Source organism: Candidatus Accumulibacter sp. ACC007 (assembly GCF_907163205.1).
Classification (GTDB): Bacteria; Pseudomonadota; Gammaproteobacteria; order Burkholderiales; family Rhodocyclaceae; genus Accumulibacter; species Accumulibacter regalis.
Window position 1 is genome coordinate 1 of the sequence record NZ_CAJQUD010000012.1, and the last position, 57671, is coordinate 57671.

Below are 57671 nucleotides of genomic sequence, written 5' to 3' on the forward strand. Positions count from 1 at the left end.
ATCACGGCGTCGCCGTAAAAAAGCGCGGCGCCGAAAATGCCCAGCGCCGACAAGGCCCACAATATGCGTGGCGAGGCATTGGCGGTACGCAGGGCCAGGGCGGTCAGGGCCATGATGCCGCCCTCGCCCTTGTTGTCGGCGCGCATGATGAACAGCACGTATTTGAGGGAGACGGTGATCGTCAGCGCCCAGAAAACCAGCGACAGAATTCCCAGGACGGGTGTCGGTGTCGATCGGCAGCGGATGGTGACCGCCGAAGACCTCCTTCATGGTGTACAGCGGGCTGGTGCCGATGTCGCCAAAGACGACGCCCATCGCCGCCAAAGCGGTCGCTGCCAAACGCGGACTCTCGCCCTGTTCTGCGTTCTCGGTGCTCATTGCCCCTCCGTGAATTCTGCTCGCGATGCGATTGCCCGGTTCTTCCTCGCCCTGGCGGCGGGTCGGGCAGGCAGATGCAGCCTGTCACGGCTCAGCGTTGGGAAGTCACCCCCAGAAGTTCTCTTCGCCCCCTTCAGGGAGGCGACGAAGGCGCGATTCTAGGGCGAATTCAAGGCGACAACAGGAGCAAGAAATGGCCCTTTGTCAGAAGCGACGGAAGCGCTGCGCAGGCGTCGCGCAGGCGCGATTTCATCCTGTTTCGATTGAGGAAAAAAGCTTCGCAAGGGTGCATCCTGTCCGCCCCGGCAGTGCTAAACTCGCGCGCTTTGCAGCACGGCATTCACATCGGCGAGGTAAGACTTTGAGCGACGAAAACAAGCGGCTGGCGCCCGATGCGCTGGAAAGAGGCCTCGCCGACGTACATCTCAGCGAGGTGCGCTCGCTCCTCTCGCTGCAAAAACGCGTCGAGGAACTCGTCGAACCCTTGTTGCGCGAGCAGGATACGCCAGCGCTCGACGACGCCAGCGCCGAGATCCAGCAACAGTATCGCCGCGAATTGCGCCAGAAGCTCAAGCTGATGCCGGCCAAGGAAGTCGCCTACATTCTTGAGTCGCTGGAAGCGAATGAGCGCCTGATCGTCTGGGAAGAAGTCAAGGAAGGCGCCGATCCGATCCTGGCCATACTTTCCGACGACGTCCTCGAAGAGCTGATCGACGACAGCCACTACCGCAACGAGAAGACGGCAGTCACCGCTTTCGAACTGGTCGACGGCCACCTGCGCCAGATCACCATCACCCGCCCCGAGGAACTGCAGGACCTGAACCCGATCTGGGTAGACCTGATCGCGCCGACGAAGAAGATCCGCGGCTGGATTGGCCGCCGCTTCGACGTCGACCTGCCCGATCCCGGCAGCCTGACCGACCTCGAAGCCAGCGCCCGCTTCTACGTCGACGAAGAAGGGCATACGCACCTGCATTCGGACTTCCTGCTCGACACCAAGGAAGAATCGCGCAACGTCCCGGTGGCCCTGATCCTCCAGAACGACATCCTGTTCACGATCCGCACCGAGGAACTGCCGGTTTTCCGCCTGCAGCGCGCGCGTGCGCGCACACGGCCCGGCTACGTGACCGACGGCAAGGACGTCCTGCTCGACCTCTACGCGGCCGACGTGGAGTACTCGGCGAACGCGCTGGAGGATGTATACGCCGAGCTGGAGCGGGTCGGCAGGCAGGTCCTGCGCTCGCATATCACTCGACCAGGAAGCGACCCAGATCCTGGCCGGCCGTTTCCGAAGCCGAGGACCTCAACGGCGCACGCGACGGAACGTGCTGGATACGCGGCGTGCGCTGTCGTTCCTGCTGCGTGGCCGCTTCCTGTCCGAGGAGCAACTCGGCCGATGACGCGAAATCCTGCGCGACATCGAATCACTCGACGGCCATACCGCATTTCCCTGTTCAACAAGATCAACTTTCTGATGGACGCCACGGACAGCGCGATCAACATCAACCAGAACAAGGACATCAAGCGACTGACGGTTCTCAGTGTCATCTTCATGTCCGATCAACGTCCTCGCCGGCATGGGTGGAATGTCCGAGTTCTCGATGATGACCGAGGGCATTCCCTGGCCGTCCGCCTACGCGGCCTTTCTGGTCGCCATGATCGCCGTCGGCAGCAGCAATGTATGTCGGCGTGAAGTATTTCGAGAAGCGCCGAATCAGGAGTAATCGCGCTGCCAACCGCAGGAGACCGCCTGACCACGGCCGTCCTGCGCCAGCGGGCGCTTCTCCCCGTGCGCGCGCCCTGCCCTCCTCTCCCCGCCAGCTACCAGGCCTTGAAAACCGCTTCGCAGCATGCGACCGTCGCCGCAATGTCGGCCTCTGCGTGCGCTGCCGAAACGAAGCCCGCTTCGAAGGCAGCCGGAGCGAATAGTGGCCGGCGTCGAGCATGCCGTGAAAGAAGCGGTTGAAGGCCTGCTGATCGCAGCTCATCACCTCGGCGTAGGTTTGCGGACACTCGTGACGAAAGTAGAGGCCGAACATGCCGCCGACGGCCTGCGCCGAAAACGGCACGCCGTTCCTTGCCGCCGCCGCGCGCAAAGCCGTCGGTCAGCTGTCGGTACGCTGCCGTGAGGCTGCTCGTAGAAACCGCCGCACGCACGGACCACACTTCAGTCGTCCGCCAGACCAGCGGCCACGGCGACCGGAATTACCGGACAGCGTGCCCGCCTGGTAGACCGGCCCGAGCGGCGCACCTGGGCCATGGATTCTCCCGGCGGACCTGCCGAAAGCGGCCCCCGGCAAAGCCGCCGCCGATTCACCTTGCCGAGCGTGGTCAGGTCCGGCGTGATCCGTACAGGCCCGGCGGCGCACCCGGCGATCCGACCCGGAAACCTGTCATCACCTCGTCGAAATCAGCAACCGCGCCGTGCCTCGCTGCACAACCGCGCATCGTCCTGCAGGAATTCGGGCCTGCGGCATGACCAGGTTCCATAATTGGCCGGCGACCGGGTTCGACGATCAGCGCGGCAATCTGCGCGCCGTGCTCGGTTAAAGGCGGCCTTCCATTCCGGCCGTGTCGTTGTAGTCGAGAACCAGGGTGTGCCGGGCAAGATCAGCGGGTACGCCGGCGGAACTGGGGTTGCCGAGCGTCAGCATCCCCGAACCGGCCTTGACCAGCAGACTGTCCGGAATGGCCGTGGTAACAACCTTCGAACTTGATCAGCAGGTCCCGCCCGTATGGCCGCGTGCCAGGCGGATGGCACTCATCGTCGCCTCGGTGCCGGAACTGACCAGGCGAACCATTTCCAGAGACGGCAGCGACTCGCACAGCAGCTCGGCCATGTCGACCTCGCTTTCGGTCGGCGCGCCAAAGGACAGCCCCTTGCGCGTCGCTTCCTGACCGCTGCCAGCACTCCGGTATGCGCGTGGCCGAGAATCAAGGGCCCCCACGAGCCCACATAATCGACGTAGCTCGTGCCGTCCGCGTCGGTGACATGGGCGCCGGAACCGGCGACGAAGAAGCGCGGCGTACCGCCGACCGATTTGAAAGCGCGCACCGGCGAGTTGACGCCACCCGGTATGTGCTTCTGGGCACGCTCAAAAAGTTGTTGATTGTGGGAGATCAAGAGCATTTTCCTCGAATAGTTGGTGATAGGCGGCGGCGCGCGACGCCACGTCAGGCGCCTCGAAGAGATCGCTGATCACGGCCAGCAAGTCGGCGCCGGCGGCGAGCAGCGGCGCGGCGTTCTCGACCGTGATCCCACCGATGGCGCAGGCCGGCACCTGCAGTTCGGCGCGACAGCGGGTAATCAGCGACGGCGAGGCACGCACCGCCAGCGGCTTGGTCGACGACGGGTGCATGGCGCCAAAGGCAAGGTAGTCCGCGCCGAACGCAGCGGCAGCCCGGGCGCGCTCGAAATCGTCGTAGCAGGAAGCGCCGAGCAGGCGAGCGCCGCCCAGCGCCTCGCGCGCCGTCGCCAGCTTGCCGTCGGCGGCGCCCAGGTGCACACCGTCGGCGCCCACCGCCAGCGCCAGTGCCAGATCGTCGTTGATCAGCAAGCGGGCGCCGAACTGCCGGCAAAGGGCGAGCAAGGCGCGCGCCGTCTCTGCCTGGCGGGTCGCGTTGCCACCCTTGTCTGCGATACTGGACAAACGCCGCCCCACCCTGCAGGGCGGCCCGAACGCGGTCAAGAAGGACGTTGGCGGCCAGGCAATCCGGGGTGATCGCGTAGAGGCCACGCAGCGACTGGCGCAGGGCGTCAGGCAAGGAGACCACCGCCACCGGCGCGCAGCCGGAAGAAGCGATCCGGCAGGTACTGGCCCATGCCGACCCGGAAACCGGCAGCCAGCGCTTGCCAGGTATAGTCCTGCGCGGCCTGCGTCGCCTCGCTGACCGGCAGGCCGCGGGCGAGATGGGCGGCTATCGCCGAGGCCAGCGTACAGCCCGACCCGTGGTAGCTGCCGGGCAGGCGATCCCAGCTGTCGCTGCGCAACAGACCCGCCTCGCGTCCGTAAAGCCGATTGACGACGCGCGGCGTGTTGTCATGCGTTCCGGTCAACAGCACGTACTCGCAACCAAGGGAGAGCAAGCGCTGCGCGCAGACGTCGACATCGACATCGACATCGACATCGACAGCCTGATCGTCGTGCGCCGCTTGCGCCTGGTCGGAGAGTCGGCGCGCTTCGAGCGTATTCGGCGTCAGGATCGTGGTCAGGGGGAGCAGGAGCTCGCGCAAGGCGGCGATCATTTCGTCATCCGCCAGTTCATCGCCGCGCCCGGAGGCCAGGACCGGGTCGAGGACTACGGGCAGCAGCGGGTAGTCGGCGAGGATATCGGCGATGATCAGGATGTTATCGGCGCTCCCCAGCAGGCCAATCTTGAACGCCGCTACCGGCATGTCCTGGAGCAGGGTACGCGCCTGATCTTCAACCCAGTCGGCATCGACGGCGAGAACGCCGGCGACGCCGACAGAATCCTGAACAGTCAGCGCCGTGGTCACCGACAGGGCGTGGCAGCCGAGCGCCGAGACAGTCATCAGGTCGGCCTGCAGGCCCGCTCCGCCGGAGGGGTCGCTGGCCGCGAAGCTCAACACGATCGGTGGCGGCATTCGGGCAGAAAAGGAGTTCATCAGTGCAGGGCCGCGGTCAGCAAAGATTTTCTGTCAAAAAGAAAGTCTTGGCAGCAAGAGAGGGGTTTGGCTAGAATCTATCGGATTTTCGCCGATTCTAACCGAAAACCGACGGTAGCCATGAACACAGCAAACGACCCACAGTACCTGACCTGGATGTGCCTCACCTGCGGCTTCATTTATGACGAGGCGGCGGGCCTGCCAGACGAAGGCATCGCGCCCGGGACCCACTGGCAGGACGTGCCGATCAACTGGACCTGTCCGGAATGCGGTGCGCGCAAGGAAGACTTCGAAATGGTCGAGATTTGAAGACAATGCGTTATAGTAATGTCAGCAGGAGATGACGTCGGAAAAGTGACGCCCTCAAGATAAAAACCTGACGCACTCGGGAGGAGACAATTGGCTGAAGCGGCAAGTCTGCGCGGCGTCAAGGTCATGGTCATTGACGACAGTAATACCATACGCCGGAGCGCGGAAATATTCCTTGTCCAGGCCGGCTGCCAGGTATTGGTGGCGGAGGACGGTTTCGATGCCTTGGCAAAAATCGCCGATCATCAGCCAGCAGTCATTTTCTGTGACATCGTAATGCCGCGACTCGACGGCTATCAGACCTGTGCGCTGATCAAGAAGAACCAGCGTTTCCGCGCCACGCCGGTGATCATGCTGTCGTCCAAGGACGGCCTGTTCGACCGCGCGCGCGGTCGCATGGTCGGCTCGGACCAGTATCTGACCAAGCCATTCACCAAAGACAGCCTCCTGCAAACGGTGGCGACTTTTGCACCGCGGTCAGCCTGAGAGAGCCAGACACCATGACCATCAAGAAAATCCTCGTCGTTGACGATTCGCCCACCGAGCGCCATGTCATGAAAGCCTTATTGACCAGCAGTGGTTATGAGGTCATTACGGCGGAGAGCGGCGAAGAGGGAATCGCCAAGGCGAAGAGCGAACTGCCGGATCTGATCCTGATGGACGTGGTCATGCCGGGCCTCAATGGCTATCAGGCGACCCGCACCCTGACCCGTGACGAGGCGACGCGCAACATTCCGGTCATCGTATGCACGACCAAGGGGCAGGAAACCGACAAGATCTGGGGCCTGCGCCAGGGCGCGCAGGATTACCTGGTCAAACCCGTCAACGGCCCTGAGCTGCTGGCCAAGATTGCGGCACTCTGACTGCCAGCAAGCGCATGACCAAAAAGATCAGCCTGCACGATTTCCAGTCCTACCTGGCGGCACGGCTCGCCGGCACGGGCAATCAGAGTTCGGCAGGCTTGCTCGGCATCCAGGCGGGCCCCGACTACTGGCTCCTGGACCTGGCCGACTCAGGCGAAATCGTTCCGCTGACCCCGCTGACCAGCGTGCCGTTGACGCTGCCGTGGTTCGCCGGCGTCGCCAATATTCGCGGCAACCTGTACTCGGTGGTCGACCTGGCGGCCTTTCTCGGCAAGGAGGCAACGCCGCAGAATGCCAGCTCTCGGCTGCTGTTGATCGGTACCCGCCACGGCAGCAACGCCGCCTTGCTGGTCACGCGCATGATTGGTTTGCGCAATGTTGAAGCCTTGCATCCGGAAGCAGCCGATGCGACAGCGCCAATCTGGGCACAGGAGTCCTACAGCGACAACGAAGGGCGGCGCTGGAAGAAGCTCAAGGTGCGGGAGCTTCTGGCTGACGAGGCGTTCATGGACATTGGCGTATGAGCCGCTTGGTCGAGCCAGCGCCTCGACGACCATCAGTCACCCCGTAGCGACCGTGTAACCGGAGAGAAATATGACGTTGAAGTCCAAACTGCCGAGTTTTTTGTCCGGTACGACAGACCCGGCAGGCGAGACCCTGGGGGATCGCACGGTGATGGATTCCGATGCCGAGATGGGCGACGAGGAGCCCCCGTTTGCGCTGCCTCTGCTCGGCCGCTACCCGGTGTCCAAACAGCTGCAGATTCTGGGTGGCGCACTGCTGCTGGTCATGCTGATCATCGCCGTCGTGGTTTATCGTGACGACCGGCAGTCGACCTACGGCACCGCCTACATCGCCGCCGCCGGCGACATGGGAATGCTCTCGCAGCGACTGGCCAAGGCATCCAGCCTGGCTTTGCTGGGCGATCCGGCAGCATTCAAGCAGCTCAGGGATTCGCGTGACAGTTTCGTGACCAGCCTCGACCGACTGATCAACGGTGGCGAACTGGGCGCCACGCTGGTGCCCGCTTCGCCGGCAAGCGTGCACCCGCAGCTGCTCTTCCTGAGCGAGGCCTGGGCGAAGACCGACAAGAATGCCGGGCGGCTCCTGGAGATGGAGAAAAACCTGATCTCGCTGGGCAAGGACGTCGCCTCGATCAACGACAAGAACCCGCAGCTACTCGAGCGCTCGGAGCAGATCGCCGCACTCAAGCTGCAGAGCAGCGCCGGCATCCGCGATATAGCAGCCGCCAACCAGCTGGTGATGCTCACCCAGCGAATCGCCAAGAACGCCAATGCGCTGCTCGTCGGCGACGCCATCGACGCGGAAATCGCCTTCCTCCTGGGCAAGGACACGAACACTTTTCGCGATCTCATCAGCGCCTTGAGCAAAGGCAGCGAGACGCTACGCATCACCGCCACCACGGACACGGAGACGAAACAGAAGTTAGGCGAACTGGATACCAGTTTCAGCGAGTATCGAACCGCTGTTGGCGGCATCCTCGGCAATCTGCAGCGGCTGGTCATTGCCAAGCAGGCGGGTTCGCAGATCTTTCGTGACAGCGAAGAGCTGCTTGGTGCCACCGACCAGCTGGCCAGGGCTTACCAAGCCAACGTCATGGAACGTAGCGGCTACGGTTTCGCTCTTGCGGGCCTGATCGTGCTCGCCATCAGCCTGCTGTTCCTGCTCGCCAGGACCTACCTGACGGAGAGCAAACGACAGGCCGAGACTGCCGAGCGCGGCCGCCGGGAAACCGAGTTGGTCAACCGCCAGAATCAGGGTGCCATCCTGCGCCTGATGAACGAGCTTGGCGACCTCGCCGACGGTGACCTGACGGTAACCGCGACGGTCTCCGAGGACATCACCGGGGCCATCGCCGACTCGATCAACTACACCATTGAAGAACTGCGCGTACTCGTCGGTCGTATCAACGATGCTGCCAGCCGGGTTACCGTGGCGACGGGAATGGCGCAGCAAATCTCCGTCGAACTGCTCGCCGCGGCCGAGCAACAGACCGCCGAAATAAAATCGGCCGGTCAGTCGGTACTGAACATGTCAACGTCAATGACCAACGTTTCCGGCGACGCCAAGCAGTCGGCCACCGTCGCCCGGCAGTCGCTGGCGGCCGCCGCCAAGGGAACACAGGCCGTCGAAGACTCGATCAAGGGCATGAACAAGATCCGCGACCAGATTCAGGAAACCTCGAAGCGTATCAAGCGCCTCGGGGAGTCGTCGCAGGAAATCGGCGAAATCGTCGAGCTCATCTCGGACATCACCGAACAGACCAATGTCCTGGCGCTCAACGCAGCCATCCAGGCTGCCTCGGCCGGCGAGGCGGGGCGCGGCTTCACCGTCGTTGCCGAAGAGGTGCAGCGCCTCGCCGAACGTTCGGGCGAAGCGACCAAACAGATCGGGGCGATCGTCAGGACCATTCAGACCGACACCCAGGACACCGTCTCGGCGATGGAGGAGTCCACCCGCGGCGTCGTCGAAGGGGCTCGACTATCCGACGCTGCAGGCCAGGCTCTGGCCGAAATCAGCGAGGTTTCGCGGGAGCTCACGGCCTTGATCGAAACCATCGCCGGCGCCACGCGGCAGCAATCGGAACTGGCGACCAAAGTGACCCGCAAGATGCAGGACATCCTGCTGGTCACCGGACAAACGACGGCCGGTACGGAAAAAACGGCGACGGCCATTGGCGAGCTGGCCGGTCTGGCTACGGAGCTGAAAGGCTCGGTCGCCGGTTTCAAAGTCAAGTGAGCGCCCGCGCCTATAGACTGGAGTGGAGACCCCTTCCCGGATGAATGCCCAGACGGACTTCGATATCGGCCCGCTGACCTGGGTCAAGAACGAGATCGACCTCGCCCTGGAGCGTGCCGACCAGGCGCTGCAGGAAGTTGCGGCGAGCCTAGCCCTCGACAGCGCCGATCTCGGCCAGGTCAGATTCTGTCGCACCCACCTGCACCAGGTGCAGGGCGCTCTGACCATCGTCGGTCTCGACGGAGTCACCCAGTTTACCGAAGCGCTGGAATCCTTGCTCGAGGCGATCGAGCGGCAGGAGCAAGCGTGCAGCTCGGAGCACGTCGAGCTGGCACAACGCGCCATGGCCAGCCTTCGTCATTACCTCGATGACCTGATCGGCGGCCAGCCGAACCAGCCACTGCGCCTCCTGCCCCTCTATCGAGAGCTGCAGGCGGCACTTGGCCTGCAACGCGTCCTGGCCACCGATCTCTTCTTCCCCGACCTGCGCGTACGCCCTCCACGGCGCGCAGGCGGCACGGCGAAAACCGGTGCTGGCGAGATCCAGGGCCGCCTGCGGCAGCAACGCGCTCACTTCCAGCGCGGCCTGCTGTCATGGTTGCGGGCACCGCAGAGCGGTACGGGCGTGCCGGAAATGCTCGACGCCGTCAAACGCATCGAGGCCATCCAGGAATTGCCTTCGGCACGCTCTTTCTGGTGGGTGGCCACCGCCTTCCTGACCGCGCTGGGTGAACGAGCGCTGCCGCCGGATGCCGATGCCAGGCAACTGTGCACGCGCATCGACCTGCAGATTCGGCGACTCCTCGAAGGCTCGAACAATGTCGCCGAGCGCCTGATGCGTGACGCGCTTTACCTCGTCGGCAACGCCAACAGCAAGCATCGCGCCGTCCAGCGCGTCCAGAAAGCCTACCAATTGGCCGCGCTGCTGCCCGGTACAGCACCGGAAGCCGCGGTCGCCGAGGAGTCTGTCCGCCGTCGCCTGCGTGAGGCGATCGCCAGCACCGAGGAATCCTGGAACAAGTTCTGCGCGGGAACGACGCAGGCGCTGCCGACCTTCGCGACCAGCAGCATGGCGCTGGCGGCAGTGGTCGAGGAGCTTGGCCAGGACGACTTTCGCCGCCTCGCTCAGGCCATCGGGGAGGTCGCCGAGTTCCTCCGCAAAGCGCCGACGATGCACAACGAAGTGCTGGCCATGGAAACTGCCACGGCCATCCTGCTGGCGCTGAATGCGCAGGGAAACATCCAGTACCTGGACAGCAGCTTCACGCACCAGGTCGATGTAATGGTCGATCGAATTCATGCCTGCCTGGCCGGGAAGTCGCTGGCCGCCGGGTCCGAACTGCCTTCGCTCGACGCGATGTCCCGGCAGGCACAGGAAAAATTGCTGGTCAGCCAGGTTGCCAGGGAGATCCAGAGCAACCTGACGCAGGTCGAACAGGTGCTTGACGGCTTCTTCCGGGACGTCGACAAGGGGTCCGATCTGGAAGGTCTGGAAACACCGATGCGCCAGGTCATCGGCGCGCTGACCATGATGCGCCACGAAGGGGCGGTTGCCGTTCTGAAGAAGTGCGCCGCCGAGATACAAACCTTCTCCGCCCCGGACTATGTCCCGCTGGAGAGCGACTTCGAGCAACTGGCCGAGAAGCTGTCGCTGGTCGGTTTCTTTGTCGACGCACTGCAACACGGCGCGACTGATTTCGATGCCTTCGTCCGCAAGATGGAGTCCAGTGTTGGCCGCGAAGCGCTCGTCGAGGCGCCCGCGGGGACCGTGGAGAAGGAAGTCGAGGAGCAGAAACTCGAAGCGCACGCCTTGTTGCAAGCGCTCAAGGATCGGCCGGACGAGGTGCAGTTGCGCGAGCAGGTCGCCAGACATCTCGCCGCGCTGCAAAAAGACGGCGATCTGGTTGGCGACAGGCAAGTCGAGCCACAGATCAAGGATCTCCTGTCGGTGCTCGCCGCTGGCGGCGACGCCAGCGCACAACTCGACGCAATGATGGCTGCGCTCAAGCCGCAAACCGCCGAGACCCCACAGCCCTCCGCAGAAACGATCCAGCTCGCGCAGGCCAGCAGCGAGGAAGTCGACGCCGAAATCCTGGAGATCTTTCTTGACGAGGCGCAAGAGGTGCTGGCGAGCATCGACAGAAATTTCCAGTCACTGAAAACGCAGCCGCAAGCAGCAGAATTGCTGACCGCCATCCGCCGTTCGGTACATACCCTCAAGGGCAGTGGCCGCATGGTCGGGCTGAGGGATTTCGGTGAAGCGGCGTGGTCGGTGGAACAGGTTCTCAACCTGTGGCTGCGCCAGGAACACGAGGTCACGCCAGCGATCGTCGACCTCATCGGCCAGGCCTACGCGATCTTTGTCGCCTGGGTCGAGCATCTGAAAACCGGCCAGGCGCAGGCACCCGATGCCGCGCCAATGATGGCGCTTGCGGCGTCGCTTCTGCGCGGCAGTGAGGAGGGAGGCGGCGAAACGCCTCAGCCGGAAGTGGCAGCCGCAGCGGATGACAGCGCTGCAGGGACGCCTGACGGAGGCGGCGCAGGAAGCGCCGTGGTGCCCGGCGAAGACGCGGGCAACGAGCCCGGCCCACGCCTGCGGCTGACCATCACCTCGGCGCTGGCCGAGATCTTCAACGAAGAGGCGGGAGCTCACCTGGCAACCCTGCGCCATGAGTTCTCGGTGCTCGAAAGCGACCCCGCGGCGCCAACCACGCACGAGATGTATCGCGCAGCGCATACGCTGGCCGGCATCGCTGGAACGGTCGGCATCGAGCCGGTGAATCGCCTGAGCATGGCTCTCGAACACGCCGTCTCACGGCGCAATCACGCAGCGCATCCGGACAGCGCCGAAGCGCTGGAAGCCATCCGCCAGGCGATTGCCGGACTGGCCCTGATGCTGACCGACATCGTCGGCCAGCACGAACCCGACGCGGCTCCCGTGCTGATCGACACGCTCGACGCACTGTATCTGGAGCAGTCTGCCGAGAAAGAGGCCGAACTGGCTGCAGAGCAGGCGCGCAGCGACGGCGATACCGGCGACCAAGCGAGCAAGGAAGCGCTCGCTGCGGAAACGCCGGACCTCGACACGCTGGCATCGCCGGCGACTGCCGGGCCGCCGACCCCTGCGGCAGCGCCGAGCGGCAGCGCGCTGGCCATCCCGGAGATGCAGGATGAGCTCGACGAGCAGCTGCTGCCTCTGTTCCTGGAAGAGGCGCTCGATCTCACCCAGAGCATTGCCGCGCAACTGCGCGCCTGGCGCAGCAAGCCTTCCGACAGCGACGTCCTGCGCCGCCTGGCGCGCCTGTTCCATACCCTCAAGGGTAGCGCACGCATGGCCGGAGCGATGAACCTTGGCGAGCTGACGCACGCCATCGAAACGCGCATGGCGGAAGCGCAGCAGACGGAGAATTCGCCGCTCGAACTGATCGACGACATCGATAATGCTTTCGACGTCATCGTCCAGATTGTCGAACGACTGCAGCGTGGCGAGCTGGCCGACGCGCCGGTCGACGTTCCCGATGAAGCCGCCGAGGAAATCGCCTCAGACGCTGTCGCCAGTGCCGAAGTCGCGCTTCCCTCTGCCGACCAGAATGCGCCTGCGGGACAGCCCGAAGCGCAGGAAGGCGAAAGCGAGAGCGGCGGGCAGCGCGCCGTGCTGCGCGTGCGTGCCGACCTCATCGACCGCCTGGTCAACGAAGCTGGCGAGCTGTCCATTGCGCGTTCGCGGATTGAGGGCGAAATGCGGGCCATCAAGGGATCGCTGCTCGACCTCACCGAGAACGTGATCCGTCTGCGCCGCCAACTGCGCGATATCGAACTGCAGGCCGAATTGCAGATGCAGTCACGCACGGCGCACAGCGATGAACGCCGCCCGATCGATTTCGACCCCCTCGAATTCGACCGCTTCACGCGTTTTCAGGAACTGACACGGATGATGGCCGAATCGGTAAACGATGTCGCCACCGTGCAGCAGAACCTGCTGAAGAACCTTGACGACGCCAACGCCGCGATTCTCGCGCAGTCACGTCTGAACCGCGAAGTTCAGCAGGAGCTGATGTCGGTGCGCATGGTGCCGTTCAGCAGCATTGCCGACCGCCTCTACCGAATTGTTCGCCAGGCAGGCAAGGAGCTGGGCAAGCGAGCCAACCTGGAAATCAGCGGTGGTCAGCTGCAGCTCGACCGCATGGTCCTCGACAAGATGCTGGCGCCGCTCGAACACATGCTGCGCAACGCCGTCGCCCACGGCCTTGAAAACACCCAGCAGCGCCGGGCCAAGGGCAAACCGGAAATCGGCGAACTGTCTCTGAAACTGACCCAGGAAGGCAACGAGGTCATTGTCGCCTTTGCCGATGACGGCGCCGGACTCAACCGGCAGCGCTTGCGCGAGCGCGGTCTGGCCGCTGGCCTGCTGACCGAGGAGCAGGCCGCGGACGACGCGCAGGTCGTCGAGATGATCTTTGCGCCGGGAATCTCGACCGCCAGCGGCGTCACGCGCCTGGCTGGGCGCGGCATCGGCATGGACGTCCTGAAGAGCGCCGTGGTCAGCCTTGGCGGGCGTATCGAGGTGCTGTCAACGCCCGACCAGGGAACCACCTTCCGCCTCTATCTGCCGCTGACGCTGGCGGTGACCAAGGCCTTGCTGGTACGCTCCGGCCAACGCGAGTACGCGATTCCGGCGGCAATGATCGAGCAGGTTCTCGACCTCAAGGAAAAGGGGCTGACGCGCATTCGCGAAGCCAATGCTGCGCTGTGGAGCGGCAACCCGTATCCCTTCCACTATCTGCCGCACCTCCTCGGCGCACCGCAAGCCCTTCCGGAGAAGCACCCCCAGTACTGGGTCCTGCTCCTGCGCAGTGGTGCGCGCAGGGTGGGGCTGCAGGTCGATGAGGTGCTGGGCAGTCAGGAAGTCGTGGTCAAGAACATCGGCCCGCAGCTGGCGCGGGTCAGCGGCGTCGCTGGCGCGACGGTGCTCGGCAATGGCCAGGTGCTGCTGATCCTGAACCCGATTGCGCTGGTCAGTCGTCCGCGCACGGCGACGCCGGTCTCGCCGGTCCCGACGCTACGCCAGGCAGTGAGCGCCGGCGGCGTCGCCGCCACGCTGCCGACGGTGATGATCGTCGACGACTCGCTGACCGTGCGCAAGATCACCAGCCGGCTGCTGGCCCGTGAAGGCTACCAGGTGATGACCGCCAAGGATGGCATGGATGCTCTCGAACAATTGGTGGCGATCATCCCCGATGTGTTGCTGGTGGACATCGAAATGCCGCGTATGGACGGCTTCGAGTTCACCCGCAACGTGCGCGCCGACGAGCGCTTGCGCGGCGTCCCGATTGTCATGATCACCTCGCGTACGGCAGACAAGCACCGGCAGTACGCCTTCGAGCTGGGCGTCAATCACTATCTCGGCAAGCCCTATCAGGAAGAGGAACTGCTACGCCTGGTGGCCGCGCACGTCAGGGAACAGCGGGGCTCTTGACGACCGCGTAACGTTCCAGGGTCAGCTGCCTGGCCTGCTGATGGTCGACCAGCGGTGCCGGCGTCTCGCGCCCGATACGCACTCCGCAGGCTTCCTGCTCGGCCGGACTCATCCGCCACGGCGCGTGGATGAAGCGGTCAGGAACGGCGGACAGTTCCGGCAGGTAGCGACGGATGAACTTGCCGGCAGGGTCGAAGCGCTCCGACTGCAGGACGGGATTGAAGATCCGGAAATAGGGTTGGGCATCGCAACCACTTGACGCGGCCCATTGCCAGCCACCGTTGTTGGCAGCGAGATCGAAGTCGTTCAACCGGGCGGCAAAATAAGCCTCGCCGCGCCGCCAATCGATACCCAGATCCTTGCTCAGAAACGAAGCGTTGAGCATGCGCAGACGATTGTGCATATAGCCCGTGCCGTTGAGCTGGCGCATCGCGGCGTCGACCAGCGGATAGCCGGTGCGTCCTTCGCACCAGGCCGCGAAGGCCTCCTCCGCAGGCGCCCCCTGCTCCCAGGCGACGGCGTCGTAAGCCGGCTTGAAAGCACGCTCGGCGACGTAGGGAAAGCGATCGAGGATCATGAAGTAGAAGTCACGCCAGATGAGTTCCGAAAGCCAGGTCGCAGCGCCCTCGTTACCCGTCCGCAGGGCCCCCGCGGCAATCGCCCTGGCCACCAGTTCGCGAATCGAGACGGTCCCGAAACGCAGGTGGATCGACAGATAGGACACCCCTTTCAGCGCCGGAAAGTCGCGCTGCTGCCGATAGCGGGAGATGCGCCCGAGAAAATCGTCGAGCAATTGCCGTGCCCCGGACATCCCGGGGACGAAACCCAGCGCGCGCAGGTCGGTCGCGGCAAAGCCGAGTTCCGCCAGCGAGGGCACGCGCTGCGCGCCCGGCGGCGTGGCCAGCGTCCCGATTTCTTGTTCACCGGGCTGCCAGTCGTCCTCGGTCAGGCGCTTGAGCCAGGCTCTCTTGTACGGGGAAAACACCGTAAACGGTCGCCCGGCCTGGGTCAGCACTTCGTCGCCGTCAAGAATTGCCTGATCCTTGAAAGACTCGAAGGCGATTCCGCCGGTGTGCAAGGCAGCGCTCACCGCGGCATCGCGACGCTTGGCTTGCGGCTCGTAATCGCGATTGGCGAAAACCGCCGCGACGCCAAGCTCGCCGGCCAGTCTCGGTATCTCCTCGGCGGCCCAGCCATGGCGGACCAGCAAACCGCCGCCACGCCGATGCAGGGCGGTGTCCAGTTCGAGCAGCGATTGGCGAATGAAGTCGACGCGCCGATCGTCACGCCTGGGCAGCGGATCGAGAATTTCGCGGTCGAAGAGAAACGCGCAATGGACGCGCCTTCCCCTGCGCAGCGCTTCGCCCAGCGCCACGTGATCGCTGTCACGCAGATCGCGCCTGAACCAGACCAGAATTGAATCGAGCATGGATTACCTTTGTGTCCCCAGCCGCCGCCGATTAGAATGAGGCCATGAAAAGCATCAACCTGACTGACCATTTTCTCATTGCCATGCCGGCAATGGCAGATCCGTATTTTTCCAGGACGCTGGTCTATATTGCCGAGCACAACGAGCGTGGCGCGTTGGGGGTGATCGTCAATCGCCCGATCGACATGAGTCTGGGAACGCTGCTCGGCAAGATCGACGTCGTGCTCGAGGCCGATGGCTTCGCCAACCTGCCGGTCCTTTTCGGCGGACCGGTGCAGACCGATCGCGGCTTCGTCCTGCACCGACCGGTCGGCCAATGGCAATCGACACTGGTGGTCAACGATCACGTCGGACTCACCAGTTCGCGCGATATTCTGCAGTCGGTTGCCGAAAAAGGTCAACCGCAGGACCTGATGGTCACACTCGGCTATTCGGGCTGGTCTGCCGGCCAACTCGAACACGAACTGGCCCAGAACGCCTGGTTGACCGTCGCTGCCAGACTGCCGATTCTCTTCGAGTTGCCCTACGAGGAACGACTGGCCTCGGCACTTGACCTCCTCGGCGTCAGCCTCACCAACCTAGCCGACCAAGTCGGTCATGCCTGAGGCGACCGGCGGACCGACTGGCGCCGTGCTCGCTTTCGACTTCGGTGAAAAACGCATCGGCGTCGCGACCGGCGAATGGCAGCTGCGACAAGCGCATGCGCTGACCACCGTCCATGGCGAAGGCAACGCCGCGCGCTTCGCCGCCATCGCCGCTCTGATCGAAGAATGGCAGCCGCGCACTCTGGTCGTCGGACGGCCCTTGTCGCTCGATGGCAATGTACATGCCATGACCGCCCGCTGCGAACGCTTCGCCAATCAACTGCGCGGCCGCTTCAGGCTGAGCGTCGACTATGCCGACGAACGGCTTTCCTCGCACGAAGCACAGGCGCGGCTGCGCGCAGCCGGTCACGACTCGCGCAAGGCCGGCAGGCATCTTGACGCCGTCGCCGCGCAGCTCATCCTGCAGGACTATTTCGATAGCACCCGCGGCGACTCATCCACGCTTTCACCCACCCCCGACGAGCCCACAGATGCCAGCCATTGAACTTCCCGACGCCAACGTGCAATGCAGCGAACTCGCTGAACTCATCCGACCCCGGCTGCTCCCGAAGACGGTCCTGGTCGGCATTCACAGCGGCGGCGTCTGGGTCGCCCGACGACTGCACGATCTGCTGGCACTGGACAACGAGATTGGCCTGATCGATGTCTCTTTCTACCGCGATGACTACGGCGAAAAGGGTCTGCATCCGCGCGTCCGGCCAACGTCGATTCCCTTCGATGTGGAAGGCCGACCGCTGATCCTGGTCGACGACGTGCTGTACACGGGTCGCACGACGCGTGCGGCGATCAACGAGCTGTTCGACTACGGTCGACCGGCGAGCATCCAGCTTGCCGTTCTCGCCGACCGCGGCCAGCGGCAACTGCCCATCTGCGCCGACTTCTGCACCTGGCGGGTCGACCTCGACGCGACGCAGGAACTGGTGCTCTCTGCGGACGGCGACGGCCACCTGCGCTGGAGCCTGGGCGCCAATGCATAATCCACAACTCAACGCCAATGGCGAGCTGACGCACCTGCTGTCGATCGAGGGCTTGCCGCGCGAACTGATTCATCAGATTCTCGATACGGCATCGAGCTTCCTCGAGGTGTCCGACCGCGACGTCAAGAAGGTCCCCCTGTTGCGTGGCAAGAGCGTGTTCAACGTCTTTTTCGAAAACTCCACGCGGACGCGAACGACCTTCGAGATTGCCGCCAAACGCCTCTCCGCGGACGTCATCAACCTCGACGTGACACGCTCGTCCACCGCCAAGGGCGAAACCCTGCTCGACACGGTCGACAACCTGATCGCCATGCACGCCGACATGTTCGTCGTCCGCCACGCGGCCAGCGGCGCGCCGCACCTGATCACCGAGCATCTGCGCCGCCTCGGGCGAAACGACGTGCACGTGGTCAATGCCGGCGACGGACGTCACGCCCACCCGACGCAGGGCTTGCTGGACATGTATACCATCCGTCACTACAAGAAGGATTTCAGCAATCTGGTGGTGGCGGTGGTCGGCGACATCCTGCACTCGCGCGTGGCGCGCTCGGACATCAACGCGCTGACCACCCTCGGCGCCGCCGAGGTACGCGCCGTTGGCCCGCAGACACTGCTGCCAACGGCCATCGAAAGAATGGGTGTGCGTGTCTGCCATGACCTGCGTGAAGGAATACGCGATTGCGACGTGGTCATCATGTTGCGCCTGCAGAACGAGCGCATGAATGGTGCGCTGCTGCCCTCGGCGCGCGAATACTTCCACTGTTACGGGCTGACGCCGGCAATGCTGGCGCTGGCCAAAGCGGACGCCATCGTGATGCATCCGGGGCCAATGAATCGTGGCGTTGAAATCGACTCTGATGTCGCCGACGGACCGCAGGCGGTGATTCTGCCGCAGGTGACCTTCGGGATTGCCGTGCGTATGGCGGTCATGGGCATTCTGGCAGGGAACTGAGCGATGAACAGGCAGAACCTCCACATCCGCAACGCGCGGCTGATCGACCCCAGGAACGGCCTCGATGAGCAGCTCGACCTGTTCGTCGCCGACGCGCGCATTGCGTCCATAGGCCAGCCGCCGGCCGGCTTCTCGGCGGACCGCAGCATTGACGCCAGCGGGCTGATCGCCTGCCCCGGTCTGGTCGATCTGTCGACCCGGCTGGGCGCCATCGAACCCGAACTCGCCGCCGCCGTCGCCGGCGGCGTCACCTCGCTGGCCTGCCCGCCAGACACCAAACCACCGCTCGATGAACCGGGGCTGGTCGAACGCCTGGTACGGCGCAGCGAAACGCTTGGCCTGGCACGCGTCTATCCGATCGGCGCCCTGACCCACGGGCTGGCCGGCCAGCGGCTCGCTGAAATGAACGCGCTCGCGCGGGCCGGCTGCATTGGCTTCTCGCAGGCCAACGAGCCCATCGATACGCAGTTGCTGCTGCGGGCCATGCAGTACGCGGCAACTTTTTCGTACGCGCTGCGCCTGCGACCACAAGACCAGTTTCTCGCCCGTGAGGGTGTCGCCCACGATGGTGAAGTTGCGTCGCGGCTGGGACTGACCGGGGTACCGGTATCGGCGGAAACCGTGGCCATCGCCACCGCCCTGCACCTGGCGTCCGAAACCGGTGTCCGCCTGCATCTTTCGCGGCTTTCTTCAGCCGCCGGCGTGGCGCTGGTCCGCGAAGCCAAACGTTCGCGCATGCCGGTCAGCTGTGACGTGTCGATCCACCACCTGCATCTTTCGGAAATGGACATCGGCTACTTCGACAGCAACGCGCGCTTCGACCCGCCGCTACGCGCGCAAAGCGACCGTGACGCGCTCCGTGCCGCCGTTCGGGATGGCGTCGCGGCAATCTGTTCGGACCACACCCCGGTCGATGCGGATGGCAAGCAGCTTCCGTTTGCCGAAGCCGTCCCCGGCGCCATTGGCCTGGAACTCCTGCTCCCCTTGACGCTGTTGTGGGCGGAACAGATGCAGCTTCCGTTAGCCGAAGCGCTGGCCCGCATCACCTGTGATCCGGCAGAAATTCTCGGCATCGACGCCGGTTCGCTGAGCATCGGCAGTCGTGCCGACATTTGCGTCTTCGACCCCTGCGAAGCCTGGCGGCTTACCCCCGAGACCTTGCGCAGCCAGGGCAAGAACAGCCCCTACCTGGGTTACGAAATGATCGGCAGGGTGCGCATGACGCTGGTCGGCGGACGAATCATCTTCGAGGCTTGAGCCTTACTGCCCGAGAAGGCGCCGTAGCGCACTCGCTGAAACCCCGCTCAGGGACAACAGCTTGCGCCGCGACTGGTGGCCACTCTTCAGCTCGATCAGCGACTTGGCCAGCCCCAGCCGCTGCGCGAGGAACTCGATCAGGGCAGCGTTCGCGCGCCCGTCGATCGCCGGTGCTGCGAGGCGGACCTTGAGCGCGTCGCCGTGCAGGCCAACGATTTCGCTGCGCTTTGCTGCCGGCTGAACATGGACGCTCAGGGTCAGCGCAGCGCCGTTTTCGCGTAGCCAGTCGGCCACGGCTTACAGAAACATGAGGACCAGCTGCGCCAGAACGATGGCGATCAATGGCGACAGATCGACCACCCCGATGCGTGGAACGAGACGCTGGATGGGACTCAGAAAAGGCCTGGTCAACTGCCCGACCGGCTGGGTCAAAGGCGAGTACGGACTGACCCACGAGAGCACGGCCTGCACCACCAGCGCAGCAATGAGCAGGTAAATGCTCATGCGCAGGGTAGCCAGCACCCCCTGCCACAGCAGCACAGGCCACAGGCTCAGTGGTGACCAGGCTTCGCTGCCACCGTGCAGGGAAAGCACGGCGCCGGCAAAAACGAGCTGCAGCAGATACGCGGGCAGCAGGCTCGCCAGATCGAGACCCCACAGGCCGGGTAGCGCCTTGCGCAAGGGCTTGACCAGCCAGTTGGTCAGGTCGACGACGAAAGTACCCACCTGGTTGTTGAACGATACCCGGAAAGCCTGCATATAGAAGCGCAGCAGCAGGGCAAAGCTCAGGAACCCGGTCACCACCTGGAGCAGAAACAAACCCGCCTGTGCAGCCATCAACTATCCTTTCCCAGCAGCTCGCCCAGTTCACGACTGCGAGCGTTGGCCGCCTGCACGCCAGCGATGAAGCCTTCCCTGACGCCACGCTCTTCCATCATTTGCAGCGCGGCTTCGGTCGTTCCGCCTTTCGAGGTGACGCGCTCACGCAGCACGGCAGCGGCTTCATCCGACTGCACGGCCAGCTTGGCGGCGCCGAGTACCGTTTCTATCGCCAGCTGGCGCGCCTGCATTGGCGTCAGACCGAGTTCGGTCCCCGCCTGCTGCAAGGTCTCGATGAACAGGAAGACATACGCCGGGCCGCTTCCGGAGACCGCGGTCACGGCGTCCATTTGCGCCTCATCGGCGACCCACAGGGTACTGCCGACGGCCTGCAGGATGCGCTCGGCACCGAGCCGCTCGGCCATCGATACCCCCGGCAAGGCACACAGCCCGGTGATGCCGGCACCGATCAGCGCCGGGGTATTGGGCATCGCGCGCACGATCTTGGCATAGCCGTCGAGCCAGCGGGCGATGTCTGCCAGGCGCAAGCCGGCCGCGATACTGATGACGAGTTGCTGGTTGAGGCGCTTGGGAAGCGACGCACAGGCATCGTGCATCTGCTGCGGCTTCACCGATAGCAGCAGCGCATCGCAGTCCAGCGCGGCGGCAGTCGGCGCCTCGTAACAGCGCACCCCGTACATCAGGCGAAGCTTGGCACGCCCCTGCGCACCGACCTCGATCACCGCAATGTCGGCCGCCGAAAATCCGGTCTTCACCAGGCCACCGATCAGCGCGCTGGCCATATTGCCGCCACCCAGGAAAGTAATTCTCATGCTTTGTGTCTCTCACCAAAAATCGCGCTACCCACACGAACCACGGTCGCCCCCTCGGCGATCGCCGCGTCAAGATCATGCGACATACCCATTGAAAGGGTATCAAGCACCAAGCCATCGGCCTGCAGCTGCTCGAACAGCTGGCGCAACAGGCGGAACGGGCGACGCTGTTCGAGAAAGGCGTCACTGCGCGCGGGAACGGCCATCAGACCGCGCAAGCGCAAGTTTGGCAGCGCAGCAATCGCCTGCGCCAGCGCCGGTACTTCGGCAGGCAAAACCCCGCCCTTGCTGGCCTCCCCGCTGACGTTCACCTGCACACAGACCGACAGCGGCGGCAGCGACGCTGGTCTTTGTTCGGCAAGACGTTCGGCAATCCGCAAGCGGTCGACAGAATGCACCCAGTTGAAATTCTCGGCAAGCGAACGGGTCTTGTTGCTCTGCACCGAACCGATGAAATGCCAGTCCAGCGCCAGGGAGCGCAGCTGATCTACCTTGTCGATGCCTTCCTGGACAAAGCTCTCGCCAAAGGCCGTCTGCCCGGCAAGCGCCACTTCGCGGATGCACGCGACAGGCCAGGTCTTGCTGACCGCGACCAGGCGAACATCCCCCGGGTCACGTCCGCATTGCCGTGCCGCGCCGGCGATTTGCGCGAGAACGGCTTGCAGCTTGGCGGAGAGTGAGGTCATAATCAGGCGCTACGCAGGTTGCCCCGAGTATAGCACCGCGCCCTGCCCACCGCCCGAGGACCGAACCTGATGGACATCACCGAACTGCTGGCCTTCAGCGTCAAGAACAAGGCTTCCGACCTCCACCTGTCATCGGGCCTGCCGCCAATGATCCGGGTCAACGGCGACGTGCGGCGCATCAACCTGCCAGCCATGGAGCACAAGGACGTGCACGCGAGGGTGTACGACATCATGAGCGACGGCCAGCGCAAGCAGTACGAAGACACCCTGGAATGCGATTTTTCCTTCGAGATCCCCAATCTGGCGCGCTTTCGGGTCAATGCGTTCGTGCAGAACCGTGGCGCCAGCGCTGTCTTTCGGACGATTCCGTCGAAAGTGCTGAGCCTCGAGGAACTCAACTGCCCGAAGATCTTCAAGGCCATCTCCGAATTTCCCCGCGGCATCGTACTGGTCACCGGCCCTACCGGCTCAGGCAAATCGACCACCCTGGCGGCGATGGTCAACCATGTCAATGAGAACATGTACGGGCACATCCTGACCGTCGAGGACCCGATCGAATTCGTTCACCAGTCGAAGAAGTGCCTGATCAACCAACGCGAAGTTGGACCGCATACGCTGTCATTCCAGAATGCGCTGCGCGCGGCGCTGCGCGAGGACCCGGACGTCATCCTGGTTGGTGAAATGCGTGATCTGGAAACCATCCGCCTGGCACTCTCGGGAGCCGAAACGGGACACCTGGTATTCGCCACTCTGCACACCTCGAGCGCGGCGAAGACCATCGACCGGATCGTCGACGTGTTCCCGGCTGCCGAAAAGGAAATGGTTCGCTCGATGCTCTCCGAGTCGCTGCGCGCGGTAATCTCGCAAACGCTGCTCAAGAGCAAGGATGGCCTGGGACGGGTCGCCGCGCACGAAATCATGCTCGGCACACCGGCAATCCGCAACCTGATCCGGGAGAACAAGGTCGCCCAGATGTACTCCGCGCTGCAGACCGGGCAGCAGCATGGCATGCAGACGCTCGACCAGAATCTGGTCGAACTCGTGCGCCGCAACATCGTGTCGGCGGCGGAAGCCAAGACCAAGGCCGCCAACAAAGACACCTTCCCCAGCGTCTAAGCCCGCTTCGCGAGCAGGAGAAAAAGCATGGAGCACGATCAAGCGCTGAAGTTCATGCACGAACTGCTGCGGCTGATGACGCAGAAGAATGGTTCCGACCTGTTCATCACCGCGCATTTCCCGCCGGCAATCAAGATCGACGGCAAGGTGATGCCGGTATCCAACCAGCCGCTACTGCCGCAGCATTCCGCCGAACTCGCACGCTCGATCATGAACGATCGGCAAGCAACCGAATTCGAAGAGAAGAAGGAATGCAACTTTGCCATTTCACCGTCGGGCATCGGCCGCTTTCGGGTCAATGCCCTGGTGCAACAGGGGCGCGTCGCGGTGGTCTGCCGAACGATCAACCTGGTGGTTCCGACGCTGGACGAACTGGCGTTGCCAGCGGTCCTCAAGGACCTCTCGCTGACCAGCCGCGGCCTGGTGATCTTCGTCGGCGGCACCGGCACCGGCAAGACGACTTCACTGGCCGCGCTGCTTGATCACCGCAACCGCAACAGTTACGGCCACATCATCACCATCGAAGACCCCATCGAGTTCGTGCACGAGCACAAGAAGTGCATCATCACGCAACGCGAAATCGGCGTCGACACCGACTCCTGGGAAATCGCGCTGAAGAACACCCTGCGCCAGGCACCGAACGTGATCATGATGGGCGAGATCAGAGACCGGGCGACGATGGACTACGCCGTCGCTTTCGCCGAAACGGGCCATCTGTGCCTGGCGACGTTGCACGCCAACAGCAGCAACCAGGCGCTGGACCGGATCATCAACTTCTTCCCCGAAGAACGTCGCCACCAGTTGCTGATGGACCTTTCCCTGAACCTGCGCGCCCTGATTTCGCAGCGTCTGCTGCCGAAGAAGGACGGCAAGGGACGGGTGCCGGCGATCGAGGTGCTGCTCAATTCACCGCTGATTTCGGACCTGATCTTCAAGGGACAGGTGCACGAGATCAAGGACGTCATGAAGCGCTCGCGCGAACTTGGCATGCAGACCTTCGACCAGGCGCTTTTCGATCTTTACGAAGCCGGTCAGATCAACTACCAGGAAGCCTTGCGCAACGCCGACTCGCTCAACGACCTACGCCTGCAAATCAAGCTGCACGGCAAGGAGTCGCACGATCGAGACCTCACCGCCGGCATCGGCCACCTGGACATCGTCTAGGGCGGCAGGAAGCTGCCGCCGGCTGAGACGCTGCGCAGCCGGCGGCGGCACAGCGAGCTTGCCGCGAGCGCCCCGAGCGCCCGCGCACGCATGCTTCCACGAGCGCAAGCAATCGGCTCTACGCGGGGGCTGCCCCGCCCTTGCCGCGGTTACTGCCGGCGACCATTCTGAATTCGTACAGGCGGCAGTCAAGCGCACCGTTGAACAGCGGCGTCTTCTTGCTGGGCGTCAGGCGCACCATTTTCGGCAGGCGCGTGTCGGCGCTGATCAGGTAACAGGTCCAGCCCGCGAAGCGTTGCTTGAGCGCCTGGCCGAGCAAGGGGTAGAAGGCGGCCAGTTCGTCATCGCTGGAAACCCGCTCGCCGTAAGGCGGGTTGCTGACCATTATCCCGCTGCTCGCTGGTGCGTCGATGGCGAGCAGATCTCCCGAACGCAGGCTGACCGCGGACAGCAGCCCGGCGCGGTCGAGGTTGGCCAGCGCAGCGCGCACCGCCACCGGCGAGAGGTCGCTACCGAAGATCCGTGCATCGGCAAGCGGTTTCTCGCCAGCCCGCGCTGCGTCGTGCAGCGCCTGCCAGGCCGCGGCATCGAAGTTGCGCAGATTCTGGAAAGCGAAATCACGCCGGGCGCCCGGCGCCAGACCGAGCGCAATCTGGGCGGCTTCGAGCAGAAAAGTGCCGCTGCCACACATCGGGTCAAGCAGCGGGATGCCCGGCTGCCAGCCGCTGAGGCGCAGGATGCCCGCCGCCAGGTTTTCTCGCAGCGGCGCTTCTACGGTCTTCTGGCGAAAACCGCGCTGGTAAAGCGGGGCGCCCGAGGTATCCAGATAGAGCGTGCACTCGTCGCTGCTGATGAAACCCTGGATACGCACGTCCGGTTGGCGCGTGTCGACGCTTGGCCGGCGGCCGAAATCACGGCGAAAGCGATCGCAAATGGCGTCCTTGATGCGCAGAGTCACAAAGTCGATGCTCTTCAGTGGGCTTTTCACCGCATTGACGTCGACGCGAATGGTCTGTTCCGGAACGAACCACTTGGGCCATGCTGTCTCGAGCGCCAACTGGTAGATGTCTTCCTCCTTCGCGTAACGGGCGTGCGCGACGCGGCAGAGGACGCGGGTGGCAATCCGCGAATGGAGATTGAGCCGGTAGCAAACCGACCACTCGGCGAAAAAATGCACCCCGCCGGAGATCTGCTTCAGATCAGACGCGCCAGCCATCGCCAGATCTTCGGCGAGCAGGGTCTCAAGACCACGCGGACAGCTGGCAAAGAAGGTTTCCAAGATTGTCTCCGACTAAAAAGGCTTCAGGACGGCGAGGTAGATCGCCGCCAGCAACAACAGCACCGGCACTTCGTTGAACCAGCGGAACCAGACATGACTACGCTTGATGCGACCATCCCTGAAACCCTTCAACAGGCGACCACAATACGCGTGATAAAAAATCAGCAAGACGACCAGCGCGGTCTTGGCGTGCAGCCAGCCGCCCGAAAAACCGTAGCCGAACCACAACCAGAGACCAAGAGCGACCGCCAGAAAGCCGATCGGCGTCATGAAGCGATAGAGTTTCTCTGCCATCATCAAAAGACGCTTGCGCTCCTTCTCGCTATCGGGATCGACCATTGCCAGATTGACAAAAATACGCGGCAGGTAGAACAGACCGGCGAACCAGCTGACGACCATCCACAGATGCAGAACCTTGGCTACGAGCACTGACTCTTCCTTTCCCTTGCCGCCGCCGCGACGCCATCCTCGACGCGTGCATAGCGCAGCCTGACACGAAGCTCTTTCTTGAGCCGCTGGTTGAGCAGCCGACGTGATTCACTCATGAACGACAACTGCAGGGCCGACAGCTGTTCCTGCGCCTCGCCGCGCGACAGGCGGGGCACCCGGGGATAACCAAAACGATCGGCAACGAGATCAAAATAGTCGCCCATGGTGATCTCCGAATCATCGCTTGCGTTGTAGCTGCGGTTGCTGCGCCCATGGCGCAGCGCGGCACAGGTGATCATCGCCAGATCGTCGGCATGAACGTGGTTGGTATAGACATCGTCGGCCGTGCGCAGCGCTGGGACGCCGCGCCGCAGGCGTTCGATCGGCAAACGGTCAGCGGCGTAGATCCCGGGCACACGCAGGATGCTGACGACGACACCACGCCGACCGAAAGCTCGTAACTGGCGCTCGGCGTCAACCCGGCGGTGGGCACGGGCAGTGCCTGGGCAGAGCGCTCGCGTCTCGTCCACGCGTTCGCCGGAGCAGTCACCATAGACACCCGAGGTGCTTATATACACGATGCGCTGTGGTAGACTCATCCCGCTGGCAAGTGCGGCAAGCAGCCAGCGGGTCCGTGTATCGCGCCGGTCGCCGGCCCCACCTGTCGGCTTGAGTGTGGCGGGCGGAGCCAGGTGGACGATGATCTCGGCCAGACCGGCAATGCGCTGCAGCGTGGCGCGTCGATCGAGGTCGGCAAGCACCGGTCGGGCACCTTTGTCGCGCCAGAAGGCGGCCTGCTCCGGGTCGCGGACCAGGGCGAAAACGCGGTAGTGGCCAAGCAGCCGGGGCAGAAGACGGCGGGCAATATCTCCACAACCGACGATCAATAGTTTTTGCACCGCGCAATTTTACCGGATTCGTACAGCAGCGGAGACGCAATGGGTTTTCAGGTCAGCGTACAGCCGAGCCAGCACAGTTTTCAGGCACAGCCGGAGGAGACGATTCTCGACGCCGCACTGCGCCAGGGGCTATGCCTTCCCTACGGCTGTCGCGATGGCGTTTGTGGCTCTTGTCGGGGCAAGGTCCTGAGCGGCCAAGTGACGCATGGCAAGGCAGGCCTCGATGTTCTCAGCGAGGCTGACCGCAACTCCGGCTATGCCCTCTTCTGCTGCGCCATGGCACGCAGCGACCTGGACATCGAAAGCCGCGAGGTTCGTTCGCTCGAGGACATTCCGATCAGGACCCTGCCCGCCCGCGTGCACAGCCTCACCCGCGCCGCACCGGATGTAATGATCATCAAACTGAAACTCCCGGCCAGCGATCGCCTGCAGTTTCTCGCCGGGCAATATGTGGACATCCTGCTCCGGGAAGGAAAGCGGCGGGCATTTTCCATTGCCAACGCGCCGCACGAGGACGCTTTCCTGGAATTGCATGTCCGCCACATGCCAGGCGGACAGTTCACCGGGCAGGTGTTCAGCACCATGAAGGAGAAAGATCTTCTCCGCCTGCGTGGACCGCAGGGCAGCTTCTTCCTGCGCTCCGACTCGCCGAAACCCATGCTCCTGGTCGCCGGCGGTACCGGCTTTGCGCCGATCAAGGCCATCGTTCACCAGGCGATTGCGGAGGGCGACGAGCGCCCGATGGCCGTCTATTGGGGTGGACGGCAGCTCGCCGACCTCTACCTCCTGGAACTCGCCCAACAGTGGCCTGCGCAGCATCCGAACCTGCGCTTCGTCCCGGTGCTCTCCGACGCGCCCGCAGACGAACACTGGAATGGCCGCCACGGCCTCGTTCATCAGGCAGCAATGGCGGACCATCCCGACCTTTCCGGCTATCAAGCCTACGTTTGCGGGTCGCCGGCGATGGTCGCTGCCGCCAAAGAGGATTTCCTGACCCGCTGTCACTTGCCAGCCGAAGAGTTCTTTGCCGACTCTTTCGACTTTGCGTCGGACACCCTCGCGGCGATCGACACCCTCCATCCTTCGGACCGAAAGGTCGACCCATATGAATAAGGTCTTCATGTCCCGCCAGCCTCTGCTCAATCGTCAGAGCAGGATCATCGCCAGCCGCTTGACGCTACACCTCGGCGAGGATCAGAGCATGCAGGATGCCGCGAATGCCCTCGGCGCCCTTGACGACATCTGGACGCGGAGCGAAAAATCGGTGTTCATCAGTTGCGGACCGAGAAAAATCGACGCCGGCTTGCTGGACTGGTCAGCACCCGAGAATGCGGCCATTGAAATACCGGCCGCAGCGCTCCTCGACGCCGACGGAGCCGACCTTATTGGTGCCCTGCAAACCTGGCAGCCGACCGCCTGCCTGCTCTTTGACGCGCAGGCAACGAAGGCGCTGGCGGTAGACGTACCGTTTCGCTTCATCGGTTTTGACGCCCAGCAATTCACGCTTGCCCAGCTGAAACTGCTCGCTGCGCGCACCCGCAGCTATGGCATGGGCGTCGCGTTCGATATCAGGACCAGCGAGGACTTCCGGGGATGCATGGATGCCGGCATGACCGCTGCTGCCGGATGGTTCTTCACGGTGCCGACGAGGCAGCCGGCCAAGACGCTCAATCCAGCGCAGACGAACATCGTGCGGGTACTCAATCTGGTGCGCCAGAACGGCGAGATTCGGGACATCGAAGCCGCACTCAAGCACGACGTAGCGATGTCCTACAAGCTGCTGCGTTACATCAACTCCGCGGGCTTTGGCCTGTCCTGCGAGATTCAGTCGTTCCGCCACGCGGTCAACATGCTCGGCTACGACAAGCTCAATCGCTGGTTGTCACTGCTACTGGCGACAGCCAGCAAGGACCCGATGGCGCCGGCACTGATGTACACCGCGGTGCTGCGCGGCCGGCTGATGGAGTTGCTCTCCGCGGGTCTGGTCGACAAGGCTGAGTACGACAACCTGTTCATCACCGGGGCTTTCTCCCTGCTCGACGTACTGCTCGGCGTCAGCATGGAGCAGGCACTCGATGCCATGCGCCTGCCAGACCCGATCTGTGACGCCCTGCTGGGAAATGGTGGTCGCTATCAGCCCTTCCTCGAACTGGCGCTGAGCAGTGAAGGCAATCAGGGCGAGCGCATCGCCGAACAGGCGGCGATGCTCGGACTGACCGCGGACCAGTTCAATCGCGCACAGCTGCAGGCACAGGCATTCGCCGAGGCGATGGAGTTCTAGGCAGAGCAGCAGGGTGGTGGCGCGGGTGGTGGCGCGGGTGGTGGGCAACTGTCGCCACCCGCGTGGCGACGGCACAAGGCCACCCTTACTCGCCGAGGTAGGCGGCGCGTACCTTCGGGTCGGCGAGCAGCTTCTTCGACTCGTCGGTAACCGTGATTTCGCCGCTCTCCATGACGTAACCGCGCTGACTGACTTCGAGTGCCAACTTGGCGTTCTGCTCGACGAGCAGAATGGTCATACCCTCCAGCGACACCGTGCGGATGACCTCGAAGATTTTCTGCACCATGATCGGTGCGAGGCCCATCGAAGGTTCGTCGAGGAGCATCAGCTTGGGTTTGCTCATCAGCGCTCGACCGATGGCCAACATCTGCTGCTCGCCACCGGAAAGCGTCCCGGCGGTTTGCTGGGCGCGCTCCTTGAGGCGCGGGAAGTGCCCTACAACATGCTCGAGATCGCGTTCGATTTCGGCCTTGTCGTTGCGCGCATAGGCACCCATACGCAGGTTTTCCAGGCAGCTCATGCGCGGGAAGACGCCTCTGCCCTCGGGTACCAGCGCGATGCCCTCGCCGACCAGCTGATATGGCGGCAGGGAGACAAGCTCCTTGCCGCGGTAGCGAACACTGCCGCCCGCAGGCTCGAGCAATCTCGCCAACGCGCGCAGGGTACTGCTCTTGCCGGCGCCATTGGCCCCGATCAGAGCGACCATCTCACCCTCGTTGACGTGAAACGTGATGCCGCGAACGGCCTGGATCCCACCGTAGGAAACGCGCAATCCGGTAACTTCAAGCATTGTCTGTCCGTTCGTTCAAGCGACCGATCCGCCGAGGTAGGCCTCGATGACGCGAGGGTCCTTCTGGACCACCGCTGGCACGTCCTCGCAGATCTTCTCGCCGTAGTCGAGTACTGCCACCCGCCCGCACAAGCCCATCACCAGTTTGACGTCGTGCTCGATCAGCAAGACCGTCACGCCATCCTTGCAGATGCCTTCGACAAGGACGCGCAAGGCTTCGGTTTCGGTGCCGTTCATCCCCGCAGCGGGCTCGTCGAGCGCCAGCAACTTCGGTTCCGTGGCCAGAGCACGGGCAATCTCGAGTCGGCGCTGGTCGCCGTATGAGAGATTCTTGGCATGGTCGTGCGCGCGTTCGTGAATACCGACGTAGTGCAAGAGCTCCTCGGCACGACGAGTAATCGCGGCCTCTTCGGCCATCGTCGCCCGGTTGCGAGTGATCGCGCCAAGCACGCCGGCATGGGTACGCAGATGCCGTCCGACCATCACGTTCTCAATCGCCGTCATGTTGCCGAACAGGCGAATGTTCTGAAAGGTCCGCGCAATTCCCACTTCAGCCGCCTTGTGCGGAGCGTCGGCAGTCAGCTTTACGCCGTCAAAGACGAAATGGCCGCTCTCGTTCTTGTAGAGACCGGTCAGGCAATTGAAGAACGTCGTCTTGCCTGCACCGTTGGGGCCGATCAGGCCGTAGATCTCGCCCCGCCGAATCGTCAGCGAGACGTCATGCAAGGCCTTGACGCCGCCAAAATGCTTGGCAACGTCGTGCGCCTGGAGAAGAATCTGGGGTTCGCTCATGGTCAATTCGCGCTCTCGGCAAGCTCGCGACGGCGTTGTGGCGAGGGCCACAGACCTGCCGGCCGGAAGCGCATCACGAGGACCAACGACAGGCCGAAGATAAGCATTCGCAAGCTTTCCGGATCGATAATCATGCGCCCGAAGAGTGCATCCTGCAGCGGCTCGATGCCATAGCGCAGGACCTCGGGAAGCGCGGTCAGCAGGATAGCCCCGAGGATGACGCCGGGGATATGCCCCATGCCGCCGAGAACGACCATGGCCAGGATGGTGATCGACTCCATCAGCGAGAAGCTCTCCGGGCTGACGAAGCCCTGCATCGCCGAGAACACGCCGCCGGCGATGCCACCGAATGACGCCCCCATGGCGAAAGCCAGCAGCTTGATGTTGCGGGTGTTGATCCCGCAAGCCTTGGCGGCAACCTCATCCTCGCGAATGGCTTGCCAGGCGCGACCGACGCGAGAATTCTGCAAGCGAATATTGACGATGATCACCATGATCGCCAGCGCGACGAGCAGAAAGTAGTACTTCTGTGGCCCGGAGATGGCCAGGCCAAAAACGGTGGTCGTGTCGGCAAACGAGAAATCACCGATTCTGATCGGGTCGATCAGGGTAATCCCTTGTGCCCCGTTGGTGACATTGATCGGGGCATTCAGATTGTTCAGGAAAATGCGGATGATCTCGCCAAAGCCGAGCGTAACGATGGCCAGGTAGTCACCCCGCAGCTTCAGCGTCGGCGCACCGAGCAACATCCCGAAGAGACAGGCGATGGCGGCACCGAGCGGCAGAATCACCCAGAAGGGCAGGTGCAAGCCGAAGTGTGGCGATGCCAGCAAGGCATAGACGTAGGCGCCGACCGCGTAGAAGGCAACGTAACCGAGGTCGAGCAAGCCAGCGTAGCCAACGACGATATTCAGCCCCAGCGCCAGGAAGATATAAAGAATCGCGAAGTTTGCGATGCGTACCCACGCCTGGCCGCCGAGGGCAGCAACGAAAGGCACGGCGAGCAGGACGACACCGATGAGCACCACTGCCAGCCAATGCCGCTGCCAGGGAGCGGCCTTCTTGAACTGTTCGTTCATGCGCGGTCTCCCGTACGCTCGCCAAAGAGACCCGAGGGGCGAAACATCAGAACTACGATCAGAACAATGAAGGCGAAGATATCCTGGTAGTGGCTGCCAAGAAAGTCGCCCGTCAGCTGGCCGATGTAGCCCGCACCAAGCGCTTCGATCACGCCGAGCAGGATACCGCCGGCCATCGCTCCGGCGAGGTTGCCGATGCCACCGAGAACGGCTGCCGTAAAGGCCTTCAGACCGAGCATGAAGCCCATCTGGTAGTGGGCAATCTCGTAGTATGAACCGACCATGCAGCCGGCAACGGCACCGAGCGCCGAGCCGATGATGAAGGCCATGGCGATGACGCGATTGATATCGACGCCCATCAGCGAGGCCACTTGTGGGTTCTGCGCCGTTGCGCGCATGGCCATGCCGAGGCGCGTGCGGTGCACCAGATAGATCAATCCGGACATCACCAGCGCCGCGAGCGTGACAATGGCGACCTGCACGTTGGTGAAGGTCGCGCCGCCGAGATGAAAAATGTGCTTTTCGATCATCGGCGGAAAGGTAATGTAGTTTCGGCCCCAGATGATCATCGCCACGTTCTGCAGGACCATTGACATGCCGATGGCAGTGATCAGTGGCGTCAGCCGTGGCGCACCGCGCAGAGGGCGATAGGCGACTCGCTCCAGGAACCAGCCAAGCACCATGCAGACGACCACCGAAATCACCAGACCGACGCCGAGTATGAGCAGCGGCGGCATGCCGGAACCGGCAAGCGAAACAATGACCGTGAAAGCGACCATCGTCCCGATCATCACCACCTCACCGTGAGCGAAGTTGATCAAGCCGATGATGCCGTAGACCATCGTGTAACCGAGAGCGACAAGCGCGTAGACCGCGCCGAGAGTAAGGCCGTTGATCAGTTGCTGGAGGAGAGTGTCCATGGTCGAGCTTTCCGCAACAAGGTGCGTGGGGCGAACCGCAGGGTCCGACTCATGGCGCCAGGAATCGGGCGTGCGGGCGCAGGGCCCGGCTCATGCTGAGCGGATGCAGGTAAGCGCGGGATGGCAGCAAAGCCGCCATCCCCTTGGTGCCGGTTGCCGGTTTACTGCTTGGCTTCCGTGGCTGGAGCAGCTGCAGCTGCAGGCGCAGCGGCAGCCATGGCGCCGCCTTCACTCTTCAGAGTGACCAGCTTGCCATCCTTGATCTCGAAGACGGTAATCGCGCCATTCTTGATGTCGCCCTTTTCATCAAATTCGACCTTGCCGGTCACCCCGTCGTACGAGGTCTTGCCCACTTCCGGCAGATACTTGACGGGATCGACCGAATTGGCGCGCTTCATGGCGTCGATGAGGACCATCACGGCGTCGTAGCTGTACGGCGAGTAGATCTGGATCTGGCCGTACTTGCTGGTGAAGTCGGCGACAAACTTCTGGCCGTTCGGCAGCTTGTCGACCGGCAAGCCGGCCTGCGTACAGATCACGCCTTCCGACGCCTCACCGGCAAGCTTGATCAACTCGGGTGAGCAACCGCCGTCACCGGTGGTGAACTGCGCCTTGATGCCGAGTTCCTTCATCTGCTTGAGCATCGGACCACCGACCGCGTCCATGCCGCCGAGGAAGATCACGTCGGGCTTGGTGGCCTTGATCTTGGTGAGAATGGCCTTGAAGTCGATGGCTTTGTCGTTCGTGAACTCGCGGGCGACCACTTTCGCACCGTTGGCCTTGGCCGCTTTCTCGACCTCGTCCGCCAAGCCCTGCCCGTACGCGGTACGGTCGTCAATAATGGCGATTGTCTTGGCGCCGAGGTCCTTCGCCGCGTAAGTACCGACCACCGACCCCTGCTGGACGTCGTTGGCCATCACGCGAAACGCGGTGTTGAAGCCCTGTTGGGTGTACTTGGGATTGGTGGCCGACGGCGAAATCTGCGGCAAGCCGGCCTGGTTGTAGATCGCGGAAGCGGGGATGGTGGTCCCCGAGTTCAAGTGACCGACAACGCCGACGACCTTGGCGTCCACCAGTTTCTGGGCGACGACAGTACCGGTTTTCGGGTCGGCCTGATCGTCCTCCCCGAGGAGCTCGAACTTGACCAGCTTGCCGTCGATGGTGATCTTCTGCGCGTTGGCGTCATCAACCGCCAGGCGGGCGCCGTTCTCGTTGTCCTTGCCGAGGTGGGCGATCGGGCCGGTCAGCGGCGCAACGTGACCAATTTTGACAATCACTTCCGCCGGCGCCGGCGCGGCGGCTGCCGCCGGCGCAGCGGCCTTGGGTTCTTCTTTCTTGCCGCAACCAATCAGCGCCACAGACGCGGCCAGAGCAATCAATACACCGGGCATACGCATTTGGTTCATAGGTTTCATCTCCGATATTGTGTTTTTAATGGGGTAGCGAACGGGCGATTGTCCAAGCACATCAGACGCTTGTCAACATGCATATTCTCTTTCAAGATGCCTATCGGTTGCCTGGCGGCGGCCAAAAAAAAGAAAACCGGCGCTTGGCCGGTTGTTCTTCATGCGACGATCACTTCAGGCTCAAAATCCACTTGGCCAGCTTGTTGGCCTCGTCGGGCGTCACCTTGTTCGGTGGCATAGGCACCGGGCCCCAATTGCCCTTGCCACCCTTGATGATCTTCTCGGCGAGCATCGGCTCGTCCTTGGCGGTGTACTTGTTGGCGACGTCCTTGTATGACGGACCGACGACCTTCTTGTCGACCTGGTGACAGGTCAGGCAGTTCTTGGACTTGGCCAGTGCCTCATCGGCCTGTACCACACCAGCAGACATCACGCCGGCAGCAGCCAGCAGGCTCACGTAGATCGCTTTCATACACTTACTCCGTTCAGAAAGATGGTTTGGAACGTACCGATATTATTTCAGTTTGGCCCACTTGCAAAGCCTCTTGAGCCAGTCGCTCAAGGCAATTGCCGCAGGACGACGGCGCTACAAAGCATTCAACGCACGGGCCGCGCGAAGCGTTGACCGCAGCACCCGCCACGCCACCTCCATGACGGCGGGCAGCACAGGGCTCACCGTTTTTTCAGCCGTTCCAGGTCACGCACTGCGCCGGTGGCCGCCGACGTAGCCATCAGCGCATACGCCTGCAAGGCCTTGGAAACGACCCGCTGGCGCGCGCTTGCCGGTTGCCAGGAAGCCTCCCCGCGGGCTCCCATTTCGGCACGACGCCTGGCCATTTCGCTCTCTGTTATGGCCAGATGAACGCGGCGGCCCGGAATGTCGATCTCGATCACATCACCCTCTTCGACCAGGGCTATCGCGCCGCCTTCAGCAGCCTCCGGCGAAGCGTGCCCGATCGACAGCCCGGAAGTCCCGCCCGAAAAACGGCCATCGGTGAGCAGTGCGCAGGCCTTTCCGAGTCCCTTCGATTTCAGGTAGGAAGTCGGATAGAGCATTTCCTGCATGCCCGGGCCGCCTCTTGGCCCTTCGTAACGAATGACCACCACCTCGCCCGCAATGACCTGGTCGCCAAGAATCGCCTGCACGGCATCGTCCTGACTTTCGAAAACCCTCGCCTTGCCGGTAAACACCCAGATGCTCTCGTCAACGCCGGCTGTTTTCACGATACATCCGTCCATCGCCAGATTGCCATACAGTACGGCCAGGCCACCATCCTGCGAGTACGCGTTCTCCCGGTTGCGAATGCAACCCTGTGCGCGATCCAGGTCGAGATCCGGATAACGCCTGTTCTGCGAGAAAGCAGTCTGCGTCGGGATGCCGCCGGGCGCAGCCCGGAAAAATTCGCTCAGCGCCGGGTCCTGGTTGCGAATCACGTCCCAGCGGTCGATCGCCTCGCCGAGCGTGCTGGCATGCACCGTCGGCTGCTGGCGATGGATCAATCCGGCGCGATCGAGTTCGCCGAGAATGGCGAAAATTCCGCCGGCACGGTGAACGTCCTCGATATGGTAGTCAGGGGTCGCCGGCGCCACCTTGGCGAGACACGGCACCTTGCGCGAAATACGGTCGATGTCGTCCATGGTGAAGTTCACCCCGCCCTCCTGCGCCGCCGCCAGAATATGCAGCACGGTATTGGTCGACCCGCCCATCGATACGTCGAGCGTCATCGCGTTCTCAAAAGCCTCGAAACTGCCTATCGAACGCGGCAGCACCGTGCCATCGTCGTTCTCGTAGTAGCGGCGACACAGCTCGACGATCTGCCGGCCCGCCTCGAGAAAAAGCCCCTTGCGATCGGCGTGGGTGGCAAGAACGGTCCCATTCCCGGGCAGTGAAAAGCCGAGCGCCTCGGTCAGACAGTTCATCGAGTTGGCGGTGAACATGCCGGAACACGAGCCGCAGGTCGGACAGGCCGAACGCTCGAAGGAGTCAACCTCCTCGTCGGAGCAATTGCTGTCGCCGCCCTTGACCATCGCGTCAACCAGGTCGATGGCAATCACCTTGCCACCCCAATCTATCTTGCCGGCTTCCATCGGGCCGCCGGAGACGAAGATCGTCGGGATGTTCACCCGCATCGCCGCCATAAGCATCCCCGGGGTTATCTTGTCGCAGTTCGAGATGCACACCATGGCATCGGCGCAGTGGGCATTGACCATGTATTCGACGGAGTCGGCGATCAGGTCGCGCGAGGGCAGCGAATAGAGCATTCCGTCGTGGCCCATGGCGATGCCATCGTCGATGGCAATGGTGTTGAATTCCTTGGCGATGCCGCCAGCAGCCTCGATCTCGCGCGCCACCAGCTGGCCCATGTCCTTGAGGTGCACGTGACCCGGGACGAACTGGGTAAACGAATTGACGACGGCGATGATCGGCTTGCCGAAGTCGCCATCCTTCATGCCCGTTGCGCGCCACAGGGCGCGTGCGCCAGCCATGTTGCGACCGTGGGTCGAGGTGCGGGAACGATAGTCGGGCATTGCCAATCTCCAATCCGGAACGCGCCCGGGGGTGGCGCGATATAATGCGGATTCTATCCGAAAGCCTCGGAGTTCTCGTACCGTGTTGACCCATCCCCAGTTCGACCCCGTCGCGCTTTCGCTCGGCCCGCTGAAAGTGCACTGGTACGGACTGATGTACCTGGCAGCCTTCCTGCAGTTCTGGTGGCTGGGTCGCTACCGCATTCTGAATCATGCGCAGCTTTCGGCCAGCGGCTGGACGGTGCGCCAGCTTGATGATCTGCTCTTCTATGGCGTTCTCGGCGTGATCGTCGGCGGTCGTCTGGGTGAGGTTCTCTTCTATCAGCCGGGCTACTACCTCGAACATCCGCTGGAGGTTTTCGCCGTCTGGCGGGGTGGCATGTCCTTTCATGGCGGCTTCCTCGGTGTCCTCGTCGCGATGGGCCTGTACGCACGCAAGATCGGCAGGACCTGGTTCGACATTACGGATTTCATTGCCCCGCTGGTACCGCTCGGTCTGGCCACCGGACGCATCGGCAACTTCATCAACGGCGAGCTGTGGGGCCGTGTGGCGGACCCATCGCTGCCCTGGGCGATGGTCTTTCCCTGGGTAGACAACTTGCCACGCCACCCCTCGCAGCTCTATCAGGCGAGCCTCGAAGGCGTGGCGCTGTTCGTGGTGCTTTGGCTGTACTCGACGCGAGCGCGACCACGCGGCGCCGTTTCGGGGGTCTTTCTCATCGGCTACGGCAGCCTGCGCTGGCTTGCCGAGTATTTCCGGTCCCCCGATGATGGTATCCTTGGCTTGTCATTCACGGTCAGCATGGGACAGTGGCTGTCGCTGCCGATGATTCTGTGTGGTCTGCTTTTAGTCGTTCTCGCCCATCGCCAACGCATCTGAACTGGATGCGCCGCTTGCCGCGGGACGGAGGAGAAAAGAATGTCAGAGGGCTTTGTTGTCCGCGGCCTGCGCCGGGTGCGCAAGCTGCTCGAGAGTCCCGGCCCACTCGAACTTGAAGGCAAACACCTCGGACGTGTTCGCGATCTGCTACGCGAGTGCGCCGGCGGTGTTGGCGGCGAAGTCTCGGTCCGCCAGCGAGCCGCCCTGCTCGCTGAAACCTACCAGCACCTCAATGACGACGGCCGTACCACCTTCCTGAGCACCATTGCCAACGACTTCGGCCCCGACCCGCAAGCGGTTGCCAAGGCGCACGCCGACTATCAGGCGGCGGTCGGTACCGACCAGCAGTGGACTGCCGAATCGGCTTTGCGCAAGGCCATGCGCTCGTCGCGACTACGCATCCTCACGCAATTCAACGCCCTGCCGCAGGGCGTCAAGTTCCTCGTTGATCTGCGCGCCGACCTGCTGCGCTTGCTGGACAAGGATCCCGCCCTGCGCTCACTGGACCGAGAGCTTGAGTCCCGCCTGAGCGCCTGGTTCGACGTCGGCTTTCTCGAACTGCAGCGCATCACCTGGAACTCGCCGGCCGCGCTGCTGGAAAAGCTGATCCAGTACGAGGCCGTGCATGAAATCCGCTCGTGGAGCGACCTCAAAAATCGACTCGATTCCGATCGCCGCTGCTACGCGTTCTTTCACCCGCGCATGCCGATGGAACCGCTGATCTTTGTCGAGGTCGCGCTGACCGAACACCTCGCTGACAACGTCCAGGCACTCCTCGACGAACATGCGCCGGTATTTGACGCGCAGCGTGCCAGTACAGCGATCTTCTATTCGATCTCCAACACCCAGCCTGGACTGCGTGGCGTGTCGTTCGGCAATTTCCTGCTCAAGCGCGTGGTCGACGATCTGAAGCGCGATTACCCGCGCCTGACCAGCTTTGCGACGCTTTCGCCTCTGCCCACCTTCAGACGCTGGGCCGAGAGCAACCCGGAGGCCTGGCCAAAAGCCTTCACCGATTCGGACCTGGCGAAGATCAAACGGCGGCTGCCACCAGAGATGGCCCCCGTTGCCAGCCCTGGCGATCTTGCGTCGCTGCTTTCCGCGCAGAACTGGGCGGCGGACGAGCAGTTGTCCAGCACCCTGCGGAGCGGCCTGACACGCCTCGCCGCGCGCTACCTCCTGGCGGCCCGCAAAGGCGACCAGCCCTATGACCCGGTCGCCCGCTTTCACCTCGGCAACGGTGCACACATCGAACGCCTCAACTATCTGGCCGATACCTCGTCACGCGGCAGCCATCAGTCCTACGGGATGATGGTGAATTATGTGTACGACCCTGATACCATCGAAGAGAATGTCGAAGCGTTTTCCCGCAGTGGCGAGATTGCAGCAGCCACCGCCATACGTCGCTCTGCTCGCGACTGAAGTCGCGTAGCGAGCGCTTTTTCCCTTCCGCTACAGAGAAAGAAGCCCCTATGAGCCAACGTCCCTTCAAAGTCCTCGGTATCCAGCAAATCGCCATCGGCGCCCCTGACAAGATGAAGCTGCGCAAGTTGTGGATCGACATGCTTGGCCTGGAAATCACCGGCAACTTCGTCAGCGAACGCGAGAACGTCGACGAAGACATCGCCGCGATCGGCTCCGGCCCGTTCAAGGTCGAAGTCGACCTGATGCAACCGGTCGACCCGGAAAAGAAACCCGCGGTACATGTGACGCCACTCAACCACATCGGTCTGTGGATCGACGACCTGCCGAAGGCGGTCGAATGGCTTTCGGCCAACGGCGTGCGCTTCGCACCGGGCGGAATCCGCAAGGGAGCCGCCGGCTTCGACATCACCTTCATGCATCCGAAAGCCAATGACGAGTTCCCGATCGGTGGCGAAGGCGTACTGATTGAAATGGTCCAGGCCCCCCCTGCGGTCATCGAAGCCTTCGCCAAACTGGCCTCCTGAGAGCCGGGCATCATCTAGAGCACCTTTTCAAGCAGCTTGTTCGCCGACGCGGGCAACGCATTCGGGCCGCCGACTCAGAGAAAGCAGGCCTGAGCATAGCGCCGACCGAGTCCCCGGAGGTCGCGAAAACATTGACGAGCGCCAGCCCAGCTGGCGCTCGTTTTTCTTTGCCGAACTGTCGAACGCAGCGCCACGACACGCAGCGCACGGCTTCGGCCCTCGGGTGAAGGCCTGCCATTGCCCACCGGAGCGGCCGGCAAAGCCGCCCGGGTCGCAAGCGTTCTCGCCGCCGAGGCGGCCATGGGGCAGCAGGGAATCCCGGCTATTTGTAGTTCTCGAATCAAATTGCACGTTTCGTGCACCACAATGTTCATCTCTGCAGAAAAATGCATGATAATTGCCGGCCGCGGCCATTCAGGCGCAACGAGGAAATGAAACATGCCAGCAATTCAAGATCGCGTTGAATTGTCCGATCTTCAGGGCAACGAGAACCTGGTCGCCGCTTGCTCCTGCCGTGCCCCGGCATCGGCATCGGCACTCGGCGCGGTCTCCCGGCGTCGCGTTCGTACCCGGAGCCTTGATCCGCTCACCCACACCATGCGGCACGCAGTGGAAGCAGCCATTGCCGCCGCCCGACATTGTCCGGTTACAGCGTCACCAGCAAGGGAATACAACATTTCCATAAACTGCCGCGACCTTGCCAGGAAACGCTTTCAACCCCTATCCGCTTTTTAGCCACACCAAGGAGGCATCAATGAGTGAAGTCAATACCGAGCAAGCAGAGGTCGTACCCGCGAGCGATCCAGCCGACACCGAAGGCGTGACCGTGGAACAGGCCGCGCCTCCGGCAAGCCCCCCGGCCAAGGCCGCAGCAAAGCCAGCGGCGAAAGTGCCCGTCAAAAAAGAAGAAGCCAAGAAGGCGCCGGCAAGGGTTAAGGAGGAGAAAGCAGTGAAGACGGCCAAAGCAAAACCCGCCGCGCAGAAGCCAGAGCCAGCCACTGCGGCGACCAAGGAAGTGGAAAGTGTCAAGAGCGCGCGCAAGACGCCGCTGAAGACGAAGCACTACGAGAAAGCCCTGGCGAAACTGCAGGTCGAACTCGTCAAGCTGCAGGAATGGATCAAGTTCAAGAAGCTGAAAGTCGTCGTCCTGTTCGAAGGACGCGACGCCGCCGGCAAGGGCGGTACGATCAAGCGCATCACCGAAAGCCTCAGCCCACGGGTCACCCGCGTCGCCGCTCTGCCGGCGCCCACCGACCGGGAAACCGGCCAGTGGTATTTCCAGCGCTACGTGCAGCACCTTCCCGCCGGCGGCGAAATGGTGCTCTTCGACCGCAGCTGGTACAACCGGGCCGGCGTCGAACGGGTGATGGGTTTCTGCACCGACGAGGAATACCGCGAGTTTCTGCGCAGCTGCCCGGAGTTCGAACGTATGCTCGTGCGCAGCGGCATCATCCTCATCAAGTACTGGTTCTCGGTCAGCAACGAAGAGCAGGAGCGCCGTTTCCAGAAACGCATTTTCCATCCGGAAAAGCACTGGAAGCTCAGCCCGATGGACCTGCAATCGCGCGCGCGCTGGGTCGAGTACTCGCGCGCCAAGGACAATATGTTCGCGCACACCGACATCAAGCAGGCGCCCTGGTACGTCGTCGATGGCGACGACAAGAAGCGCGCCCGCCTGAACGTGATCACGCACCTTCTGAACATGATCGACTACGAGGATCTCACCCCCGAGCCAATCGTCCTGCCGCCCCGACAGGAAGAAATTGGCTACGTACGGCCGCCGATGTCGGATCAGACCTTCATTCCCGAAGTGTATTGACGTCCTCAGGTCGGGCATCCTGACCAAGCCCCTGAGGATTGCCTGCAGCCGGCCCGCCGCCGGTAAGCGGCAGGGCACTTGCAAAAAAACCCCGCTGCGGCGGGGTTTTTTATCGTCACACCGGTCGCGGCGCCAGCCCTTCGGCAGCGAGTCCCCGGTCTGGCTTCGCGGAACTTACTTGTAATAGCCGACCGCGCAGACCTGGTCGCCGACCTTGGTCACGTAGACCACCTTGTTCACCGGATCAGTCTGGCCGGGACGTGGCCACATGTACGAAACCTCGACGATCACGCCATCCTTGGCGGCAGCGTAGACCTCGACGCCCAACGGCTTGCCGGCCTTGTCCTTGAGGTCTTTCAGGCTCTTGCCGACAAGGGACGGATGGGCGGTGAAGTTTCCGTCAGGCCCTCCGCAATAGGGGTAAAGGTCCCGGTCCTTGAAACCGCCCTCGCCCTTGGTAAACATCGCGAGCGCCTGAGCCTTGTCGGCATTCACCGCGGCGACCGCTTTTTGGAGCATGGCCTTGGCTTCGGCGGGAGTACCGTATTCTGCTGCCCATGCGGTACCAGCGGATGAGAAGACTGCAACTGCTGAGGCTATGGCTAATTGACGTAGCATCGAGACTCTCCTTATCAAGTTCAAGTTATCAAACAACAACAACGACTTGCGAAAGTAGCACGGGTGAGGGGCAAAGCCACTCACGGAGCATGGTAGATCAAATAGCACCGAAGGATGCCAAAAATTGGCTGAGCGCAGCGCGCCTGCCCGCTGCGCAGCCGGCACCCGACCCACGGAGAGGGGAGTCGGGAAGTCGAATAAGCGGGCCGGCATGCGTTCTTGCCCAATGCCGCAGCGGCTGCTTATCATCGGCCGCTGGTCACCCCGGAGAGCCAGTACCAGAATGCCACTGCACATCGAAACACCGCTCATCGAATCGCGCTCGCTGAGCAGCGCCGGCCATTGTTCCGTGTGGCTCAAGCTGGAAGCGCTGCAGCCACCCGGATCGTTCAAGATTCGCGGCATCGGTGCTGCCTGCGAGGAGTACAGCCGACGAGGCGCGCGGCGCTTCGTGTCCTCATCCGGCGGCAATGCCGGATTGGCGGTTGCCTATGCGGGCCGCCGCCTGGCGACCCCTGTCACCGTGGTGGTGCCGGAAACCACTTCCGCAAGAGCCAGGGAGCTCCTACGGCAGGAGGCTGCCGAGATCATCGTCCACGGCGCCTCCTGGCACGAAGCCAATGTCCTGGCGCTGTCGATGATCGAGGAATCGGACGCCTTTCTCCACCCCTTCGACGACCCCCTGCTGTGGCACGGCCATGCCACCATGGTCGACGAGCTTGCGCGCTCGATGCCCGCTCCCGATGCCGTGGTCCTCTCGGTTGGCGGCGGCGGCCTGCTCTGCGGGGTCATCGAAGGCCTGCATCGCAACGGTCTCGGGCGGGTCCCGGTGATCGCCGTCGAGACCGCCGGCGCGGCGTCGTTCAATCGCTCGCTACTGGCCGGTCAAAGGGTCGAACTCGAAGCCATCCGCAGCGTCGCCACGTCTCTCGGCGCCAAGCGCGTTTGCGAGCGCGCGTTTCAATGGTCGACAGAGCACCCGATCCACAGCGTCGTCGTCTCCGACCGCGCTGCGCTCGACGCCTGCGAGCGCTTTCTCGCCGACCACCGGCTGCTCGTCGAGCCAGCTTGTGGCGCCGGCCTGGCGCTGGCTTATGCAGGCTCGCCAGCACTTGCCGGCTTTGCCAGAGTGGCATTCATCGTCTGCGGCGGCGCGACGGCGACCATCGATCAGATCCGGGAATGGTCGGCGAACGCAGCTGAGGAGCAGGAAGACCTATAATCGCCTGCTGCGGCCTGTTCGGGCAGGGCCGCCGGCCTTCCCCCGACCGTCCTCCTCAACCGAAGAGCATCAACACATGAGTTTGCTGGATTCAATGGATACGACCGCCACCGAAACCGACAAGGACCTTCCCCTGCGCGAGGACATCCGGCTGCTCGGCCGAATTCTCGGCGACACGGTCGGTCAGCAGGAGGGTGGCGAAGTCTTCGATGTCGTCGAACGTATCCGCCAGAACTCGGTGCGCTTCGCTCGCGATCTCGACGAAGGCGCCCGCGCCGAGCTGGAGAAAATCCTCGCCGAACTGCCACGCGACACGATGCTGGCCGTCATCCGCTCGTTCACCTATTTCCTGCATCTCGCCAACATCGCCGAGGACGAGCACCACGTCCGCCGCCGCCGAGCGCACGAGATGATCGGCTCGCCGGCACGCGACGGCAGCCTGGAACTGGCGCTGACGCGGCTGCAAGCCGCCGGCGTCAGCGGCGAAGGGCTGCGCGCCTGCCTCGAACAGGCGTTGATTTCGCCGGTGCTCACCGCGCATCCGACCGAAGTCAGTCGCAAGAGCATCCTCTTCTGTCAACACGAGGTCAGGGGCCTGCTCGACGACCGCGACCGGCAACGCCTGACGCCGGGCGAGCTCGCCGACAACGAGGTCGCGCTGCGCCGTGCCGTGCTGACGCTGTGGCGGACGCGCATGGTGCGTTCGACGCGCCTGGCGGTGATCGACGAGGTGAAGAACGGGATCAGCTATTTCGACGAGACTTTTTTCGTCGAGCTGCCCCGCCTCTACTGCCAGTTCGAAGATCAGCTCAGGCAGGCCTTCCCCGGCCAGCGCTGGGCACTGCCCAACTTTTTCCGCGTCGGCTCATGGATCGGTGGCGACCGCGACGGCAACCCCTTCGTCACCGCCGAAGTGCTGCGTGAAAGCGTGCGCCGGCAGTCGATCGCCGCTTTCGACTTCTATCTCGGCGAAATCCACGCGCTCGGTCGCGAGCTGCCGCTGTCGCATACCCTGGTCGATGTCTCCGAGGCCCTCGCAGCGCTCGCCGAAGCTTCTCCGGATAGCGCGCCGCAGCGCCTCGACGAGCCCTACCGGCGGGCGCTGACGGGCATCTACGCGCGCCTGGCAGCAACCTCCAGCACGCTCGACCAGCACGAATCGCCGGAGCACGCCGTCGGTGTCGCCGACGCCTACGCAACACCCGAAGAGATCGTTGCCGACCTGCAGGTATTGGTCGATTCGCTGATCGCCAACGGCGCCGAGCTGATCGCCGCTGGCCGCCTGCGCAACCTGGTGCGGGCCATCGGCGTCTTCGGCTTTCATCTCGCACCGATCGATCTGCGCCAGAATTCCGAGGTGCACGCGCGCACAGTCGGCGAACTGCTGGCGCGGACACAGCGCTGCACCGACTACTCCGCTCTCGACGAGCCGGCACGGATCGCCCTGCTGAGCGATGAAATTGCCAGCCCGCGGCCGCTCTACTCGCCGTACATCGACTACTCGCCCGAAACGCGGGGCGAACTGGCGATCTTCTTCGCCGCTCGCGAGCTGCGCCAGCGCTACGGCGCCACCGCCTTGCCGAACTGCATCATCTCGAAAACCGACGGCGTCTCCGATCTCCTCGAAGTCGCCCTGCTGCTCAAGGAAGCCGGCCTGCTGGTGCCCGGAGAAGCGCCGCAACTGGCACTGAACATCATCCCCCTGTTTGAAACCATTGACGACCTGCAGCGCGCACCGGCGGTGATGCAACAACTCTTCGCACTGCCCGCCTACCGCGCGCTGCTCGCCGCGCGCGGCGACGAACACGAAGTGATGCTCGGCTACTCCGACAGCAACAAGGACGGCGGCTTTCTAACCTCCGGCTGGGAACTGTACAAGGCCGAAATCGGCCTGACCGCGACTTTCGCCGAGCACGCCATCCGCCTGCGCCTGTTCCACGGCCGTGGCGGCAGCGTCGGGCGTGGTGGCGGACCGAGCTACGACGCCATCCTGGCGCAACCGCCGGGAGCCGTCGCCGGCCAGATACGGATTACCGAGCAGGGCGAAGTGATCGCCTCGAAGTACGCCAACCCGGAAGTCGGCCGCCGCAACCTCGAAATTCTCGCCGCCGCGACGCTCGAAGAAACCCTGCTCGGCATCGACCGCGACGACCTGCCGACCGCCGCTTTCCATCAGGCCATGGACGAGCTGTCGACACTGGCCTTCCAGGCCTACCGCCAGCTCGTTTACGAAACTCCCGGCTTCACCCGCTACTTCCGCGAATCGACGCCGATCCTCGAAATCGCGACGCTGAACATCGGCAGCCGGCCGGCCGCGCGCACCGCATCCGACCGAATCGAAGACCTGCGCGCGATTCCCTGGGTCTTCTCCTGGGCGCAATGCCGGCTGATGCTGCCCGGCTGGTACGGCTTCGGCAGTGCCGTCAAGCGCTGGCGCGCGCAACGCCCCGACGCCCTGCCACTGCTCCAGGAGATGCACCGCGACTGGCCCTTCTTCCGCACCCTGCTGTCGAACATGGACATGGTGCTCGCCAAGTCCGACCTGGCCATCGCCTCGCGCTACGCCGAGCTGGTCAGCGATGCCGAATTGCGCAGCAGCATCTTCGCGCGCATCAGCGAAGAATGGCAGGCCACGCGCGAAGCACTGCTGGCCATCAACGGCCAGGACGAACTGCTCGCCGACAACCCGCTGCTGCAACGCTCGATGCGTAACCGCTTTCCGTACATCGACCTGCTCAACCACCTGCAGGTCGAGCTCCTGCACCGACTGCGCGCCGGCGACGACGACATCCGCCTCAAGCGCGGCAGCCTGATCACCATCAACGGTATCGCCGCCGGGCTGCGCAACAGCGGCTGAGCCAGCGCAGCGGTGGGCGGTGGCGCGACCTTGCACGCGCTCCGCTCCGCGCAACGGAGATGCTTCGCCGCCGCGTCTTTACCTGTCTTTGCAAACGGCGACGGCAGTTAACCTGGCAGTGGCGATAATGTCAGCCTGAGCTCCACGAACGCCATCGATGTCCGAGCTTGACAGCGGCCCGACCGGCCAGCAGCGCGCCAGGACGCCAAGCAACCGGCACGAGCCCTTGCCGCGGCACACGGCCTTTGCCAACGACCGCAGCGCACCCGCCCAACGCCAGCCTCCCTGAAAACCGATCCTCTCACCGATGCCCACCCCGACCCCCACCCCCTCCCCCTCCCCGACCCTCGCCGCCTCCAGCGCCAGGATTCGCCTGGTTCTCATCGTGATCGCCGCCGTACTCGTGCTCGGCGGCGCTTTCGCGGCCTTCCATTTCGCGTCTCGCGGCGCCGACGGCTCCAGGAGCAGCGACGCCAAAGCGGCCACCCCGACGCCTCCGCCAAGACGTACCGCGCTGGCGGTGAGCACCGTACACCCGCAACAGGCGACCTGGTCGCAGCAGCTCAGCGTCAGCGGCGGCATCTTCCCGTGGCAGGAAGCCGTGATCGCCGCCGAGACCAGCGGCCTGCGCGTCGTCAAGCTCGCAGCGGATGTCGGCAGCGTCGTTCGCGCTGGCCAGTTGCTCGCCGAACTCTCGCGCGACAGCGTCGAAGCCAGCCTCGCTCAGCAGGAGGCGAACCTCGCCAAGGCCAGGGCCGCCGTCGCCGAAGCGACGGCGAATGGCGACCGCGCGCGCCGGGTCAAGGGCAGCGGCGCGATGTCCGAGCAGCTGATCAACCAGTATCTGAGCGCCGAACAGAGCGCAAAAGCGTCCGTCGCCGCAGCCGCGGCAGCGCTCAGGAGCGAACGCGTCCGCCTCGCGCAGACGCGCATCGTCGCTCCTGACGACGGCGTGATCAGCAGTCGCAGCGCAACGCTGGGCAGTGTCGTGCAAGCCGGCAACGAGCTGTTTCGCATGCTCCGCGGCAATCGCCTCGAGTGGCGCGCCGAAGTGTCTGCCGAGCAGCTGGCACGCCTCGCGCCGGGGCAGAAGGCCCAACTGCGCCTGGCCGATGGCACGCAGCTCGACGGCCGCATACGCATGCTGGCGCCCACGCTCGACGCCGCCACGCGCAAGGCACTGGTCTACGTCGACCTGCCCACCGACAGTGTCGCCCGCGCAGGAATGTTTGCCAGCGGCGAGATCCTCACCGGCAGCACGACGGCCAGTGTGCTGCCATCGTCGGCGGTGATTCTGCGCGACGGGCACAGCTATGTTTTCCAGGTCGGCGCGCAGGACATCGTGCGCCAGATAAAGGTCGACACGGGTCGCCGTCAGGACGGCGACGTCGAAATCCTCGCCCCGCTGCCGGCCGACGCGCGCATCGTCGTCAGTGGCGGCGCCTTCCTGAACGATGGCGACGCGGTGCGCATCGAAGCGGCAGCGCCGGCCGCGGGGAACGCAGAAGCGCGTGTGGACGCGCGGGGCGCAGGGCCGGCACAGGCGGCGAAATGAACTTTTCCGCGTGGTCGATCCGCAACCCCGTTCCGGCGCTGCTGCTTTTTGCACTGCTGACTTTCCTGGGCATCAGCAGCTTCCGCTCACTGGGCATCCAGAATTTCCCGGACATCGAACTGCCGACGATCACCATCGCCGCCACCTACGAGGGTGTCGCGCCGGCACAGATGGAAACCGAAGTGGCGCGCAAGATCGAGGACCAGGTCGCCTCGCTCGGCGGCATCGAGCACATCACCACGACGCTGACCGATGGCTCGGCGTCGATCAAGGTCGCTTTCAACATCGACAAGAACGCCGAGGTGGCGCTCAACGAGGTGCGCAACGCGATCGATACGGTGCGCGCCGACCTGCCGGCGGCGATGCGCGACCCGGTCGTCTCCAAGGTCACCACTTCGGGCAGTGCCATCCTCACCTACGCACTGCGCTCCGCGCGCCTGGACGAAGAGGCGCTGTCGTGGTTCGTCGATAACGATGTCGCCAAGGCCATGCTGGCGGTCAAGGGCGTCGGCAAGGTCGCCCGCATCGGCGGTGTCAACCGCGAAGTGCAGGTCGATCTGGACAGCGCCCGCCTGGCCGCGCTGGGCGTCACCGCCGGCGACGTCTCGAACCTGCTGCGGCAGGTGCAGCAGGACGCCTCCGGTGGCCGCGGCGACATCGGCAGCGGCATCCAGTCGGTACGCACGCTGGCCGCAGTCGGCAGCGTTGCCGACATCGCCGCGCTCGAGATTCCGCTCGCCGGCGGGCGCAGCGTCCGCCTCGGCGACGTGGCCAGGGTCCGCGATGGGGTTGCCGAGCGCAGCAGCATCACCCTGCTCGACGGCCAGCCGGTGGTCAGCTTCGAAGTCACGCGCATCCGGGGCGCCAGTGAAGTGGCCGTCGCCAATGCGGTACGCAAGGCGGTCGCGCAGCTGCAGGCGAAGCACCCGCAAGTGCTCATCGAGGAGGCCTTCAACACCGTCGCGCCGGTGCAGGACAACTTCGACGGCTCGATGGAACTGCTCTACGAAGGCGCCTTCCTGGCCATTCTGGTCGTCTGGTGGTTTCTGCGCGACTGGCGTGCGACGCTGGTCTCGGCGGCGGCGCTGCCGCTGTCGATCATCCCCACCTTCGCCGCGATGTACTTCTTCGACTTCAGCCTCAACACGCTGACCCTGCTGGCCCTGGCGCTGGTCGTCGGCATCCTGGTCGACGACGCGATCGTCGAGATCGAGAACATCGTCCGCCACCTGCGCATGGGCAAGACGCCGGTCGAGGCGGCCACCGAGGCTGCCGACGAGATCGGCCTGGCGGTCATCGCCACCACCTTCACGCTGGTCGCCGTCTTCCTGCCGACCGCCTTCATGGGCGGTGTGCCGGGCAAGTTCTTCAAGCAGTTCGGGATCACCGCGGCGGTCTCGGTGCTTGCCTCACTGCTCGTCGCCCGCCTGCTGACGCCGATGATGGCCGCCTACTTCCTCAAGCCACACGGCGCACAGGAAGCCGACAGTCGCCTGATGACCCGTTTCCTCGCCTCGGCCAGCTGGTGCCTGCATCACCGCAAGACGACGGCATTGGCGGCGATCGTCTTCTTCGTCGGCTCGCTGGCGCTGCTGCCGCTGCTGCCGACCGGCTTCGTCCCGGCCGCTGATCGCGCGCAGACCAAGGTGAGCATCGAACTGCAGCCGGGCAGCACGCTCGACGAAACGCTGGCCATCGCCGCCCAAGCGCGCCGTCTGCTCGAACAAATGCCCGAGGTGACGCGCGTCTTCAGCGCCATCGGCCGCAGCTCGGGCGGCAACGACGGCCCGTTCGCGGGCAGCGCCAGCAGCGACGTGCGCAAGGCGACGCTGAACGTCAGCCTGGTCTCGCGCCACGAGCGCGCCAAGCAGAGCGCCGTCGAAGCCGAGATTCGCAAGCGCATGGCCGTCCTTCCCGGCGCCCGGATATCGGTCGGCGCCGGCCAGACCGGCGAAAACCTCAAGCTGGTGCTCGCCGGCGAGGACCCGGAAGCGCTGCGCCTCGCCAGCCAGTCGATCACCTCCGAACTGCGCACGCTCAAGGGCATCGGCAACGTCACTTCCGGCGCCAGCCTGCAGCGTCCCGAAATCCACATCACGCCGGACTTCGCCCGCGCCGCCGACCTCGGCGTCACCGCCGCCGCCATGGCCGGCGTCATCCGCATCGCCACCGCCGGCGATTACGACGCCAACCTGCCCAAGCTCAACCTTGCGCAGCGCCAGATCCCGATCCGCGTCCGCCTCGACGAGGCCCTGCGCCACGACCTCGACGCCGTTCGTCAGTTGCGCGTACCGGCCAACAAGGGCGCCGTGCCACTCGACACCGTGGCCGACATCCGCATGGGCAGCGGCCCGGCGCAGATCGACCGCCTCGACCGCCAGCGCAACGTGACCATCGACGTAGAACTCGGTAGCCGCGACCTCGGCGCGGTCGTCGCCGAAGCCAACGAACTGCCGGCGTTGAAGGGCCTGCCGCCGGGAATCAGCCGCCCGCCGTCGGGCGACGCCGAGCGCATGGCCGAACTGTTCGGCAGTTTCGGCTCGGCGATGCTGATCGGCGTGCTGTGCATCTACGTCGTCCTGGTGCTGCTCTTTCACGACTTCCTGCAACCGGCGACCATCCTCGCTGCGCTGCCGCTCTCGGTCGGCGGCGCCTTCTTCGCCCTGCTGGTCACCCACAACAGCTTCTCGATGCCGTCGGTGATAGGCCTCCTGATGCTGATGGGCATCGTCACCAAGAACTCGATCCTGCTCGTCGAGTACGCGGTAATGGCCCGGCGCGAGCACGGCATGGCCCGCTACGAAGCCCTGATCGACGCCTGCCACAAACGCGCCAAACCGATCCTGATGACCACCATCGCCATGGTCGCCGGCATGACGCCGATCGCCCTGGGGATTGGAGCGGAGCCGAGCTTTCGCTCGCCGATGGCCATCGCCGTGATCGGCGGGCTGCTGACTTCGACGGTGTTGAGTCTGCTGGTGATTCCGGTGGTATTCACCTACGTCGATGATCTGCTGCTGTTGCTGAAGCGGGTTGGACGACGCCTGCAACGGGCGAATCGGTGATCCGCTTCGCGAGCGCCGCATGCGCTTGCTCCCGCTCGGCCCGCGTCTGGTCGTTGTTCAGCGCGGCAATCCTGACCGGTCGACTTGGCAAGCCCCGCTCGCAGCAGATATGCTGCGACGGTAGTTGCCCCCTGCTCGGCGCTATCGGGCCCGGGCGCCGTTGTGCCCGACCCTTGTCGCTTCGCTGGTAAATCGCTGTTTTCAATCCGAGGATGCTTGATGAACGAAAAAACCTCCCGATCCTGCGCGCTGCTCACCGCACTCGTGTTTGCGGTGTCGCCGACGCTGGCGCAGCAAGCGCCGGCGGCGCCGGCGCAGGCGGCGTCAGCCAGTCCGGCACAGCAGACCTTCTCGCAGGAAGACCTTGACCGGCTGCTGGCACCGATTGCGCTCTATCCGGATGCGCTGCTCGCGCAAGTCCTCATGGCCTCGACCTATCCGCTGGAGGTGGTCGAAGCGGCCCGCTGGGCAAAGGCCAACCCCAAGGTCACCGGCAAGGCGCTGGAAGACGCAATGGTCAGGCAGCAATGGGATCCAGCGGTCAAGTCGCTGACTTCGGTGCCCGAAGTGCTCAAGCAGATGAACGAAAACCTCAGCTGGACGCAAAAGCTGGGCGACGCCTTCCTGGCCCAGCAGCAGGCGGTGATGGACACCGTGCAGTCACTGCGCGCCAAGGCCGATGCCACCGGCAATCTCAAGACGACCGAACAGCAGGTGGTCAAGACGCAGACGCAGGGCAGTCAGACGATCTATGTCGTCGAGTCGCCAAAGCCGGAGGTGATCTACGTACCCACCTACAACCCGAGCGTGGTCTACGGTAGCTGGTGGTATCCGACACCGCCGTATTACGTCTATCCGCCGGCCTACGTCTATCGTCCCGGCCTGGTGTTTGCCACCGGCGTTCTCGTCGGCGCAGCGATCTGGGGAGCCTGCAACTGGGGTTGGGGCCGCAGTTCGGTCAACGTCAACGTCAATCGCTACAACTCGTTCAACCGCACGAACATCAGCAACAACAACTGGAATCACAACGTCCAGCACCGTCGCGGCGTCGCCTACCGCGATCAGAACGTGGCGCGCCAGTACAATCGCGGCGGCAACGCCTCTGCCGCCCAGGCACGGGACAATTTCCGTGGCCGCGCCGAAAGCGGGCGCTCGGAACTCAAGGGCATGGATCGCAGCCAGCTCAATGATCGCGTGCAGAACGCCGACCGTGGCGCTCAGGCGGGGACGCGCGACAGACCCGATGGCGTCGGTGGTGGAAGGGCAACGGCCAGCGACCGCATGGCCGGCGGGGGCGCCAGGGCGTCGGCAGGCAACCGCATGGACGGCGGTAGCGCACGCAGAAACGCGACGAGCAGCGCCAGGGGGAGCGGCTTCTCGGGTGCCGGCAACGGCCGCTCAACGCGCGAAGCCAGCCAGCGCGGCCAGAGCAGCCGCTCTCAGATGAGCCATGCGAGCAGCGGAGGCGGCCGCGCAGGCGGCGGGGGCGGACATCGCGGTGGAGGTGGAGGTGGCGGACGTGGTCGCTGAACAGCCCTGCCCACCCCTTTCTGCGGAGAAGAAGATGATGAAAGTACTCAAGCACACGCTCACGACGCTCGCGGTCGCCGTGTTGGTCGCCACCGCCCCTGCCGTCCTCGCCACGGCAGCCGCGAAACCGGCCGCGCACGTGGTCCACAGCGCTTTTGCAACGCCTGACGACGCCGCCCTGGCGCTCGCTGAAGCGGTACGCAGCGGGGACCCGAAAGCGCTGCTGGCGGTCGTCGGCCCGAACGCCGGCAGTTGGCTGTTCAGCGGCGACGACGTGGCCGACCGGGAAGACTGGAAGCGATTCCTGGCCGAATACGATCAGAAACACAGCATCAGCGCCGAGGCCGATGGCAAGGCAGTGCTGCTCGTCGGGGACAGCGACTGGCCTTTCCCGGCACCACTGGTGCGCCAGGGAGGCGGCTGGGCGTTCGACGCCGAAGCCGGACGCGAGGAGATCACCAACCGGCGCATCGGTCGTAACGAGCTGGATACCGTCCAGACCCTGCTGGCGATCGTCGATGCGCAGCGTGACTATGCCAACGACGATCCCGACGGCAACGGAGTCAACGACTACGCACGCCGGATCGTGTCGACCACAGGTCAACGAGATGGCCTTTACTGGCCCGTCGCCGAGGGCCAGCCACCGAGTCCCCTGGGGGAGCTGATCGCGGAGGCCACCGGCGAAGGTTATGCCGTCAAGCAGTCGAAAGCCAGGCGCCACGAGCCGAGGCCCTATCATGGTTATCTCTATCGCATGCTTACTGCAGAAGGCAGCAACTCACCGGATGGCGGATACAGCTACCTCGTTGGCGACAAGATGATCGGCGGCTTCGCCGTCGTCGCCTATCCTGCCAAGTACGGTGCCTCGGGGGTGATGACTTTCATCGTCAATCACAATGGAATCGTCTATCAGAAGGATCTCGGCAAGGGCACGGCGAGTTCGGCAAGGGCGATGCGCAGCTTCAATCCCGACACCAGCTGGACGATGGTGCACTAGACGCCGGCGGCAGGCATGACGGCGATCGTCATGCCTGCCGGGGGCCTGGCGGCCGCTTCCGGTCCCTCAACCGGCTGGCGGGCGCTCGAATAGGGCGATCGACTCGACGTGCGAGGTGTTGGGGAACATGTTGACCACGCCCGCGCCGCGCAGGCGGTAGCCCTGCTGCCTGACCAGGATCGCCGCGTCGCGTGCCAGGCTCGGCGGGCTGCACGAGATGTAGACGATCCGGCGCGGGCCGTCGGCGGACAGCGACTTGACCAGTTCCAGCGCGCCATCGCGCGGCGGATCGATGAGCATCTTGTCCAGCCGGCCGAAGGCAGCGACGCTCTCGGCGGCCGCTGCGAACAGGTTGGCGACACGGTACTCGACGCGTCCGTCGAGGCCGTTCGCGGCCGCATTCTCGGCCGCACGGGCGACGAGTTCGGCGCTGCCCTCGACCCCGAGAACCTGCGCGCCCGAACGCGCAATGGCCAGGGTGAAGTTGCCCAGGCCGCAGAACATGTCGCCGATGCGCTCGCCCGCCTGTGGCTCGAGGAGAGTCATCGCGCGCCGCACGAGCACGCGATTTATCGCGTGATTGACCTGCGTGAACTCGGTTGGCGAGAAGAAATGCTCGACGCCGAAGTCGGGCAGCAGGTAGGAAAGCGGCGGCCCCTCCGGCGGATGAAAGCGGTAGGCGGTCGCCGGCCCCTGCGGCTGCAGATAGAAGACGAGCGCGTGGCGGTCGGCAAAGTCGCGCAGCCGGATCTCGTCATCGCCACTCGGCGCTTCGAGAACGCGCAACACGAGAGCCGTCACTCGCTCGCCGACGGCCACCTCGATTTGCGGCAGGCGATCGCGGATCGAAAGTCCGCCGATCAACTCGCGCAGCGGCAACAACAGCGCCGACAGGTGTGGCGGGAGAATCTCGCACTGTCCCATGTCGGCAACGTAGCTGCCCTTGCGCTCGCGAAAGCCGACCAGCACGGCGTCTTTCTTGGCCACGAAGCGAACCGAGAGGCGGGCGCGATAGCGATACCCCCACGCCGGACCATGAATCGGCGCGTACAGTTGCTCGGCCCTGATCTCGCCAAGATGGCGCAGGGTGTCCTCGAACAAGCGCTGCTTGGCGGCCACCTGCGCAGCGCTATCGAGATGCTGCATGCTGCACCCACCGCAAACGCCGAAATGCGGACAGCGTGGCGGCACGCGATCCGACGACGGCTCGAGGACACGCAAGGTCCGCGCCTGCTCATAGGTCGGCTTGCGGCGGTAGACGGCATAGTCGACGCGCTCCCCCGGCAGGGCGCCGTCGATGAAGACCGTCTTGCCGTCGACCACGATCAGCCCGCGCCCCTCGTGGTCCAGCGAATCAATGACTCCTGTGGGCATCGTGTCCATCCGCAAAAGAACGGGCGATTCTACCGCAATGGAAATGACTTATCCGGGCGGCGTGACTTTCGCGGCCCCGCCCGATGCGCCCAGCCGACAAGCCGCGACAACGCGCGGCGGCACGCTTCAGACTTGCCGACCCCGGGCCAGGCCTGCTATCTTCGCCAGGAAATTCCCCGGAAGATTCGCCACACGTACGCGGAGTTCTCCTGATGAGCAGTCGCCTGATCACCCACTGGGCCGAGCACGATAGCGCGGTTCAGGAAATCCTCGAACGGTCGCCAAGCCGACTCCTGATCTTCGACGAAGATCTGTCACCCCTCAAACTCGAACGGCCGGAGCGAATCGCCGCGCTGAGTCGCCTGCTGAGTTGCGAGCAGGCCAGCAAGCAACTGACCATCGTCGTCAAGAAAGCGGAATTCGTCCGGCGCTACAGCCCGCGCCTGATGGCCCTGCTCGGCGTGCATGCGCCAGTGCTGACCATCATCCACGCGCCGCCCCATCTCGAAGCACTCACCGACTCCTTGCTGATTGCCGACGGCAAACACGCGCTGGTCCGCTTCCACCGCGATCATGCCCGCTGTCGACAGATCCTCGACGACGTCGAGGAGTGCCAGCCCTACGCCAAGCGCTTCGACGAGATTCTCGGCGAAGGCGGCGACCGGCTGAGCGCGATAACCCTCGGTCTGTAGGCACCGGCGCAGGCTTGGCGCGGAAACGGTCAGCGCCGCCTGAACGACGCCAAGCGAGGCATGGACAGACGCGCGCAGCCACAGCTGGCGCGATTTCGGCTACACTCGCCGGCTTTTTGCGGAGGCGATCGCCGTGACACGCGCCCAGGCCAATCTCCTGCTACTCGCCGTCGCCCTGATCTGGGGTTCGGCGTTTGTCGCTCAGGCTGCGGGCATGGTCGGTGTCGGGCCGCTGACCTTCACCGGCATCCGCTTCCTGCTCGGCACCGCCGTGGTCGCCCCGCTCGCCTGGCGCGAGTGGCGCCTGCTCGCCGTGCGTCAGGCGCAGCCCTTGCCCCGCGATGCGCTCGGCATTGGCGCCCTGGGCGTGCTGCTGATGCTCGGCGCCGCTTTTCAGCAGATCGGCATCACCAGCACGACGGTGACCAACGCCGGCTTTCTCACCGCACTGTACGTGCCGCTGGTGCCGCTGCTCTGCTGGCTGCTGCTGCACACACCGGCACACTGGTCGGTGTGGCCGACGTCGCTCGGCTGCCTCGCCGGCACCTGGCTGCTCTCCGGCGCGCAGAGCGTCGACCTCGTCGTCGGCGACCTGTGGGTGATGGCCAGTAGCGTCTTCTGGGCGCTGCATGTGATTTTCGTCGGGCGCATCGCCGAGCGCCTGCATGCGCCGTTTCTGATCGCCTGCGGGCAGTTCCTGGTCTGCGGGCTGCTCAGTCTGCTGTCGGCCGCGCTCACCGAGACGCTCACCCTCGACGGCCTGGCGCTGGCAGCGCTGCCGATCGCCTACGCGGGACTGGTATCGGTGGGCATCGGCTACACCACGCAGGTCGTCGCGCAACGCTATGCACAGCCCGCCGACGCGGCGATCATCCTCTCGGCAGAGACCGTTTTCGCGGCCATGTTCGGCTTCCTGCTCATGGGCGATCGGCTGAACGCCGAAGGCATCGCCGGATGCGTGCTGATTCTGGTGTGCATCGTCGCGGTGCAGATCGCGCCCCTGGCTGCGGCCGGCAGACAGGCGCTGGCCGCGCGACGCGCACCATAGGGGGCAGCCAACCGGGCTGCTGCGCCTCAGCCGCGGCGAACCTGCGACAGAAAGGCCTGCGCGCGCGCGTGGTCCGGATTGGAGAAGAAGTTCTCCGGGGTCGTGTCTTCGAGAATCACGCCTTCGTCGAAAAAAATCAGCCGATCGGCAACTTCGCGCGCGAAACCCATTTCGTGCGTCACCGCCAGCATGGTGATGCCGCTGTGCGCCAGCTCGCGCATCACGGCCAGCACTTCATTGACCATTTCCGGGTCCAGCGCCGAGGTCGGCTCGTCGAACAGGAGCACCTTGGGGTCCATGGCCAGCGCCCGCGCGATGGCCACCCGTTGTTGCTGGCCGCCGGATAGCTGCACCGGGTACTTGTCCGCCTGGTTGGCGAGGCCAACGCGCTCGAGCAGCTTGTGCGCCTTGGCCTCGGCGTCGGCCCTGCTCATCTTGCGCACGCGCATCGGCGCCAGGGCGACGTTGCGCAGGATGCTCAGGTGCGAGAAGAGATTGAAGCTCTGGAAGACCATCCCGACCTCGCGACGAATGGCGTCGAGATTCTTCACGTTGTCGTTGAGGACGATGCCGTCGATGACGATCTCGCCCGAATCATGCGCTTCGAGGCGATTGAGCGTGCGCAGGAAGGTCGACTTCCCGGAACCGGACGGCCCGACGATGGCCGTCACCTGCCCCTCGTAGAAAGTGGCCGAAACGTCCTTCAGCGCGACGAAGGAACCGAAACGCTTGCCGATCGCCCGCGCCTCGATGATCGGTCGCAGACTTGCCTCGGCGGCTGCTGTGTTCATGCGCTGCGCCCCCTAGCGCTTCTGTCCGACGTCGAGCCTGGCTTCGAGAGCGGCGGTGAGCGTCGTGAAAGCGGTGGTCAGGATCAGATAGATGGCACCGATGGTCAGGAATACCGGAATCGGCTGATAGCTCTGCGCCTGCACCCGGTAGCCGATCATGGTCAGCTCGACGACGCTGATCGCATAGGCCAGCGACGAATCCTTGACCAGCGACGCCAGGTTGTTGGCCAGTGCCGGCAGTGCGACGCGCATGCTCTGCGGCAGGACGACGTCCATGAAGGTCTGCAACGGGCTCAGCCCTAGGGCACGCGCCGCTTCCACCTGGCCATGCGGAACGGCGAGGATGCCGGCGCGCACGCATTCGGTGTTATAGGCGCCGATATTCAGCGACAGGGCGATCGCCGCACAGGCAAAGTCGGAAAGGATGACGCCCTCGGGCATCAGCTCGGGCGCCGCCAGCCAGACAAAAAGAATCTGCAGCAGGAGCGGCGTACCGCGTATCAGCCACACGTAGGCGTCGCAGAGCACGCGCAGTGGCCAGAACTTCGACACCTTGCCGAGCCCGGCCAGGACGCCGATGACCACCCCGACGGAGCCGGCAATCAGCGTCAGCCAGACG

50 protein-coding genes and 2 pseudogenes (1 of these 52 running past the window's edge) are annotated in these 57671 nt (G+C 64.1%); 29 read left to right on the forward strand and 23 right to left on the reverse strand.

Annotation, left to right across the window (positions count from 1 at the left end; all coding sequences use genetic code 11):
- A pseudogene (locus QZ634_RS20435) lies at nt 1-378 on the reverse strand (KUP/HAK/KT family potassium transporter); the annotation flags it as partial.
- Nucleotides 379-739: 361 nt separating this feature from the next.
- On the opposite strand from QZ634_RS20435, the gene QZ634_RS20440 reads away from it, so the two are divergent.
- Nucleotides 740-2071 (forward strand): CorA family divalent cation transporter, encoded by a 1332-nt coding sequence (locus QZ634_RS20440; RefSeq protein WP_291991338.1) that lies wholly within the window; start codon nt 740-742, stop codon nt 2069-2071.
- A gap of 128 nt (nt 2072-2199) precedes the next feature.
- Here the strand turns inward: QZ634_RS20440 and QZ634_RS20445 are convergent.
- From QZ634_RS20445 to QZ634_RS20455, 3 genes and pseudogenes are all read right to left on the reverse strand, one after another.
- A pseudogene (locus QZ634_RS20445) lies at nt 2200-3502 on the reverse strand (glutamate-1-semialdehyde 2,1-aminomutase).
- On the reverse strand, nt 3474-4028 hold the full coding sequence (locus QZ634_RS20450) for a thiamine phosphate synthase (RefSeq protein ID WP_366145434.1): 555 nt from the start codon (nt 4026-4028) through the stop codon (nt 3474-3476). The pseudogene QZ634_RS20445 and the gene QZ634_RS20450 overlap by 29 nt, the downstream one beginning before the upstream one ends.
- Nucleotides 4029-4135: 107 nt before the next feature.
- The gene (locus QZ634_RS20455) at nt 4136-4984 is read right to left on the reverse strand and encodes a hydroxymethylpyrimidine/phosphomethylpyrimidine kinase (RefSeq protein WP_291991111.1); all 849 of its coding nucleotides are present in this window, start codon (nt 4982-4984) and stop codon (nt 4136-4138) included.
- A gap of 141 nt (nt 4985-5125) precedes the next feature.
- Between QZ634_RS20455 and QZ634_RS20460 the strand changes: the two genes are divergently transcribed.
- From QZ634_RS20460 to QZ634_RS20485, 6 genes are all read left to right on the forward strand, one after another.
- The gene (locus QZ634_RS20460; RefSeq protein WP_291991109.1) at nt 5126-5314 is read left to right on the forward strand and encodes a rubredoxin; all 189 of its coding nucleotides are present in this window, start codon (nt 5126-5128) and stop codon (nt 5312-5314) included.
- 90 nt (nt 5315-5404) lie between these two features.
- Nucleotides 5405-5800 (forward strand): response regulator, encoded by a 396-nt coding sequence (locus tag QZ634_RS20465; RefSeq protein WP_291991107.1) that lies wholly within the window; start codon nt 5405-5407, stop codon nt 5798-5800.
- A gap of 14 nt (nt 5801-5814) precedes the next feature.
- The gene (locus tag QZ634_RS20470; RefSeq protein WP_291991106.1) at nt 5815-6177 is read left to right on the forward strand and encodes a response regulator; all 363 of its coding nucleotides are present in this window, start codon (nt 5815-5817) and stop codon (nt 6175-6177) included.
- 14 nt (nt 6178-6191) lie between these two features.
- Entirely contained in the window at nt 6192-6701 is a 510-nt protein-coding gene (locus QZ634_RS20475; protein WP_291991104.1) for a chemotaxis protein CheW, read from the forward strand.
- Nucleotides 6702-6771: 70 nt separating this feature from the next.
- On the forward strand, nt 6772-8937 hold the full coding sequence (locus tag QZ634_RS20480) for a methyl-accepting chemotaxis protein (RefSeq protein WP_291991102.1): 2166 nt from the start codon (nt 6772-6774) through the stop codon (nt 8935-8937).
- A 40-nt stretch (nt 8938-8977) separates the two neighbouring features.
- Nucleotides 8978-14413 carry an Hpt domain-containing protein gene (locus QZ634_RS20485; protein ID WP_291991101.1) on the forward strand — a complete coding sequence of 1812 codons (5436 nt, stop codon included), beginning with the start codon at nt 8978-8980 and terminating at the stop codon, nt 14411-14413.
- Here the strand turns inward: QZ634_RS20485 and QZ634_RS20490 are convergent.
- Nucleotides 14391-15842: a deoxyribodipyrimidine photo-lyase gene (locus tag QZ634_RS20490; RefSeq protein ID WP_291991339.1), complete on the reverse strand. Its 1452-nt coding sequence runs from the start codon at nt 15840-15842 to the stop codon at nt 14391-14393. The two genes, QZ634_RS20485 and QZ634_RS20490, sit on opposite strands and share 23 nt — an antisense overlap.
- Before the next feature lie 44 nt (nt 15843-15886).
- Between QZ634_RS20490 and QZ634_RS20495 the strand changes: the two genes are divergently transcribed.
- Genes QZ634_RS20495 through QZ634_RS20515 form a run of 5 tightly spaced genes read left to right on the forward strand, consistent with a single transcriptional unit; the run spans nt 15887 to nt 19633 of the window.
- Nucleotides 15887-16447 (forward strand): YqgE/AlgH family protein, encoded by a 561-nt coding sequence (locus QZ634_RS20495; RefSeq protein WP_291991340.1) that lies wholly within the window; start codon nt 15887-15889, stop codon nt 16445-16447.
- Nucleotides 16440-16931 (forward strand): Holliday junction resolvase RuvX, encoded by a 492-nt coding sequence (gene ruvX, locus QZ634_RS20500; RefSeq protein ID WP_291991341.1) that lies wholly within the window; start codon nt 16440-16442, stop codon nt 16929-16931. The genes QZ634_RS20495 and ruvX overlap by 8 nt, the downstream gene beginning before the upstream one ends.
- On the forward strand, nt 16918-17424 hold the full coding sequence (pyrR, locus tag QZ634_RS20505) for a bifunctional pyr operon transcriptional regulator/uracil phosphoribosyltransferase PyrR (protein ID WP_291991237.1): 507 nt from the start codon (nt 16918-16920) through the stop codon (nt 17422-17424). Before ruvX ends, pyrR begins: the two co-directional genes overlap by 14 nt.
- Complete coding sequence (locus tag QZ634_RS20510; RefSeq protein WP_291982344.1) at nt 17417-18376, forward strand: aspartate carbamoyltransferase catalytic subunit; 960 nt, start codon at nt 17417-17419, stop codon at nt 18374-18376. Before pyrR ends, QZ634_RS20510 begins: the two co-directional genes overlap by 8 nt.
- A 3-nt stretch (nt 18377-18379) precedes the next feature.
- A complete protein-coding gene (locus QZ634_RS20515; RefSeq protein ID WP_291991342.1) occupies nt 18380-19633 on the forward strand; it encodes a dihydroorotase in 1254 nt (417 codons plus the stop codon).
- A 3-nt stretch (nt 19634-19636) separates the two neighbouring features.
- On the opposite strand, the gene QZ634_RS20520 is transcribed toward QZ634_RS20515, so the two are convergent.
- Genes QZ634_RS20520 through QZ634_RS20535 form a run of 4 tightly spaced genes read right to left on the reverse strand, consistent with a single transcriptional unit; the run spans nt 19637 to nt 21971 of the window.
- Entirely contained in the window at nt 19637-19927 is a 291-nt protein-coding gene (locus QZ634_RS20520) for a DUF167 domain-containing protein (RefSeq protein WP_291991343.1), read from the reverse strand.
- A gap of 3 nt (nt 19928-19930) precedes the next feature.
- Entirely contained in the window at nt 19931-20470 is a 540-nt protein-coding gene (locus QZ634_RS20525) for a YggT family protein (protein ID WP_291991344.1), read from the reverse strand.
- A complete protein-coding gene (gene proC / locus QZ634_RS20530; RefSeq protein ID WP_291991345.1) occupies nt 20470-21285 on the reverse strand; it encodes a pyrroline-5-carboxylate reductase in 816 nt (271 codons plus the stop codon). Before proC ends, QZ634_RS20525 begins: the two co-directional genes overlap by 1 nt.
- Nucleotides 21282-21971 (reverse strand): YggS family pyridoxal phosphate-dependent enzyme, encoded by a 690-nt coding sequence (locus tag QZ634_RS20535; RefSeq protein ID WP_291991346.1) that lies wholly within the window; start codon nt 21969-21971, stop codon nt 21282-21284. The genes proC and QZ634_RS20535 overlap by 4 nt, the downstream gene beginning before the upstream one ends.
- Before the next feature lie 69 nt (nt 21972-22040).
- Between QZ634_RS20535 and QZ634_RS20540 the strand changes: the two genes are divergently transcribed.
- Both QZ634_RS20540 and QZ634_RS20545 read left to right on the forward strand, forming a co-directional pair.
- Nucleotides 22041-23087 (forward strand): type IV pilus twitching motility protein PilT, encoded by a 1047-nt coding sequence (locus QZ634_RS20540; protein WP_291991347.1) that lies wholly within the window; start codon nt 22041-22043, stop codon nt 23085-23087.
- 27 nt (nt 23088-23114) lie between these two features.
- Nucleotides 23115-24251: a PilT/PilU family type 4a pilus ATPase gene (locus QZ634_RS20545; protein WP_291991348.1), complete on the forward strand. Its 1137-nt coding sequence runs from the start codon at nt 23115-23117 to the stop codon at nt 24249-24251.
- Nucleotides 24252-24369: 118 nt separating this feature from the next.
- On the opposite strand, the gene QZ634_RS20550 is transcribed toward QZ634_RS20545, so the two are convergent.
- The 3 genes from QZ634_RS20550 to QZ634_RS20560 are packed head-to-tail and all read right to left on the reverse strand — an operon-like array spanning nt 24370 to nt 26858.
- Nucleotides 24370-25530, reverse strand: coding sequence for a THUMP domain-containing protein (locus QZ634_RS20550; protein ID WP_291991349.1), 1161 nt, complete (start codon nt 25528-25530; stop codon nt 24370-24372).
- 12 nt (nt 25531-25542) lie between these two features.
- A complete protein-coding gene (locus QZ634_RS20555; RefSeq protein WP_291991350.1) occupies nt 25543-25959 on the reverse strand; it encodes a CopD family protein in 417 nt (138 codons plus the stop codon).
- Entirely contained in the window at nt 25950-26858 is a 909-nt protein-coding gene (locus QZ634_RS20560) for an SDR family oxidoreductase (protein WP_291991351.1), read from the reverse strand. Before QZ634_RS20560 ends, QZ634_RS20555 begins: the two co-directional genes overlap by 10 nt.
- A 39-nt stretch (nt 26859-26897) precedes the next feature.
- On the opposite strand from QZ634_RS20560, the gene QZ634_RS20565 reads away from it, so the two are divergent.
- On the forward strand, nt 26898-27971 hold the full coding sequence (locus QZ634_RS20565; protein WP_291991352.1) for a CDP-6-deoxy-delta-3,4-glucoseen reductase: 1074 nt from the start codon (nt 26898-26900) through the stop codon (nt 27969-27971).
- Between the two features lie 7 nt (nt 27972-27978).
- Nucleotides 27979-29139, forward strand: a complete 1161-nt coding sequence (locus QZ634_RS20570) for an HDOD domain-containing protein (RefSeq protein WP_291991353.1) — start codon at nt 27979-27981, stop codon at nt 29137-29139.
- A gap of 85 nt (nt 29140-29224) precedes the next feature.
- Here the strand turns inward: QZ634_RS20570 and QZ634_RS20575 are convergent, their stop codons facing one another.
- The 7 genes from QZ634_RS20575 to ilvD all read right to left on the reverse strand — a co-directional run bounded on the left by QZ634_RS20575 (nt 29225) and on the right by ilvD (nt 36655).
- On the reverse strand, nt 29225-29929 hold the full coding sequence (locus QZ634_RS20575) for an ABC transporter ATP-binding protein (RefSeq protein WP_291991354.1): 705 nt from the start codon (nt 29927-29929) through the stop codon (nt 29225-29227).
- 15 nt (nt 29930-29944) lie between these two features.
- Nucleotides 29945-30721, reverse strand: a complete 777-nt coding sequence (locus QZ634_RS20580; protein ID WP_043563224.1) for an ABC transporter ATP-binding protein — start codon at nt 30719-30721, stop codon at nt 29945-29947.
- Nucleotides 30722-30723: 2 nt separating this feature from the next.
- The gene (locus tag QZ634_RS20585) at nt 30724-31800 is read right to left on the reverse strand and encodes an ABC transporter ATP-binding protein (protein WP_291991355.1); all 1077 of its coding nucleotides are present in this window, start codon (nt 31798-31800) and stop codon (nt 30724-30726) included.
- The gene (locus tag QZ634_RS20590; RefSeq protein WP_291991356.1) at nt 31797-32720 is read right to left on the reverse strand and encodes a branched-chain amino acid ABC transporter permease; all 924 of its coding nucleotides are present in this window, start codon (nt 32718-32720) and stop codon (nt 31797-31799) included. Before QZ634_RS20590 ends, QZ634_RS20585 begins: the two co-directional genes overlap by 4 nt.
- Before the next feature lie 161 nt (nt 32721-32881).
- Complete coding sequence (locus QZ634_RS20595; protein WP_291991357.1) at nt 32882-34126, reverse strand: branched-chain amino acid ABC transporter substrate-binding protein; 1245 nt, start codon at nt 34124-34126, stop codon at nt 32882-32884.
- A 169-nt stretch (nt 34127-34295) separates the two neighbouring features.
- Nucleotides 34296-34598, reverse strand: coding sequence for a c-type cytochrome (locus QZ634_RS20600; protein WP_043563218.1), 303 nt, complete (start codon nt 34596-34598; stop codon nt 34296-34298).
- Nucleotides 34599-34798: 200 nt separating this feature from the next.
- A complete protein-coding gene (gene ilvD / locus QZ634_RS20605; RefSeq protein WP_291991358.1) occupies nt 34799-36655 on the reverse strand; it encodes a dihydroxy-acid dehydratase in 1857 nt (618 codons plus the stop codon).
- An 82-nt stretch (nt 36656-36737) separates the two neighbouring features.
- On the opposite strand from ilvD, the gene lgt reads away from it, so the two are divergent.
- From lgt to ppk2, 4 genes are all read left to right on the forward strand, one after another.
- Nucleotides 36738-37535 (forward strand): prolipoprotein diacylglyceryl transferase, encoded by a 798-nt coding sequence (gene lgt, locus QZ634_RS20610; RefSeq protein ID WP_291991359.1) that lies wholly within the window; start codon nt 36738-36740, stop codon nt 37533-37535.
- 39 nt (nt 37536-37574) lie between these two features.
- Nucleotides 37575-38957: a malonyl-CoA decarboxylase gene (locus tag QZ634_RS20615; RefSeq protein WP_291991360.1), complete on the forward strand. Its 1383-nt coding sequence runs from the start codon at nt 37575-37577 to the stop codon at nt 38955-38957.
- Nucleotides 38958-39007: 50 nt separating this feature from the next.
- Complete coding sequence (locus QZ634_RS20620) at nt 39008-39484, forward strand: VOC family protein (protein ID WP_042330078.1); 477 nt, start codon at nt 39008-39010, stop codon at nt 39482-39484.
- Nucleotides 39485-40499: 1015 nt separating this feature from the next.
- Nucleotides 40500-41303: a polyphosphate kinase 2 gene (ppk2, locus tag QZ634_RS20625; RefSeq protein ID WP_043563348.1), complete on the forward strand. Its 804-nt coding sequence runs from the start codon at nt 40500-40502 to the stop codon at nt 41301-41303.
- Between the two features lie 174 nt (nt 41304-41477).
- On the opposite strand, the gene QZ634_RS20630 is transcribed toward ppk2, so the two are convergent.
- Nucleotides 41478-41921, reverse strand: a complete 444-nt coding sequence (locus QZ634_RS20630; protein WP_291991361.1) for a cache domain-containing protein — start codon at nt 41919-41921, stop codon at nt 41478-41480.
- 283 nt (nt 41922-42204) lie between these two features.
- Here QZ634_RS20630 and QZ634_RS20635 point away from each other — a divergent pair, with 283 nt between their 5' ends.
- The 7 genes from QZ634_RS20635 (at nt 42205) to QZ634_RS20665 (ending at nt 53147) form a co-directional block, all read left to right on the forward strand.
- The gene (locus QZ634_RS20635) at nt 42205-43143 is read left to right on the forward strand and encodes a pyridoxal-phosphate dependent enzyme (protein ID WP_291991362.1); all 939 of its coding nucleotides are present in this window, start codon (nt 42205-42207) and stop codon (nt 43141-43143) included.
- 76 nt (nt 43144-43219) lie between these two features.
- The gene (gene ppc / locus QZ634_RS20640; protein ID WP_291991363.1) at nt 43220-46000 is read left to right on the forward strand and encodes a phosphoenolpyruvate carboxylase; all 2781 of its coding nucleotides are present in this window, start codon (nt 43220-43222) and stop codon (nt 45998-46000) included.
- 157 nt (nt 46001-46157) lie between these two features.
- A complete protein-coding gene (locus tag QZ634_RS20645; protein WP_291991364.1) occupies nt 46158-46289 on the forward strand; it encodes a hypothetical protein in 132 nt (43 codons plus the stop codon).
- A gap of 18 nt (nt 46290-46307) precedes the next feature.
- A complete protein-coding gene (locus tag QZ634_RS20650) occupies nt 46308-47555 on the forward strand; it encodes an efflux RND transporter periplasmic adaptor subunit (RefSeq protein ID WP_291991365.1) in 1248 nt (415 codons plus the stop codon).
- Complete coding sequence (locus tag QZ634_RS20655; protein WP_291991366.1) at nt 47552-50620, forward strand: efflux RND transporter permease subunit; 3069 nt, start codon at nt 47552-47554, stop codon at nt 50618-50620. Before QZ634_RS20650 ends, QZ634_RS20655 begins: the two co-directional genes overlap by 4 nt.
- Nucleotides 50621-50839: 219 nt before the next feature.
- Nucleotides 50840-52150 (forward strand): DUF3300 domain-containing protein, encoded by a 1311-nt coding sequence (locus QZ634_RS20660; protein WP_291991367.1) that lies wholly within the window; start codon nt 50840-50842, stop codon nt 52148-52150.
- A gap of 34 nt (nt 52151-52184) precedes the next feature.
- Entirely contained in the window at nt 52185-53147 is a 963-nt protein-coding gene (locus QZ634_RS20665) for a DUF2950 domain-containing protein (protein WP_291991368.1), read from the forward strand.
- 66 nt (nt 53148-53213) lie between these two features.
- On the opposite strand, the gene rlmD is transcribed toward QZ634_RS20665, so the two are convergent.
- Nucleotides 53214-54521 carry a 23S rRNA (uracil(1939)-C(5))-methyltransferase RlmD gene (gene rlmD, locus QZ634_RS20670; RefSeq protein WP_291991369.1) on the reverse strand — a complete coding sequence of 436 codons (1308 nt, stop codon included), beginning with the start codon at nt 54519-54521 and terminating at the stop codon, nt 53214-53216.
- 212 nt (nt 54522-54733) lie between these two features.
- On the opposite strand from rlmD, the gene QZ634_RS20675 reads away from it, so the two are divergent.
- Nucleotides 54734-55213, forward strand: coding sequence for a hypothetical protein (locus QZ634_RS20675; RefSeq protein ID WP_291991370.1), 480 nt, complete (start codon nt 54734-54736; stop codon nt 55211-55213).
- A gap of 133 nt (nt 55214-55346) precedes the next feature.
- Nucleotides 55347-56261, forward strand: coding sequence for a DMT family transporter (locus QZ634_RS20680; protein WP_291991371.1), 915 nt, complete (start codon nt 55347-55349; stop codon nt 56259-56261).
- A 26-nt stretch (nt 56262-56287) separates the two neighbouring features.
- On the opposite strand, the gene QZ634_RS20685 is transcribed toward QZ634_RS20680, so the two are convergent.
- On the reverse strand, nt 56288-57052 hold the full coding sequence (locus QZ634_RS20685) for an amino acid ABC transporter ATP-binding protein (protein WP_291866359.1): 765 nt from the start codon (nt 57050-57052) through the stop codon (nt 56288-56290).
- Between the two features lie 12 nt (nt 57053-57064).
- A protein-coding gene (locus QZ634_RS20690; RefSeq protein WP_043563183.1) for an amino acid ABC transporter permease crosses the window boundary here: on the reverse strand, nt 57065-57671 show its 3' portion. The gene runs 152 nt beyond the window's last position; 607 of the gene's 759 nt are visible here — the last part of the coding sequence; the start codon falls outside the window, past its right edge; it ends in the stop codon at nt 57065-57067.

Excerpts from the sequence above, each read along its gene's own strand:
- proC (WP_291991345.1), bottom strand. The coding sequence starts at position 21,285 with ATGAGAATTACTTTCCTGGGTGGCGGCAATATGGCCAGCGCGCTGATC.
- QZ634_RS20620 (WP_042330078.1), top strand. The coding sequence starts at position 39,008 with ATGAGCCAACGTCCCTTCAAAGTCCTCGGTATCCAGCAAATCGCCATC.
- QZ634_RS20510 (WP_291982344.1), top strand. The coding sequence starts at position 17,417 with ATGCATAATCCACAACTCAACGCCAATGGCGAGCTGACGCACCTGCTG.
- QZ634_RS20675 (WP_291991370.1), top strand. The coding sequence starts at position 54,734 with ATGAGCAGTCGCCTGATCACCCACTGGGCCGAGCACGATAGCGCGGTT.
- ruvX (WP_291991341.1), top strand. The coding sequence starts at position 16,440 with ATGCCTGAGGCGACCGGCGGACCGACTGGCGCCGTGCTCGCTTTCGAC.
- QZ634_RS20630 (WP_291991361.1), bottom strand. The coding sequence starts at position 41,921 with ATGCTACGTCAATTAGCCATAGCCTCAGCAGTTGCAGTCTTCTCATCC.
- QZ634_RS20470 (WP_291991106.1), top strand. The coding sequence starts at position 5,815 with ATGACCATCAAGAAAATCCTCGTCGTTGACGATTCGCCCACCGAGCGC.
- QZ634_RS20660 (WP_291991367.1), top strand. The coding sequence starts at position 50,840 with ATGAACGAAAAAACCTCCCGATCCTGCGCGCTGCTCACCGCACTCGTG.
- QZ634_RS20615 (WP_291991360.1), top strand. The coding sequence starts at position 37,575 with ATGTCAGAGGGCTTTGTTGTCCGCGGCCTGCGCCGGGTGCGCAAGCTG.
- QZ634_RS20535 (WP_291991346.1), bottom strand. The coding sequence starts at position 21,971 with ATGACCTCACTCTCCGCCAAGCTGCAAGCCGTTCTCGCGCAAATCGCC.
- QZ634_RS20580 (WP_043563224.1), bottom strand. The coding sequence starts at position 30,721 with ATGAGCGAACCCCAGATTCTTCTCCAGGCGCACGACGTTGCCAAGCAT.
- QZ634_RS20600 (WP_043563218.1), bottom strand. The coding sequence starts at position 34,598 with ATGAAAGCGATCTACGTGAGCCTGCTGGCTGCTGCCGGCGTGATGTCT.
- QZ634_RS20565 (WP_291991352.1), top strand. The coding sequence starts at position 26,898 with ATGGGTTTTCAGGTCAGCGTACAGCCGAGCCAGCACAGTTTTCAGGCA.
- QZ634_RS20485 (WP_291991101.1), top strand. The coding sequence starts at position 8,978 with ATGAATGCCCAGACGGACTTCGATATCGGCCCGCTGACCTGGGTCAAG.
- pyrR (WP_291991237.1), top strand. The coding sequence starts at position 16,918 with ATGCCAGCCATTGAACTTCCCGACGCCAACGTGCAATGCAGCGAACTC.
- QZ634_RS20585 (WP_291991355.1), bottom strand. The coding sequence starts at position 31,800 with ATGAACGAACAGTTCAAGAAGGCCGCTCCCTGGCAGCGGCATTGGCTG.
- QZ634_RS20525 (WP_291991344.1), bottom strand. The coding sequence starts at position 20,470 with ATGGCTGCACAGGCGGGTTTGTTTCTGCTCCAGGTGGTGACCGGGTTC.
- QZ634_RS20645 (WP_291991364.1), top strand. The coding sequence starts at position 46,158 with ATGTCCGAGCTTGACAGCGGCCCGACCGGCCAGCAGCGCGCCAGGACG.
- QZ634_RS20685 (WP_291866359.1), bottom strand. The coding sequence starts at position 57,052 with ATGAACACAGCAGCCGCCGAGGCAAGTCTGCGACCGATCATCGAGGCG.
- QZ634_RS20540 (WP_291991347.1), top strand. The coding sequence starts at position 22,041 with ATGGACATCACCGAACTGCTGGCCTTCAGCGTCAAGAACAAGGCTTCC.
- QZ634_RS20515 (WP_291991342.1), top strand. The coding sequence starts at position 18,380 with ATGAACAGGCAGAACCTCCACATCCGCAACGCGCGGCTGATCGACCCC.
- QZ634_RS20650 (WP_291991365.1), top strand. The coding sequence starts at position 46,308 with ATGCCCACCCCGACCCCCACCCCCTCCCCCTCCCCGACCCTCGCCGCC.
- QZ634_RS20480 (WP_291991102.1), top strand. The coding sequence starts at position 6,772 with ATGACGTTGAAGTCCAAACTGCCGAGTTTTTTGTCCGGTACGACAGAC.
- QZ634_RS20460 (WP_291991109.1), top strand. The coding sequence starts at position 5,126 with ATGAACACAGCAAACGACCCACAGTACCTGACCTGGATGTGCCTCACC.
- QZ634_RS20655 (WP_291991366.1), top strand. The coding sequence starts at position 47,552 with ATGAACTTTTCCGCGTGGTCGATCCGCAACCCCGTTCCGGCGCTGCTG.
- QZ634_RS20570 (WP_291991353.1), top strand. The coding sequence starts at position 27,979 with ATGTCCCGCCAGCCTCTGCTCAATCGTCAGAGCAGGATCATCGCCAGC.
- QZ634_RS20545 (WP_291991348.1), top strand. The coding sequence starts at position 23,115 with ATGGAGCACGATCAAGCGCTGAAGTTCATGCACGAACTGCTGCGGCTG.
- QZ634_RS20455 (WP_291991111.1), bottom strand. The coding sequence starts at position 4,984 with ATGCCGCCACCGATCGTGTTGAGCTTCGCGGCCAGCGACCCCTCCGGC.
- ppc (WP_291991363.1), top strand. The coding sequence starts at position 43,220 with ATGAGTTTGCTGGATTCAATGGATACGACCGCCACCGAAACCGACAAG.
- QZ634_RS20590 (WP_291991356.1), bottom strand. The coding sequence starts at position 32,720 with ATGGACACTCTCCTCCAGCAACTGATCAACGGCCTTACTCTCGGCGCG.
- QZ634_RS20665 (WP_291991368.1), top strand. The coding sequence starts at position 52,185 with ATGATGAAAGTACTCAAGCACACGCTCACGACGCTCGCGGTCGCCGTG.
- QZ634_RS20575 (WP_291991354.1), bottom strand. The coding sequence starts at position 29,929 with ATGCTTGAAGTTACCGGATTGCGCGTTTCCTACGGTGGGATCCAGGCC.
- QZ634_RS20495 (WP_291991340.1), top strand. The coding sequence starts at position 15,887 with ATGAAAAGCATCAACCTGACTGACCATTTTCTCATTGCCATGCCGGCA.
- QZ634_RS20595 (WP_291991357.1), bottom strand. The coding sequence starts at position 34,126 with ATGAACCAAATGCGTATGCCCGGTGTATTGATTGCTCTGGCCGCGTCT.
- QZ634_RS20475 (WP_291991104.1), top strand. The coding sequence starts at position 6,192 with ATGACCAAAAAGATCAGCCTGCACGATTTCCAGTCCTACCTGGCGGCA.
- QZ634_RS20490 (WP_291991339.1), bottom strand. The coding sequence starts at position 15,842 with ATGCTCGATTCAATTCTGGTCTGGTTCAGGCGCGATCTGCGTGACAGC.
- rlmD (WP_291991369.1), bottom strand. The coding sequence starts at position 54,521 with ATGCCCACAGGAGTCATTGATTCGCTGGACCACGAGGGGCGCGGGCTG.
- ilvD (WP_291991358.1), bottom strand. The coding sequence starts at position 36,655 with ATGCCCGACTATCGTTCCCGCACCTCGACCCACGGTCGCAACATGGCT.
- QZ634_RS20635 (WP_291991362.1), top strand. The coding sequence starts at position 42,205 with ATGCCACTGCACATCGAAACACCGCTCATCGAATCGCGCTCGCTGAGC.